The 56,064-nt window shown below is 70.9% G+C and carries 57 protein-coding genes and 1 pseudogene (1 of these 58 only partly in view); 38 read left to right on the top strand and 20 right to left on the bottom strand.

Annotated elements, in window-relative coordinates:
• Positions 1–351, top strand: partial view of an ABC transporter substrate-binding protein gene (locus ATM97_RS13370; RefSeq protein WP_218718327.1) — the final stretch only. The gene continues 792 nt to the left of window position 1, outside the view; only the last 351 of its 1,143 coding nucleotides appear in the window; the start codon falls outside the window, past its left edge; the stop codon is at positions 349–351.
• A gap of 57 nt (positions 352–408) precedes the next feature.
• Here the strand turns inward: ATM97_RS13370 and ATM97_RS13365 are convergent, their stop codons facing one another.
• Positions 409–912 (bottom strand): nitroreductase/quinone reductase family protein, encoded by a 504-nt coding sequence (locus ATM97_RS13365; RefSeq protein WP_218718326.1) that lies wholly within the window; start codon positions 910–912, stop codon positions 409–411.
• Positions 913–980: 68 nt separating this feature from the next.
• Between ATM97_RS13365 and ATM97_RS13360 the strand changes: the two genes are divergently transcribed.
• Positions 981–1,337, top strand: coding sequence for an arsenate reductase family protein (locus ATM97_RS13360; RefSeq protein WP_218718325.1), 357 nt, complete (start codon positions 981–983; stop codon positions 1,335–1,337).
• A gap of 167 nt (positions 1,338–1,504) precedes the next feature.
• On the top strand, positions 1,505–1,813 hold the full coding sequence (locus ATM97_RS13355) for a hypothetical protein (RefSeq protein WP_218718324.1): 309 nt from the start codon (positions 1,505–1,507) through the stop codon (positions 1,811–1,813).
• On the opposite strand, the gene ATM97_RS13350 is transcribed toward ATM97_RS13355, so the two are convergent.
• The 3 genes from ATM97_RS13350 to ATM97_RS13340 all read right to left on the bottom strand — a co-directional run bounded on the left by ATM97_RS13350 (position 1,807) and on the right by ATM97_RS13340 (position 3,630).
• The gene (locus tag ATM97_RS13350) at positions 1,807–2,334 is read right to left on the bottom strand and encodes an NUDIX domain-containing protein (RefSeq protein ID WP_218718323.1); all 528 of its coding nucleotides are present in this window, start codon (positions 2,332–2,334) and stop codon (positions 1,807–1,809) included. The two genes, ATM97_RS13355 and ATM97_RS13350, sit on opposite strands and share 7 nt — an antisense overlap.
• 19 nt (positions 2,335–2,353) lie before the next feature.
• Positions 2,354–3,235 (bottom strand): membrane protein insertase YidC, encoded by an 882-nt coding sequence (gene yidC / locus ATM97_RS13345; RefSeq protein WP_218718322.1) that lies wholly within the window; start codon positions 3,233–3,235, stop codon positions 2,354–2,356.
• Between the two features lie 95 nt (positions 3,236–3,330).
• Positions 3,331–3,630: a DUF6412 domain-containing protein gene (locus ATM97_RS13340; RefSeq protein WP_255587683.1), complete on the bottom strand. Its 300-nt coding sequence runs from the start codon at positions 3,628–3,630 to the stop codon at positions 3,331–3,333.
• A gap of 82 nt (positions 3,631–3,712) precedes the next feature.
• Between ATM97_RS13340 and ATM97_RS13335 the strand changes: the two genes are divergently transcribed.
• Positions 3,713–4,444 (top strand): TetR/AcrR family transcriptional regulator, encoded by a 732-nt coding sequence (locus ATM97_RS13335; RefSeq protein ID WP_308248468.1) that lies wholly within the window; start codon positions 3,713–3,715, stop codon positions 4,442–4,444.
• Position 4,445: 1 nt separating this feature from the next.
• Here the strand turns inward: ATM97_RS13335 and ATM97_RS13330 are convergent, their stop codons facing one another.
• A complete protein-coding gene (locus tag ATM97_RS13330) occupies positions 4,446–5,630 on the bottom strand; it encodes a DUF418 domain-containing protein (RefSeq protein WP_218718320.1) in 1,185 nt (394 codons plus the stop codon).
• A 732-nt stretch (positions 5,631–6,362) separates the two neighbouring features.
• Here ATM97_RS13330 and ATM97_RS13325 point away from each other — a divergent pair.
• The 6 genes from ATM97_RS13325 to pafA all read left to right on the top strand — a co-directional run bounded on the left by ATM97_RS13325 (position 6,363) and on the right by pafA (position 11,602).
• Positions 6,363–6,545, top strand: coding sequence for a TetR/AcrR family transcriptional regulator C-terminal ligand-binding domain-containing protein (locus ATM97_RS13325; protein ID WP_218718319.1), 183 nt, complete (start codon positions 6,363–6,365; stop codon positions 6,543–6,545).
• Between the two features lie 69 nt (positions 6,546–6,614).
• Entirely contained in the window at positions 6,615–8,114 is a 1,500-nt protein-coding gene (gene dop / locus ATM97_RS13320) for a depupylase/deamidase Dop (RefSeq protein ID WP_218718318.1), read from the top strand.
• 162 nt (positions 8,115–8,276) lie between these two features.
• Complete coding sequence (locus ATM97_RS13315; RefSeq protein WP_019047503.1) at positions 8,277–8,471, top strand: ubiquitin-like protein Pup; 195 nt, start codon at positions 8,277–8,279, stop codon at positions 8,469–8,471.
• 65 nt (positions 8,472–8,536) lie between these two features.
• A complete protein-coding gene (prcB, locus tag ATM97_RS13310; protein ID WP_255587681.1) occupies positions 8,537–9,313 on the top strand; it encodes a proteasome subunit beta in 777 nt (258 codons plus the stop codon).
• Positions 9,310–10,077, top strand: coding sequence for a proteasome subunit alpha (prcA, locus tag ATM97_RS13305; protein ID WP_218718316.1), 768 nt, complete (start codon positions 9,310–9,312; stop codon positions 10,075–10,077). Before prcB ends, prcA begins: the two co-directional genes overlap by 4 nt.
• Before the next feature lie 166 nt (positions 10,078–10,243).
• The gene (pafA, locus tag ATM97_RS13300) at positions 10,244–11,602 is read left to right on the top strand and encodes a Pup--protein ligase (RefSeq protein WP_186817494.1); all 1,359 of its coding nucleotides are present in this window, start codon (positions 10,244–10,246) and stop codon (positions 11,600–11,602) included.
• A gap of 92 nt (positions 11,603–11,694) precedes the next feature.
• Here the strand turns inward: pafA and ATM97_RS13295 are convergent, their stop codons facing one another.
• Positions 11,695–12,330 carry a TetR/AcrR family transcriptional regulator gene (locus ATM97_RS13295; RefSeq protein WP_218718315.1) on the bottom strand — a complete coding sequence of 212 codons (636 nt, stop codon included), beginning with the start codon at positions 12,328–12,330 and terminating at the stop codon, positions 11,695–11,697.
• 138 nt (positions 12,331–12,468) lie between these two features.
• Here ATM97_RS13295 and ATM97_RS13290 point away from each other — a divergent pair, with 138 nt between their 5' ends.
• From ATM97_RS13290 to ATM97_RS13265, 6 genes are all read left to right on the top strand, one after another.
• Positions 12,469–13,620 carry an acyl-CoA dehydrogenase family protein gene (locus tag ATM97_RS13290; RefSeq protein ID WP_218718314.1) on the top strand — a complete coding sequence of 384 codons (1,152 nt, stop codon included), beginning with the start codon at positions 12,469–12,471 and terminating at the stop codon, positions 13,618–13,620.
• 16 nt (positions 13,621–13,636) lie between these two features.
• On the top strand, positions 13,637–14,389 hold the full coding sequence (gene fabG / locus ATM97_RS13285) for a 3-oxoacyl-ACP reductase FabG (RefSeq protein ID WP_218718313.1): 753 nt from the start codon (positions 13,637–13,639) through the stop codon (positions 14,387–14,389).
• Positions 14,390–14,409: 20 nt separating this feature from the next.
• Entirely contained in the window at positions 14,410–15,567 is a 1,158-nt protein-coding gene (locus ATM97_RS13280) for an acyl-CoA dehydrogenase family protein (RefSeq protein ID WP_218718312.1), read from the top strand.
• Positions 15,564–16,763, top strand: a complete 1,200-nt coding sequence (gene pcaF, locus ATM97_RS13275; RefSeq protein ID WP_218718311.1) for a 3-oxoadipyl-CoA thiolase — start codon at positions 15,564–15,566, stop codon at positions 16,761–16,763. The genes ATM97_RS13280 and pcaF overlap by 4 nt, the downstream gene beginning before the upstream one ends.
• 176 nt (positions 16,764–16,939) lie before the next feature.
• Positions 16,940–18,433 carry a long-chain fatty acid--CoA ligase gene (locus ATM97_RS13270; RefSeq protein WP_218718310.1) on the top strand — a complete coding sequence of 498 codons (1,494 nt, stop codon included), beginning with the start codon at positions 16,940–16,942 and terminating at the stop codon, positions 18,431–18,433.
• Positions 18,430–18,885 carry a MaoC family dehydratase gene (locus tag ATM97_RS13265; RefSeq protein WP_218718309.1) on the top strand — a complete coding sequence of 152 codons (456 nt, stop codon included), beginning with the start codon at positions 18,430–18,432 and terminating at the stop codon, positions 18,883–18,885. Before ATM97_RS13270 ends, ATM97_RS13265 begins: the two co-directional genes overlap by 4 nt.
• 18 nt (positions 18,886–18,903) lie before the next feature.
• Here ATM97_RS13265 and ATM97_RS13260 read toward each other — a convergent pair whose 3' ends face one another.
• The gene (locus ATM97_RS13260; protein WP_218718308.1) at positions 18,904–19,218 is read right to left on the bottom strand and encodes a thiamine-binding protein; all 315 of its coding nucleotides are present in this window, start codon (positions 19,216–19,218) and stop codon (positions 18,904–18,906) included.
• 105 nt (positions 19,219–19,323) lie between these two features.
• On the opposite strand from ATM97_RS13260, the gene ATM97_RS13255 reads away from it, so the two are divergent.
• From ATM97_RS13255 to ATM97_RS13225, 7 genes are all read left to right on the top strand, one after another.
• Positions 19,324–20,319, top strand: a complete 996-nt coding sequence (locus tag ATM97_RS13255) for a YafY family protein (RefSeq protein WP_218718307.1) — start codon at positions 19,324–19,326, stop codon at positions 20,317–20,319.
• The gene (locus ATM97_RS13250; protein WP_218718306.1) at positions 20,316–21,299 is read left to right on the top strand and encodes a YafY family protein; all 984 of its coding nucleotides are present in this window, start codon (positions 20,316–20,318) and stop codon (positions 21,297–21,299) included. The genes ATM97_RS13255 and ATM97_RS13250 overlap by 4 nt, the downstream gene beginning before the upstream one ends.
• Positions 21,296–22,324: a 2-dehydropantoate 2-reductase gene (locus tag ATM97_RS13245; protein WP_218718305.1), complete on the top strand. Its 1,029-nt coding sequence runs from the start codon at positions 21,296–21,298 to the stop codon at positions 22,322–22,324. The genes ATM97_RS13250 and ATM97_RS13245 overlap by 4 nt, the downstream gene beginning before the upstream one ends.
• A gap of 92 nt (positions 22,325–22,416) precedes the next feature.
• Positions 22,417–22,683 (top strand): Sec-independent protein translocase subunit TatA, encoded by a 267-nt coding sequence (gene tatA, locus ATM97_RS13240; protein ID WP_218718304.1) that lies wholly within the window; start codon positions 22,417–22,419, stop codon positions 22,681–22,683.
• 95 nt (positions 22,684–22,778) lie between these two features.
• Positions 22,779–23,732 (top strand): twin-arginine translocase subunit TatC, encoded by a 954-nt coding sequence (gene tatC, locus ATM97_RS13235; protein WP_218718303.1) that lies wholly within the window; start codon positions 22,779–22,781, stop codon positions 23,730–23,732.
• A 3-nt stretch (positions 23,733–23,735) separates the two neighbouring features.
• Complete coding sequence (locus ATM97_RS13230) at positions 23,736–26,432, top strand: RNA helicase (protein ID WP_218718302.1); 2,697 nt, start codon at positions 23,736–23,738, stop codon at positions 26,430–26,432.
• Between the two features lie 119 nt (positions 26,433–26,551).
• Positions 26,552–27,280 carry a DUF4333 domain-containing protein gene (locus ATM97_RS13225; protein WP_218718301.1) on the top strand — a complete coding sequence of 243 codons (729 nt, stop codon included), beginning with the start codon at positions 26,552–26,554 and terminating at the stop codon, positions 27,278–27,280.
• Positions 27,281–27,338: 58 nt separating this feature from the next.
• Here ATM97_RS13225 and ATM97_RS13220 read toward each other — a convergent pair whose 3' ends face one another.
• Positions 27,339–28,310 (bottom strand): 5'-3' exonuclease, encoded by a 972-nt coding sequence (locus tag ATM97_RS13220; RefSeq protein WP_218718300.1) that lies wholly within the window; start codon positions 28,308–28,310, stop codon positions 27,339–27,341.
• Between the two features lie 118 nt (positions 28,311–28,428).
• Between ATM97_RS13220 and ATM97_RS13215 the strand changes: the two genes are divergently transcribed.
• Positions 28,429–29,556: a Xaa-Pro peptidase family protein gene (locus ATM97_RS13215; RefSeq protein WP_218718299.1), complete on the top strand. Its 1,128-nt coding sequence runs from the start codon at positions 28,429–28,431 to the stop codon at positions 29,554–29,556.
• Between the two features lie 10 nt (positions 29,557–29,566).
• Here the strand turns inward: ATM97_RS13215 and ATM97_RS13210 are convergent, their stop codons facing one another.
• On the bottom strand, positions 29,567–29,965 hold the full coding sequence (locus ATM97_RS13210; RefSeq protein WP_218718298.1) for a TIGR03618 family F420-dependent PPOX class oxidoreductase: 399 nt from the start codon (positions 29,963–29,965) through the stop codon (positions 29,567–29,569).
• 98 nt (positions 29,966–30,063) lie between these two features.
• Here ATM97_RS13210 and ATM97_RS13205 point away from each other — a divergent pair, with 98 nt between their 5' ends.
• From ATM97_RS13205 to ATM97_RS13195, 3 genes are all read left to right on the top strand, one after another.
• Entirely contained in the window at positions 30,064–30,816 is a 753-nt protein-coding gene (locus ATM97_RS13205) for an SDR family NAD(P)-dependent oxidoreductase (protein WP_218718297.1), read from the top strand.
• A complete protein-coding gene (gene cbiE / locus ATM97_RS13200) occupies positions 30,795–32,048 on the top strand; it encodes a precorrin-6y C5,15-methyltransferase (decarboxylating) subunit CbiE (protein WP_218718296.1) in 1,254 nt (417 codons plus the stop codon). The genes ATM97_RS13205 and cbiE overlap by 22 nt, the downstream gene beginning before the upstream one ends.
• A gap of 262 nt (positions 32,049–32,310) precedes the next feature.
• Positions 32,311–33,063: a cobalt-precorrin-6A reductase gene (locus tag ATM97_RS13195; RefSeq protein WP_374104856.1), complete on the top strand. Its 753-nt coding sequence runs from the start codon at positions 32,311–32,313 to the stop codon at positions 33,061–33,063.
• Positions 33,064–33,068: 5 nt separating this feature from the next.
• On the opposite strand, the gene ATM97_RS13190 is transcribed toward ATM97_RS13195, so the two are convergent.
• From ATM97_RS13190 to ATM97_RS13170, 5 genes are all read right to left on the bottom strand, one after another.
• Positions 33,069–33,611 carry a PadR family transcriptional regulator gene (locus ATM97_RS13190; protein WP_218718295.1) on the bottom strand — a complete coding sequence of 181 codons (543 nt, stop codon included), beginning with the start codon at positions 33,609–33,611 and terminating at the stop codon, positions 33,069–33,071.
• 144 nt (positions 33,612–33,755) lie between these two features.
• Positions 33,756–34,277, bottom strand: a complete 522-nt coding sequence (locus tag ATM97_RS13185; RefSeq protein WP_218718294.1) for a ubiquitin-like domain-containing protein — start codon at positions 34,275–34,277, stop codon at positions 33,756–33,758.
• A 165-nt stretch (positions 34,278–34,442) separates the two neighbouring features.
• Positions 34,443–35,990 (bottom strand): precorrin-2 C(20)-methyltransferase, encoded by a 1,548-nt coding sequence (locus tag ATM97_RS13180; protein WP_218718293.1) that lies wholly within the window; start codon positions 35,988–35,990, stop codon positions 34,443–34,445.
• The gene (locus ATM97_RS13175) at positions 35,987–36,622 is read right to left on the bottom strand and encodes a precorrin-8X methylmutase (RefSeq protein ID WP_218718292.1); all 636 of its coding nucleotides are present in this window, start codon (positions 36,620–36,622) and stop codon (positions 35,987–35,989) included. Before ATM97_RS13175 ends, ATM97_RS13180 begins: the two co-directional genes overlap by 4 nt.
• Positions 36,623–36,670: 48 nt before the next feature.
• Positions 36,671–37,108: an Lrp/AsnC family transcriptional regulator gene (locus tag ATM97_RS13170; RefSeq protein WP_218718291.1), complete on the bottom strand. Its 438-nt coding sequence runs from the start codon at positions 37,106–37,108 to the stop codon at positions 36,671–36,673.
• Between the two features lie 137 nt (positions 37,109–37,245).
• On the opposite strand from ATM97_RS13170, the gene ddaH reads away from it, so the two are divergent.
• Positions 37,246–38,130 (top strand): dimethylargininase, encoded by an 885-nt coding sequence (gene ddaH / locus ATM97_RS13165; protein ID WP_218718290.1) that lies wholly within the window; start codon positions 37,246–37,248, stop codon positions 38,128–38,130.
• A 36-nt stretch (positions 38,131–38,166) separates the two neighbouring features.
• Positions 38,167–39,363, top strand: coding sequence for a low temperature requirement protein A (locus tag ATM97_RS13160; RefSeq protein WP_218718289.1), 1,197 nt, complete (start codon positions 38,167–38,169; stop codon positions 39,361–39,363).
• Between the two features lie 54 nt (positions 39,364–39,417).
• On the opposite strand, the gene ATM97_RS13155 is transcribed toward ATM97_RS13160, so the two are convergent.
• Positions 39,418–40,509 carry an RNA ligase (ATP) gene (locus ATM97_RS13155; protein ID WP_218718288.1) on the bottom strand — a complete coding sequence of 364 codons (1,092 nt, stop codon included), beginning with the start codon at positions 40,507–40,509 and terminating at the stop codon, positions 39,418–39,420.
• Between the two features lie 78 nt (positions 40,510–40,587).
• Positions 40,588–41,778 (bottom strand): precorrin-3B synthase, encoded by a 1,191-nt coding sequence (cobG, locus tag ATM97_RS13150; protein WP_218718287.1) that lies wholly within the window; start codon positions 41,776–41,778, stop codon positions 40,588–40,590.
• 118 nt (positions 41,779–41,896) lie between these two features.
• Between cobG and ATM97_RS13145 the strand changes: the two genes are divergently transcribed.
• From ATM97_RS13145 to ATM97_RS13120, 6 genes are all read left to right on the top strand, one after another.
• Positions 41,897–42,565, top strand: coding sequence for a hypothetical protein (locus ATM97_RS13145; protein WP_218718286.1), 669 nt, complete (start codon positions 41,897–41,899; stop codon positions 42,563–42,565).
• A 41-nt stretch (positions 42,566–42,606) separates the two neighbouring features.
• Positions 42,607–43,986, top strand: coding sequence for a MerR family transcriptional regulator (locus ATM97_RS13140; protein ID WP_218718285.1), 1,380 nt, complete (start codon positions 42,607–42,609; stop codon positions 43,984–43,986).
• Positions 43,987–44,363: 377 nt separating this feature from the next.
• The gene (locus tag ATM97_RS13135; RefSeq protein ID WP_218718284.1) at positions 44,364–44,846 is read left to right on the top strand and encodes a hypothetical protein; all 483 of its coding nucleotides are present in this window, start codon (positions 44,364–44,366) and stop codon (positions 44,844–44,846) included.
• Positions 44,847–45,040: 194 nt separating this feature from the next.
• Positions 45,041–48,673, top strand: coding sequence for a cobaltochelatase subunit CobN (gene cobN, locus ATM97_RS13130; RefSeq protein WP_218718283.1), 3,633 nt, complete (start codon positions 45,041–45,043; stop codon positions 48,671–48,673).
• On the top strand, positions 48,670–49,521 hold the full coding sequence (locus ATM97_RS13125; RefSeq protein ID WP_218718282.1) for an acyl-CoA thioesterase domain-containing protein: 852 nt from the start codon (positions 48,670–48,672) through the stop codon (positions 49,519–49,521). The genes cobN and ATM97_RS13125 overlap by 4 nt, the downstream gene beginning before the upstream one ends.
• A 103-nt stretch (positions 49,522–49,624) precedes the next feature.
• Positions 49,625–50,479, top strand: coding sequence for an acyl-CoA thioesterase domain-containing protein (locus ATM97_RS13120; RefSeq protein ID WP_255587678.1), 855 nt, complete (start codon positions 49,625–49,627; stop codon positions 50,477–50,479).
• Here the strand turns inward: ATM97_RS13120 and ATM97_RS13115 are convergent.
• From ATM97_RS13115 to ATM97_RS13105, 3 genes are all read right to left on the bottom strand, one after another.
• Positions 50,457–50,807, bottom strand: a complete 351-nt coding sequence (locus ATM97_RS13115; RefSeq protein ID WP_218718281.1) for a hypothetical protein — start codon at positions 50,805–50,807, stop codon at positions 50,457–50,459. The genes ATM97_RS13120 and ATM97_RS13115 overlap by 23 nt on opposite strands.
• A 170-nt stretch (positions 50,808–50,977) precedes the next feature.
• Positions 50,978–51,523, bottom strand: coding sequence for a hypothetical protein (locus ATM97_RS13110; RefSeq protein WP_218718280.1), 546 nt, complete (start codon positions 51,521–51,523; stop codon positions 50,978–50,980).
• Complete coding sequence (locus tag ATM97_RS13105) at positions 51,520–51,975, bottom strand: hypothetical protein (RefSeq protein WP_218718279.1); 456 nt, start codon at positions 51,973–51,975, stop codon at positions 51,520–51,522. The genes ATM97_RS13110 and ATM97_RS13105 overlap by 4 nt, the downstream gene beginning before the upstream one ends.
• A 126-nt stretch (positions 51,976–52,101) precedes the next feature.
• On the opposite strand from ATM97_RS13105, the gene ATM97_RS13100 reads away from it, so the two are divergent.
• The 3 genes from ATM97_RS13100 (at position 52,102) to ATM97_RS13090 (ending at position 55,930) form a co-directional block, all read left to right on the top strand.
• On the top strand, positions 52,102–52,971 hold the full coding sequence (locus tag ATM97_RS13100) for a Sir2 family NAD-dependent protein deacetylase (protein ID WP_218718278.1): 870 nt from the start codon (positions 52,102–52,104) through the stop codon (positions 52,969–52,971).
• Positions 52,968–53,345, top strand: a complete 378-nt coding sequence (locus tag ATM97_RS13095) for a DUF5655 domain-containing protein (protein WP_218718277.1) — start codon at positions 52,968–52,970, stop codon at positions 53,343–53,345. The genes ATM97_RS13100 and ATM97_RS13095 overlap by 4 nt, the downstream gene beginning before the upstream one ends.
• Positions 53,346–53,521: 176 nt before the next feature.
• The gene (locus tag ATM97_RS13090) at positions 53,522–55,930 is read left to right on the top strand and encodes an MFS transporter (protein ID WP_218718276.1); all 2,409 of its coding nucleotides are present in this window, start codon (positions 53,522–53,524) and stop codon (positions 55,928–55,930) included.
• Between the two features lie 7 nt (positions 55,931–55,937).
• Here ATM97_RS13090 and ATM97_RS13085 read toward each other — a convergent pair.
• Positions 55,938–56,064, bottom strand: a pseudogene (locus ATM97_RS13085) (4-hydroxy-2-oxovalerate aldolase); the annotation flags it as partial.

The following is a 56,064-nucleotide window of genomic DNA, read 5'->3' as shown; positions in this document are numbered from 1 at the left end:
GCATTCTGCCGGGACAATCTCGACAAGTGCCGTGACATCACCGTCGCGGCGGGCGCGACGCTGGGCGCCGGGCATCAGCAGTGGCAGATCAACGAGGTGAACAAGTTGATCTGGCCCTCGCCCGCCGGGATCGGCACCGTCGACAAGGCGGCCTGGGATCGCACGGTGACCATCGCCAAGGAGACCAAGAACGCCGAGGGCGCGACGGTGCTGACGAAGGACCCCGGCGCCGACGCCTACACCACCGAGTACGTCACCAGGGCTCTCGATCAACTGCGGGCCGCCGGGATCGACGTCACCGGGACGGGATTCCAGCCCGCGCAGGTGACGCCGACCGAGGGCGGCAAGTAGCCGGACGCGCCGACGGCCCGGCGGAGCGGTTGCGCCGGGCCGTCGCCGTGCGCGCGGTCAGCGCGGAGTGAGTTCGACGACCACGCCGCCCTGCTGCCAGGTCTGGTAGATGTCGGCCTGGGACGGCTCGCCGTCGGCGGTGAAGCCGATGCCGTTGAACTTGGCGTTCTGCTTGTTGTCGCGGGCGATGATCGTGTACAGTTCCAGCACGCCCTGCTCGTCGGAATGCACTGTGGCGGTGAAGGATTCGGGAGTCCGGCCACGGGACAGGCGCACCTCGGCGCCGCCGAGCAGGTTCTTCACCCACGGGCGCAGCGCGGTGCCGATCAGCAGGGTGCCGTCGTGGACGGTGTAGGCGACCGGGACCTCGTAGACCTTGCCGGACTTGCGGCCGGTGACCTGCAAGGTGGCCAGCCGCTTGCCCACGATGCCGGACAGCACCGGCACCTTCAGCAGGGCGCGGACGATCGTGTTGACCCGGCCCTGGGAGGGGCGGATCGGTTCGGGACCGGTGGTTGTCGGTGTGCCGTAGGGGTTTTCGGAGGGCGCGGTATCGGTCATGGCTCCAGTATCGGCCGGTGCGCCCGCGCCCGCAGTCCGCGTCCGCACCCGCCTACTACGCTGCGGGGATGACCGAGATCTGGCACAACCCCCGCTGCACGAAGAGTCGTAACGCCACCGCGCACCTGGACGCCGCCGGAGTCGAGTACACGGTGCGGCGCTACCTCGAGGATCCGCCGACGGTCGCGGAACTGCGCGCGGTGCTGGCCCGGCTCGGCGCGCAGCCGTGGGACATCACGCGCACCGGCGAGCAGATCGCCAAGGACCTCGGCATGGCGGACTGGGGACGCACCGACGCCGATGTCGACCGGTGGCTGACCGCACTCGCCGAGCACCCCAAGCTGATCCAGCGACCCATCGTGCTCACCGCCGACGGCGGCGCGGTGGTGGCCCGCGACGAGGAATCGCTGCGCTCCCTCGACTGATCCGGCGATAGCCAACGGATAACTATTCGGGCACGGCCGTAACGGTGAACGCGATTTGCCTGATGTAGCTCACATCATCGGGACACGGTGTCCCGAGGCGGATATCGAACCGAACGTGGATCGCCGGCGGGTTCGACAGCGGGAACTCCACGCGGTGGGAGGTTGTCATGAAATCGCTTCGCAAGATCGCTGTAGGAGCCACGGCCGCCGGTCTGATCGGTGCCTCGACCCTGCTCGCCGGACCCGTCCAGGCGCAACCGCCGGGGCACTGTTCGGTGAACCCCATCGCCGGCACCGGCGCCTTCTCCCAGTGCGGCGACCCGGTCTGGCACCAGGTTCGGGTCACCTGCTGGGCGTGGTGGAACTGGTTCAGCAGCTACGAACGGTACGGGCAGCCCGCCTTCGGCGGCTTCCACTCCGAAACTGCCTGTGACCTGCCGTTCAGCATGCAGACTTGGCAGGTGGTCGTCTACTGAGTCAGCAGGTCGCCGAGCAGCAGCCTGGTGTCGGGGACGAAGGGCCACGCCGGATCGTCCAGGTGCGCACGGAGTTCGGCGTCGGTCCACCACCAGCCGTCCGCGATCTCGGACGGCTGGTGGCGGACCGGACCGTCGTAGCGGACCTCGTAGCCGAACAGATGGCAGCGCAGCGGTCTGCCCGCCCAGCTGCCGTCCCAGGACGCGGTGGCGCGCACAGGGAGTGCGGTGCCGGTGGCGATGCCGAGTTCCTCGTGGAGTTCGCGTCGTGCGGTGTCGGCCGGATCCTCGCCCGCGTCGACGACGCCACCGGCCAGACAGTCGTGCAGGCCGGCGAAGACGAGTTTGCTGTCGGTGCGTCGATGGACGTAGATCCGGCGGCCGTCGCCGGAGCGCACCAGCACGCCCGCGCTGGCGTGCCAGAGGCCCTCGCGATAGACGGTGCCCCGCTCGGCCGCGCCGATCACCGCACCGGCGGCGTCGTACACGGCGAGCAGTTCCGACTCCGGATTCACAGCCACGGCCCGAGGGTAACCCGTCTCAGCGGCGCTGCCGCCTCGGCTTCACCCCCGGTCGCGGCGCCGCCGCCCGGGCCCGCGCGGCCGATCGAGCCGCCACGGCGGCGGCCTCGGCGTCGAGCGTGCGGCGGAAAAGATACTGCTGACCGCAGGTCCACGCCGCGTTCGTGGCGAAGTAGGTGAGCACGGCGACGGGCAGGATCGCCCCGCTCACCAGCGCGCCCGCCGGGAACACCCACAGCGACAGCCGGCGCAGGATCGCGGCCGTCCCGTCCTGGGCGGGCGGCGTCAGCCGAGCCGTCAGGTGGGTGGCGAGCGCGGTGATCAGCACCAGCGGAATCGCGAGCGCGGCGACCGCGCCGATCAGTTCGCCCGCCCCGGTCAGCGTCGCCGACAGAGGCGCGCCGAACAGCCTCGCGTCCAGGAAGGCGTGGACGTCGGGGACGCCGAACAGGTAGTTCGGGGTCGCGCGATTGACCGCGGGCGAGAGCGGGGAGTCGGTCGAGGCGAACGGGCCGACCGCGGCGGCGCCGGTCCGGTCGAACGAGCGCAGGACATGGAACAGGCCGAGGAACACCAGGGCCTGGGCGATCATCGGAACGAACCCGCCGAACAGGCGGACACCGTGCTCGCGGTGCAGCGCCCGGATCTTCTCGGCCTGGGCGCGCTGGTCGTCGGGGTGCTGGGCGCGAATCTTGTCGAGCTGCGGTTGCAGGGACCGCAGCGTGGCCTGGGACCGGGCCTGCCGCAGCGCCGGGACGATCAGCAGGGCGCGAACGGTGACGACGAGGGCGACCACGGCCAGTAGCCAGGCGAGGCCGTCGGCGGGTCCGAGGGGGAGGGCGAGGAGGCGGTGCCAGCACCAGAGCGCGGCGGACACCGGAAAGTACACGACATCGAGCATGACGGAACGACCTGTCCGGACAGCGTGCGCGCGAGCGCACGAAAGGGGGGAGTGGGATCACGGCGGCCGACCGGAGGCGCGTACGGCGCTACCGGTCAGTGGTGATCGATCCCCGGTGCTCGCGGGCGTGGACGACCCGCGGCGTCCGGATGGCTCTGTCGCAGAAAGGAACCGCGCAGGCGGCGCTGGGCCGAGCGGGGCGGTCCTGCGGTGGCGACCCGGATCGGCAGCTGCCGGTGGGTGGTGATCGCGACCAGCGCGCACACCATGGCCGCGGCGACCGCGCCGACGGCGAGCATGCGGGCGGCGTCGCCGCCCGGTGTCGTCAGGAGCACGAAGGCGGGCAGCACGCACGCGAGCACCGCGTACGCCAACAGCACTGCCCGGGACCACATGCCGCCGAGCATACCGATCGACTACCCGTGGTTGGTGGAACGCTGTGTCACGGTCATCGCTGGTCCGGGTATCGTTGGCACTGTGACTGCACCCTCCGCTCAGGACGCGCAGCCCGTCGGTGACGGGCGCGCCACTCGTTGGCACGGCCACAAGGCCCGCCGCCGCGCGGAGATGATCGATGCCGCCATCGAGGTGATCGACGAGCACGGGCTCGAGATCTCGGTGCAGCTGATCGCCGAGCATCTGGGCCTGCCCCGCCCGGTGGTGTACCGCCACGTCGGCGGCCGCGCCGAACTCGACGCGCTCGCCCGCCAGCGCATCCTGGAGTTGCTGCTCGCCGAGCTGCTGCCCGCGCTGGAGCCGGACGGGACGCTCAAGGACGCGGTGCGCGGCGCCATCGGCACCTACCTCGGCTGGATCGAACGCCACCCCAACCTGCACCGCTTCCTCGGTGACGCCGCGCCCGACGGCGCCGGCGCCGCCACCCTGGCCGGTGCCGGGCGCGAGGTGGGCGGGCAGCTGGCCGACATGTTCGCCGCCACCCTGGCCCGCTTCGGGATCGACCCGGCCCGCGCTCGGCCGATGGCCTTCGGCATGGTCGGCCTCGTCGACGGCGTGGTGGCCAGCTGGCGCGCCGATCCGGAACCGGTGCTCTCGACCGAACAGGTGCAGGGCATCCTGACCGAATCGGTGCTATCGCTGTTCGAGGGCAACGCCCGCAGTCTCGGCGTTCCGCTGCAACGGGATTCGCTGGTAGCCGACCTGCTGGTCGCGCCCGATGCCGCCCCGCCACCGGCGGAGCGGCTGCGCTGACTCACTCCGCCGGCGTGAGCAGCCGATAGGTGCGGTGCCACAGCCATTCGACCGGGCCGCGCTCGAACCGGCGCGACCAGAGGTGGGCGAAGGCCGTGATCAGGACGACCACCAGCAGGTAGATCCCGATCGTGAACGGCACCCGCGCCGACGCCGAGACTCGCGCCGCGAGCCCGAAACCCCAGCCGTAGCAGAGTATTCCGGCGATCAGGTTCTGCAGGATGTAGCAGCTGAGCGCGGTGCGGCCGACCTCGCCGAGCCGGGCGCCCACATAACCGACCCGCGAGCGGCGCAGGTAGAACTCCGCGACCGCGGCGAGGATGCCCAGTGCCACGAACGGCGCGGTGCCGTAGCGGGTGAGCAGCACCAGGTCGCCGCCGCCGAAGACACCGACCGTGAAGTCCAGCGGCGCCGCGACGCCGAAGCCGAGCACCAGCAGCCACCTGCGGATCCGCGCCCCGGCGGGCTGGAACACCCCGGCGCGATACAGCCGGGCGCCGAGCAGGAACAGCGCCACCGACATCGGGAAGACGAAGATCGCCTCCACCCGGAAGGTCCCGGCATGGTCGAGCCGGAACAGCACCAGATCCCAGAAAGAGCCGTCCGCGTAGGGATTCGGCTCCAGCGGCTCGGGGGCCGACGGTTCCGTGGCGGGCGCGAAGGCCAGGGCGGCCGCGATCGCGGTCAGCATCGTCACGTGGACCGAGGCCGCGACGATGAGCCAGCGGCGTCGGGCCCGTTCGCTGGTCGCCAGGAGATACGCGACGACGAGGCCGGTGACCGCGTAGCCCATCAGCACGTCGAACTCGGCGACGAACAGGAAGTTCACCAGGCCGTCCAGGAACAGCAGCCCCGCCCGCACGGGATAGCGCCCCGGCCAGCGGCGCCCACCGCGCCGGGCCGAGTCCTGCTGGATCGCCAGCCCGATCCCGAACATCACCGTCAGCAGCCCGAGGAACTTGCCCTGGGCCAGCTGCTGGAGCACCCGCTCGGTCCACATCCAGCCGTCCGTGGCCACCTCGCCGAGACTGCCGATGTAGCCGATCAGCCCGGCGGGGTCGGTGAAGATCCAGATATTGGTGCCGAGGGTGCCCAGGATCGCGATGCCCCGCAGGACATCGAGCGCGAGCAACCTGGTCGGCCGGTCGGTCACCTCGGGGGTGAGCTGGTGCACGGATTCGCTCATGGCATCGAGTATCTCGGCGCGATCCGGCCGCCGGATCGCCCGCGAGGACCACTTCGGGTCCGCCGAGCGGGGGACCCGGCGGAGGTGCCTCGGTCGCGCTGTGCCAGCGCCTCTTCCACCGCAGTGACGGCCTTCGGCAGTTCGATGTGGCCGTCGGGGCGCGCGCCGAGCTGAACGTCGCCGCGAACAGCCTGCTCTCGTACCGCATGCGCATGCGCACCACCTCGACGCTGCCGATGCTGTGGCCGATCAGCACGGTGTCGGACGCGGTCACCGCCGCGAAGGTGGCGCGCGACGGTGTGGGCTGCGAGGACGAAGTCGTCGCGGAGGTGACATGGGTAACACCGGGGGTTCGCGGATCGGGGGCCGGGTGCGCGGCGAGGGTCTGCGGGCCGACGCCGAGATCCTGGAGGAGAGCGGCTACGGCCGGTCGACGATCGAGGCATGGCCACCCGCGCGGGCGTCGCCGAGAGCGCCATCGCCCGAGGGTGGCGCTCCCTGGCCGAGCCGACGAGGGAGGCCTACGCCGAGGCCGTCGCCCGCCGGATGTCCGAACCCGACACCCGGCGCGGTCGAAGACGACCTCGTCGCGTTCGTCACCGAGCTTTGTCGCGTCACCGAATTCCCTGGTCGCGCAGCGGCTTTGCGCGGCACGACGGCCGAGGCGCAGTTCGATCCGGATGTCGCGAGGCGCGTCGGCACCGGGTCGGCACCCGCCGGGCGGTGGTCGTGGTGAGACTCGCGCACGGGATCGACCGGGGTGAGCCGGCCGCGGACATCGACCCGTATCGTGCGACCGACCAGCTGTTCGGGCTCGTCGGGTACCGGCCGCAGGTGGAACATCGTGCACCGCGCCCGGATCAGGCCGCGGGTGCCCTCGCCCGGCCGCTGACCGGCCTGCGCGTACCCGGGTGAGCTGGGGCGCCGCGGGCCGCTGGGCCGAGATGCCGGTGCGGGTCGGACGCGTCGCCTAGGCTCGACAGCATGCAGCGCATCATCGGAATCGAGGTCGAGTACGGCATCTCGACCCCCACGGAGCCGACGGCCAACCCGATCCTCACCTCCACCCAGGCCGTTCTCGCCTACGCCGCCGCCGAGGGCGTACCGCGGGCCAAGCGCACGCGCTGGGACTACGAGGTGGAATCCCCGCTGCGTGACGCGCGTGGTTTCGACCTGAGCCGGATGAGCGGCCCCGCTCCCGTGATCGACGCCGACGAGGTCGGCGCGGCCAACATGATCCTCACCAACGGCGCCCGGCTCTACGTCGACCACGCGCACCCGGAGTACTCCGCACCCGAGGTGGTCGACCCGCTCGACGCGGTGATCTGGGACAAGGCGGGCGAGCGGGTGATGGAGGCCGCCGCCCGGCACGCCTCCAGCGTCCCCGGTGCCCCGCGCCTGCAGCTGTACAAGAACAACGTCGACGGCAAGGGCGCCTCCTACGGCACCCACGAGAACTACCTGATGAACCGTGACACCCCGTTCAGTCACATCATCGCGGGGCTGACGCCGTTCTTCGTCTCCCGCCAGGTGATCTGCGGGTCCGGGCGGGTCGGCATCGGCCAGTCCGGCGACCACGCGGGCTTCCAGCTGTCCCAGCGCGCGGACTACATCGAGGTCGAGGTCGGGCTGGAGACCACGCTCAAGCGCGGCATCATCAACACCCGCGACGAGCCGCACGCCGACGCCGACAAGTACCGGCGCCTGCACGTGATCATCGGCGACGCCAACCTGGCCGAGATGTCGACCTATCTCAAGGTCGGCACCACCGCGCTGGTGCTCGATCTGATCGAAGCGGGCGAGGACCTCTCGGAGTTCCAGCTGGCCCGGCCGGTGACCGCCGTGCACCAGATCAGCCACGACCCGACGCTGCGCGCCACCGTGGCGCTGGCCGACGGCCGCGAGCTGACCGGCCTTGCGCTGCAACGGCTCTACCACGAGCGCGTCGCCAAGTTCGTGCACCGCGAGGGCAACGACGACCCCCGGGTGCTCGACATCATCGACAACTGGGCGATGGTGCTCGACCTGCTGGAGCGCGACCCGATGGAATGCGCCAACCTGCTCGACTGGCCCGCCAAGCTGCGCCTGCTCGAGGGCATGCGCAGCCGGGAGGGCCTCGGCTGGGCCGCCCCCAAGCTGCACCTGATGGACCTGCAGTACTCCGATGTGCGCCTGGACAAGGGTCTCTACAACCGGTTGGTGGCGCGCGGCTCGATGAAGCGCCTCGTCAGCGAGCAGCAGGTGCTCGACGCGATGACCAAGCCGCCGACCGACACCCGCGCGTACTTCCGCGGCGAGTGCCTACGCCGATTCGGCGCCGATATCGCCGCCGCCAGTTGGGATTCGGTGATCTTCGACCTGGGTGGTGATTCACTGGTGCGGATCCCGACCCTGGAGCCGCGGCGCGGCACGAAAGCGCACGTCGGGAAGCTGCTCGACGCCGCCCAGACGGCCGCGGAGCTGGTCGACCAGCTCACCCACTGAGGCGTTTTCCGGCACGACAGAGCGACAATCCGATCGCTAATAGACCACCTTGTCCGATCGGCTCGGTAGGGTTGTGGGACGAGCACGAACATCGCTCATGATCGCCGACCGTGCTCATCCGAAAGGTCGCGGTCATGATGAGGAAAGAGGAGGTCGGCTGCCATGGCACAAGAGCAGACCAAGCGCGCCGGGGGTGGCGACGAGGACGAGGGTCCCGAGGGTGTAGACGCGGCGGGTCAGGAGCGCCGCGAGAAGCTCGCGGAGGAAACCGACGACCTGCTCGACGAGATCGATGACGTGCTCGAGGAGAACGCCGAGGACTTCGTGCGGGCGTATGTGCAGAAGGGCGGCCAGTGACCTCAGGTGACCCGTTGCGCCTCCACGCGGGGCAGGCTCTCTCCTCGTTCACCGAACATCTCCGCATGCACGCACCGGACCTGTTGCCCGGCAACAGGTTCGGTGCCTCGGATCTGACCGCGGCCAAGGATCTGGCGCCGCACGGCACCACCATTGTCGCGGTCACCTACCGGGGTGGCGTGCTCATCGCGGGCGACCGCAGGGCCACCATGGGCAACCTGCTGGCCAGCCGCGACACCGAGAAGGTCTATATCACCGACACCTTCTCGGCGGCCGGTATCGCGGGCACCGCGGGCATCGCGATCGAGATGATCCGGCTGTTCGCGGTGGAGCTCGAGTACTACGAGAAGATCGAAGGCGTGCCGCTGACCTTCGACGGTAAAGCCAACAAGCTGTCGAAGATGGTCCGCGACAACCTGCCCGCCGCCATGCAGGGGCTGGCTGTCGTGCCGATCCTGGTCGGGTTCGACGACCAGATCACCGACCAGGACCGTTCGGGTCGCATCGTGTCCTACGACGTGGTCGGCGGACGCAGCGAGGAGCGGTTCGGCTACACCGCTGTCGGCTCCGGTTCGATGTTCGCGAAGTCCTCGCTGAAGAAGCTCTACCAGCGTGGCATCGATCAGGACCGGGCGCTGCGGGTCGCGGTGGAATCGCTGTTCGACGCCGCCGACGACGACACCGCCACCGGTGGTCCGGACATGCTGCGCGGGATCTACCCGACAGCGGTGGTGATCGACGCCGAGGGCGCGGCCGAGGTGGCCGAGGACCGCTTGGCCGAGATCGCCCGCGGTGTGATCGCCGACCGGGAAGCCGCGGAAGAAGGGGGCGCCGTCCTATGACGCTGCCGTATTACGCCTCGGCCGAGCAGATCATGCGCGACAAGACCGAGCTCGCCCGCAAGGGCATCGGTCGTGGCCGCAGCGTGGTGGTGCTCGTGTACGACAAGGGCGTGCTGTTCGTCGCCGAGAACCCCTCGGCGACGTTGCACAAGGTCAGCGAACTCTACGACCGCATCGGCTTCGCCGCGGTCGGCAAGTACAACGAGTTCGAGGCCCTGCGCCGCGGTGGCATCCTGCAGGCCGACCTCAAGGGCTATCAGTACGACCGGCGCGATGTCACCGGCCGTGGCCTGGCCAACCTCTACGCGCAGAGCCTGGGCTCGATCTTCACCGATCAGCTCAAGCCCTACGAGGTGGAGCTGTGCGTCGCCGAGGTCGGGTATCCGGAGCAGTCGCCGACCTCGGTGCTGTACCGGATCACCTTCGACGGGTCGATCGTCGACGAACGCGAGTACGTCGTCATGGGCGGCACCACCGAGCCCATCCTGACCGCGCTCAAGGCCGCCTACAAGCCCGGTCTGTCCCTGGACGACGCGCTGAAGGTGGCCATCGGGGCGCTGCAGGCGGGTCAGCCCGAGGCCGACAAGGACAAGCGCGCCCTCGGTGAGTCCTCGCTCGAGGTGGCCACCCTCGAGCAGTCCCGGCCGCGCCGGGCGTTCCGCCGGCTGCAGGGTCCCGCCCTGCAGAAGGCGCTCGGTACGCCGAAGGCGACAGCCGTGACCGAGGCGAAGCTGCCCGAGCCCGAGGACGGCGCGGGGGAGTAGACCCCGCCGTCACGATCATGAACGGGCCCGCGGACCGCTCCGGTCCACGGGCCCGTTCTCGTCGTGCTCGCTGGGTCGTTCGCTGTCCGAATCGTTGTGAACACGTATGCGAATGGGATGTCCGGAGCGCCGCGCGGGCCCTGGTCATGGCTGTAGTGTCGATAGTGTGCAGCGACGAATCATGGGGATCGAGACCGAGTTCGGTGTGACATGCACCTTCCACGGTCACCGTCGGCTGTCCCCCGACGAGGTGGCCCGGTACCTGTTCCGCCGGGTGGTGTCCTGGGGCCGTAGCTCTAATGTCTTCCTTCGAAACGGTGCCAGGTTGTACCTCGACGTCGGATCGCATCCCGAGTACGCCACCGCAGAATGCGACAGCCTGGTGCAGTTGGTCACCCACGACCGGGCCGGTGAGCGGGTGCTGGAGGACCTGCTGATAGACGCCGAACAGCGCCTCGCCGAGGAAGGCATCGGCGGCGACATCTACCTGTTCAAGAACAACACCGACTCCGCGGGCAACTCCTACGGCTGCCACGAGAACTTTCTCGTGGTCCGCGCGGGTGAGTTCTCCCGGATCTCGGACGTGTTGCTGCCGTTCCTGGTCACCCGCCAGCTCATCTGCGGTGCGGGCAAGGTCCTGCAGACGCCCAAGGCGGCCACGTTCTGCCTGTCCCAGCGCGCCGAGCACATCTGGGAGGGCGTCTCCTCGGCGACCACCCGCTCGCGCCCGATCATCAACACCCGCGACGAGCCGCACGCCGACGCCGAGAAGTACCGGCGTCTGCACGTGATCGTGGGCGACTCCAACATGGCCGAGCCGACGACGATGCTCAAGGTGGGCACCGCGTCGCTGGTGCTGGAGATGATCGAGGCGGGCGTCTCGTTCCGCGACTTCGCCCTCGACAACCCGATCCGGGCGATCCGCGAGGTCAGCCACGATCTGACCGGCCGCCGTCCGGTGCGGCTGGCCGGTGGCAGGCAGGCCAGCGCGCTCGAGATCCAGCGCGAGTACTACGCCCGCGCCGTCGAGCACCTGCGCAACCGCGACCGCGACCCGCAGGTCGACGCGGTGGTGGATCTGTGGGGCCGCACTCTCGACGCCGTCGAGGCGCAGGACTTCGCCAAGGTCGACACCGAGATCGACTGGGTGATCAAGCGCAAGCTGTTCCAGCGCTACCAGGACCGCTACAGCATGGAGCTGTCGGATCCGAAGATCGCCCAGCTCGACCTGGCCTACCACGACATCAAGCGGGGTCGCGGCGTCTTCGATCTGCTGCAGCGCAAGGGGCTGGCCAAGCGGATCACCGAGGACGAGGCCGTCGACGCCGCGGTGGAGACCCCGCCGCAGACCACGCGCGCCAAGCTGCGCGGTGACTTCATCACCGCCGCGCAGGAAGCCGGGCGCGATTTCACGGTCGACTGGGTGCATTTGAAGTTGAACGATCAAGCGCAGCGCACCGTGTTGTGCAAGGATCCGTTCCGGTCGGTCGACGAGCGCGTCGATCGGCTGATCGCCTCGATGTAGGCGAACCCCCGAGACGGGGGGCTCGGCGACGGGACCGGTGGCGCAAGGGAGCGATTGCGTAGACGCCACCGGTCCCGTCGTCGCGTCCGGGCTCAATCGGGGCCGACGACGCTCGCGTAGGTGCCGCGCAGGCCGGCGATGAACGAGGTCAGGGCCAGTTCGAAGCTGTCGTCATCGATCTCGTCGGCGATCGCGCGCAGCAGGTGCGCCTGGTTCAGGTGCGGGTAGCGGTCCCGGTAGACCTGCACGTCGTCGGCGAATCCGCCCGCGAACGAACCGACCGTCGAGCCCATCACCAGGTAGCGGGTGGCCGCGCCGATCATGGTCGCGTAGCGCGGTGGCCAGCCCGCGCCGACCAGCCCACCGTGCACGGCGTCGGCCGCGCGCAGGTTCTCCGCCCGGCGGCCGGGGCCCGCCGCGAGGTAGGGCACGAAATTCGGGTGCGCGACCAGCGCCGAGCGGTAGCTGCGGGCCCAGGCGGCCAGGCCGTCGTCCCAGGCCATGGTGTCGAAGGCCGAGGTGTCGACGTGGCTCATGATGCCCGTCGCGATGTCGTCGAACAGGTCGTCCTTGTTCGGGTAGTGGCCGTAGAGCGAGGCGGCCTGCACGCCGAGTTCGGCGGCCAGCTTGCGCATGGAGACCTCGGCGAGGCCGTCGCGGTCGACCATGGCCAGCGCGGTGTCGCGAATGCGTTCGCGGCTCAACAGCGGTACGCGCGGCCTCGCCATGCGCCACTCCTCGTCTGCTCGGGTCCGATAGGGCTTCGAACGGTATCACCGATCGCCGATTCGGCCCTTGATTAACCGAACGGCGTTAGGATACGGTGCCCGAGTAAACCTAACACCGTTTGGTTCAGGAGTGGTCCGATGGATCTCGCACTCACGCAAGCGCACAGCGACCTGCGCGAGCTCGCCCGCACATGGGTGGACAAGGAAGTCGTGCCGCATGCCGCGCACTGGGATCGGCAGGAATCGGTCGACCCGGCCATCGTCGGCAAACTCGGCGCGCTGGGCTTTCTCGGCATCGGGATCGACGAGGAGTACGGCGGCTCCGGCGGTGACGCGCTGGCCTACTGCGTGCTGCTGGAGGAGCTCGGCCGGGGCGACAGCGCGGTCCGCGGCATCGTGTCGGTCTCGCTGGGTCTGGTCGGCAAGTCGATCGCGACCTACGGCACCGAGGAGCAGAAGCGCCGCTTCCTGCCGCCGCTGTGCGCGGGCGAGCAGCTCGGATGCTTCGCGCTGACCGAGCCGGGGACCGGGTCCGACGCGGCGAACCTGATCACCCGCGCCACCAGGGACGGGTCGGACTGGGTCATCGACGGCACCAAGATCTTCATCACCAACGGCACCTGGGCCGATGTCGCGCTGGTCTTCGCGCGCACCGGGGGACCGGGGCCCAAGGGGGTGACCGCCTTCCTCGTCCCGACCGACGCGCCCGGCTTCGGCCGGACCGAGATCAAGGGCAAGCTCGGCCTGCGCGGGCAGGCCACCGCCGAATTGGTCCTCGACGGTGTCCGGGTGCCCGACGCGCTGCGCCTGGGCGAGGAGGGTCAGGGCTTCCGCATCGCGATGGCGGCGCTGGACAAGGGCCGGATGGGGGTGGCCGCCGGCTGTGTCGGCCTGGCCCGCGCCTGCCTCGAGGCCGCGGTGCGCTACGCGGGCGAGCGCGAACAGTTCGGCAAGCCGATCGCGGGCTACCAGCTGGTCCAGGAACTGCTCGCCGACATCGCGGTGGAGACCGAGGCCGCCCGACTGCTGGCCTGGCGCGCCGCCGATCTCGTCGACCGGGGCGAGCCGTTCGGCACCGCCGCCTCGATGGCGAAGCTGTTCGCCTCCGAGGCCGCGGTCAAGGCGGCCAACAACGCGATCCAGGTCTTCGGCGGCTACGGCTACATCGACGAGTACCCGGTCGCCAAGTACCTGCGCGACGCCCGCGTACTGACCCTCTACGAGGGCACCACCCAGATCCAGAAACTGCTCATCGGCCGCGCCCTCACCGGCGTGAACGCCATCGTCTGACAGAGGAGTACGAACCATGACCCACAGAACCGCTTTCGTCACCGGGGCGGCCCGCGGCATCGGCGCGGCCACGGCCGCCCGGCTGTCGGCCGCCGGGCACGCCGTCGCCGTCGTCGACCTCGACGCCGCCGCGGCCGTGCTGACCGCGGGCAAGATCAACGCCGCGGGCGGCACCGCGATCGGGCTCGGTTGCGATGTCGCCGACGAGGATTCGGTGGCCGCGGCGGTGGCGCGCACGGTCGCCGAGCTCGGCTCGCTCGACGTGCTGGTGAACAACGCCGGCGTGCTGCGCGACAACCTGCTGTTCAAGATGTCGGTGGACGACTGGGACACCGTCATGGCCGTACACCTGCGCGGGGCGTTCCTGTGCAGCAAGGCCGCCCAGCAGCACATGGTCGAGCGCGGCGGCGGCGCGATCGTCAACACCTCGAGCGTGTCGGCGCTGGGCAATCGAGGACAGGCCAACTACGCCGCGGCCAAGGCCGGCATCCAGGGGCTGACCCGCACGCTGGCCATGGAACTCGGCCCGTTCGGCATCCGCGTCAACGCCGTCGCGCCCGGCTTCATCGCCACCGAGATGACCGCGGCCACCGCGGCCCGGATCGGCGTCAGCGCCGAGGAACTGCAGGCCAAGACCGCCGAGATCACGCCGCTGCGCCGGGTCGGGACCCCCGACGACATCGCCAACGTGGTCGCGTTCCTCGCCTCCGACGAGGCCGGATTCGTCACCGGCCAAACCCTGTACGTCGACGGCGGACGCCGTCTCTGAATCGCGGGAGACCAGTTTCAATGCAGCGCACAGTTTTCACCGATGAGCACGAGGCGTTTCGCAAGACCGCGCGCGCGTTCATCGAATCGCAGGTCGTGCCGGTCTACGACCAGTGGTACGAGGCGGGCATCGTGCCGCGCGAGTTCTACCGCTCGCTGGCCGAGCTGGGGGTTTTCGGGATCGAGGTGCCCGAGGAGTACGGCGGCGCGGGGATCGACTCGTTCAAGTTCCAGGCGATCCTCATGGAGGAAACCGCCAGGGCCGGTGTGTCTTTCGGCGGGTCCGGCGTGCACGTGGGCCTGTGCCTGCCGTACCTGAAGAACCTCGCGACCGACGAACAGAAGCAGCGCTGGCTGCCCGGATTCGTCTCGGGCGAGATCATGTTCGCCATCGCGATGACCGAGCCCGGCACGGGGTCCGACCTGGCCGGGATGCGCACGACCGCGCAGCTGTCCGAGGACGGCACCCACTACGTGCTCAACGGGGCGAAGACCTTCATCACCGGTGGCGTGCACGCCGACCGGGTGATCGTGTGCGCGCGGACCGCCCCGCCGTCGGAGACCGATCGCCGCCACGGGATCTCGCTGTTCGTCGTCGACACCACCTCGCCCGGGTACGCGGTCGGCCGCAAGCTCGACAAGCTCGGGCTGAAGGTGTCCGACACCGCCGAACTGTCCTTCACCGATGTGCGGGTGCCGGTGGCCGACCTGCTCGGCGAGGCGCACCAGGGCTTCGCCTACCTCGGCCAGAACCTGCCGCAGGAGCGCCTGTCCATCGCGGTCGGCGCCTACGCCCAAGCCAAGTCGGCGATCCGGTTCGCCCTCGAATACACCAGGGGCCGGACCGTTTTCGGTCAGCCGGTGGCGCACTTCCAGAACACCAAGTTCGAGCTGGCCGCCTGCCGGGCGGAGGTGGACGCCGCCGAAGCCGTGGTCGACCGCGCGCTCGACGCGCTCGACCGGGGCGAACTCAGCCCGGCCGACGCCGCCTCGGCGAAGCTGTTCTGCACCGAGGTCGCCTCCCGGGTGATCGACCGCTGCCTGCAGCTGCACGGCGGATACGGCTACATCACCGAATATCCCGTGGCCCGCCTGTACGCCGACAACCGGGTGAACCGGATCTACGGCGGCACCAGCGAGGTGATGAAGATGATCATCGCCAAGGACATGGGCCTGTGACCGGCCGCGCGTATCTGGTCGACGGCGTCCGCACGCCGTTCGGCCGCTACGGCGGCGCGCTGGCCGAGGTGCGCCCCGACGATCTGGCCGCCCGCGCGATCGCCGCGCTCACCCGACGGCTCCCGGCCGTCGATTGGGCCGGCGTCGACGACGTGGTGCTGGGCTGCGCGAACCAGGCGGGCGAGGACAATCGCAATGTCGCCCGGATGGCGGCGCTGCTGGCCGGACTACCGGTGGAGGTTCCCGGCGTGACGGTCAACCGGCTGTGCGCGTCGGGACTGGACGCGATCGGCTACGCGGCCAGGGCGATCAAGGCCGGTGACGCCGATCTCGTCATCGCCGGGGGTGTCGAGTCGATGACCCGGGCGCCGTACGTGATGCCGAAAGCCGGTGCGCCGTGGGACCGTTCGGCGCAGCTGGCCGACACCACGCTGGGCTGGCGGCTGGTCAACCCGCGGATGCGGGCGGAATACGGCATCGATTCGATGCCCGAGACCGCCCAGCACGTCGCCGACGAGCACGGCATCGCCCGTGCCGATCAGGACGCCTTCGCGCTGCGGTCGCAGCAGCGGGCGGCGGCGGCGATCGCGCGGGGCAGGCTGGCCCGCGAGATCGCGCAGGTGCCGGTCCCGCAGCGGCACGGCGAACCGGTTGTCGTCGAGCGGGACGAACATCCGCGGCAGACCAGCATCGAGGCACTCGGCGGGTTGCGTGCCGTGGTGCCCGGCGGCTCGATCACCGCGGGCAACTCCTCCGGTATCAATGACGGTGCCGCCGCGGTGCTGATCGCCTCCGAGGTCGCGGTGGACCGCTACGGGCTGACGCCGCTGGCCGAGATCGGTGCGGTGACGGCCGCGGGTGTGCCACCGCGCGTGATGGGTATCGGCCCGGTGCTCGCGGTCGAGAAGCTGCTCGCGCGAACGGGTCTGGGGATCGCCGACATCGATGTCGTCGAACTCAACGAGGCCTTCGCCGCCCAGGCGCTGGCGGTGCTGCGTGGACTCGGGCTGCCCGACGACGCCGAGCACGTGAACCCGAACGGCGGCGCCATCGCCCTCGGGCATCCGCTCGGCGCCAGCGGTGCTCGCCTGGCGCTCACCGCCGCGATCGAGCTGGCCGATCGCGACGCCCGGCACGCCGTCGCCACGCTGTGTGTCGGTGTCGGGCAGGGCCTGGCGGTCCATCTCCATCGCTGACCGGCCCCGGCCGATCAGCGCCGGGCCTCGACCCGACCGGGCCGAAGTCTGCGTGCCGCACCGAGCGCGCAACCGGTACGGGCCGAGGCCCCCGAACTCCGACCGATCCGGTCGTCTACCGCGCGACACCGTGGGTGCGCGCTCCCTCGCCGAAGCTGTCGACTCCAGGAATCCTCATGAATGCCACACTCTCCCTGGCGAGCATCCTCGCCGAACCGGCTCGCCGCCGCCCCGATCATCTCGCGTTGATCGAAGGCGAGCATCGCATCACCTTCGCCGATCTCTGGCGACAGGCACGCGAGCAGGCCGGCGCCCTGATCGCGCGCGGGATCCGTCCCGGTGACCGGGTGGCCCTGCTGTGCCCGAACACCGCCGACTTCCCGCGGGCGTATTTCGCGATCCTCGCCGCGGGCGCGACGGTGGTGCCGGTGCACCTGCTGCTCACCGCGCCCGAGATGGAATACGTGCTGCGCGACAGCGCGGCGGCGCTGCTGATCTGTCATCCGATGGTGGCCGAGACCGGCGCCGCGGCGGCCGCCGGCGCGGGCATCGACGTCGTCGCCCCCGCGGAGCTCGTCGGCGAGGCGATTGCGGCGTTCGTCTCGCGCGGTCCGCTCGACACCGCCGTCGTCTTCTACACCAGCGGGACCACCGGCACGCCCAAGGGCGCCGAGCTCAATCACCTCAACATGGTGATGTGCGCGACGGTGAACACCTTCGACGCCAACGAGGTCCACCGCGACGACATCGCGCTCGGCGCGCTGCCGCTGTTCCATGTCTTCGGACAGACCGTGTCGATGAACTCGCACTGGCGCGTCGGCGGGACGCTGGTGCTGCTGCCGAGATTCGACGCGGCCCAGGCGATCGCGCTGATGGCGGCGGAGAAGGTCAACCTCTTCCACGGGGTGCCCACGATGTACATCGCGCTCATCGAGGCGGCGGCGCGGGCGCCGGAACTGCCCGCACTGAAACTGTGCGTCAGCGGCGGTGCGGCGCTGCCGGTCGCGATCCTGGAGGACTTCGAACGGATCTTCCGCGCGCCCGTGCTCGAGGGCTACGGACTGTCGGAGACCTCGCCGACCGCCGCGGTCAACCAGCCGATCTACGGCGCGGAGGCGGGCACCGTCGGGCATCCGGTCTGGGGCGTCGACGTGGAGATCGCCGACCCCGCGATCAGTGACCGGATCGCGCTGCTGCCGGTCGGCGAGACCGGTGAGGTGGTGGTGCGCGGGCACAACGTGTTCAACGGCTACACCGGCAGACCCGAGGCCACCGCGGCCGCCGTCGTCGACGGCTGGTTCCGCACCGGCGATCTGGGCACCCGCGACGAGACCGGCCGGATCCGGATCGTCGACCGGATCAAGGAGATGATCCTGCGCGGCGGATTCAACGTGTATCCGACGGAGGTCGAGGCCGCGCTGGTACGGCATCCGCGGATCGCGCAGGTCGCGGTGATCGGGGTGCCCGACGAGCACTACGGTGAGGAGATCGTGGCCGTCGTGGTGGCCGACGGCGAGCTGACCGCCGAGGACGTGATCGAGTTCGGCAAGCAACAGGTGGCCCGATACAAGTACCCGCGCCGGGTGGAGTTCGTCACCGAGCTGCCGCTCGGGCCCACCCACAAGGTGCTCAAGCGCGAACTGCGCCGACGCTTCGGAGGAGCGGCATGACCACGGATTTCGCCGATTTCGACGCCCTGCGCGCGGCCGCGGGCACCGAACTCGGCCCCAGCGACTGGATCACGATCGACCAGGACCGGATCGACCGGTTCGCCGAGGCGACCGGCGACCACCAGTGGATCCACGTCGATCCGGTGCGGGCCGCCGCGGGCCCGTACGGCACGACCATCGCGCACGGTTTCCTCACCCTGTCGCTGATCGTGCCGATCACCCAGCAGGTGATGACGGTCAGCGCCGCGAGCGCGGCGATCAACTACGGCCTCGACCGGGTCCGATTCCTCACCCCGGTCCCCGTGGGCAGCCGCATCCGCGGCCGCGTGGCGCTCACCGAGGTCACCGAGGTGCCCGGCGGCGTGCAGGCGCACCGGCGCGTCACCGTGGAACTGGAGGGCGCCGAGCGGCCCGCCTGCGTGGCCGACGCCATCGCCCGCTATCTGAGCTGAATCGTCCGGGGCGGCGGTCTAGTAGCCGTCGCCCTCGGCCAGATAGCGCTCGATCGTCTCGACCTTCGTGGTCAGCGCGTCGGTGACGCCGGGCCGCAGATCGGCCTTGAGCACCAGGCTGCATCGCGGCGCGACGGCGAGGATCGCGTCACAGGCCGACTTCACCACCGCCATCACCTCGTCCCAATCGCCCTCGATGGTGGTGAACATGGCGTCGGTCCGGTGCGGCAGCCCCGAGGCGCGCACCACGCGGACGGCCGCCGCCACGGCCGCGCCGACCGACCCGTCGGCGTGGGCGGCGCCACTGGGCGCCACGGAGAACGCAACAAGCATGATGGTCCTTTCGCTGCGGGTATCCGGACCATTCTCCCCGCCCGGAGGGTCGGCAACCGTGCGCCGACGCGCCGCGACGGTCAGCCGACCATTACCCTCTATCGGGTGGCGATATCCAAGGTCGAGCGGCTGATGAATCTGGTCATCGCGCTGCTGTCGACCCGGCAGTTCCTGAGCGCCGAGCGCATTCGCGCCAGCGTGGCCGGTTACGAGGACTCCGCGACCGACGAGGCGTTCAGCCGGATGTTCGAGCGCGACAAGAACGAACTGCGCGATCTGGGCATTCCGCTGGAAGTGGGCCCCGTGGGGCGGTTCTCGACACTCGAGGGCTACCGGATCAACCGCGACGCCTACGAACTGCCCGACATCGACCTGTCCAGCGAGGAGGCCGCCGCGGTGGCCGTCGCCGTGCAGATGTGGGCCTCGCCCGAGCTGGCGAGCGCCGCCGAGGGCGCGCTGTTGAAGCTGCGCGCGGCCGGCGTCACCGTCGAGACGGACAACGTCGGGGTGTCGGTACCCGCGGTGCCCGCCCGCACTCGCGGCTCGGAACCGGTGCTGCGCGAGTTGCTCGCGGCGATCGACGCCGGGCAGGCGGTGCGGTTCGGACACCACAGCGCCATCACCGATCCGTTCGTCACCCGCGATGTGGAGCCCTGGGGTGTGGTGACCCGGCACGGTCGCTGGTATCTGGTCGGGCACGACCGCGAGCGAGACGCCGTGCGCACCTTCCGGTTGTCGCGCATCGGTGGCGAGGTCACGCCGTACGGACCGCTCAACGCGGTCCGCAAGCCCGCCGACGCCGACTTGCGCGCCATCGTCGACCGGGTCACCGGCGACGCGCCGGTCACCGGCTCGGCCACCGTCTGGGTCGCCAAGGGCCGCGGTCGCGAGCTGCGTCGCATCGGTACCGAACTCGGTGACCGTGAGCTCGGCGGCCGCGACGGTTCGGTCGTCGAAGTGCCGGTCCGCTCCCGCGACTGGGTGGCCCGGCTGATCACCGGTCTCGGTCCCGATGTCCTCGTGCTGGATCCGCCGGAACTGCGCGCCGACGTGATGAACCGGCTACGGTCGGTACTCGACCACACGGAGGTGGCGTCGTGAGTTCGCGCCTGTCCCTACGCCTTTCGCGCCTGCTGAACATGGTGCCGTACCTGCTCGCGCACCCCGGCATCAGCGCCGCCGAGGCCGCCGCCGAGCTCGGGGTGAGCACCAAACAGCTGATGAGCGACCTCAATCAGCTGTGGATGTGCGGGCTGCCCGGGTACGGGCCCGGCGACCTGATCGACCTGTCGTTCTCCGAGGAGAGCATCGAGGTCACCTTCTCCGCGGGCATCGACCGGCCGCTGCGGCTGACCTCCACCGAGGCGACCGCGCTACTGGTCGCGCTGCGCTCGATCGTGGAGATGCCGGGCATGGTCGACCCGACCGCCGCGCACGCCGCGATCGCCAAGATCGAATCGGCCATCGCCAGCACCGACGCCGTCGTCACCGGCACCCCGGCCGCCGTGCCCGTCGAGCAGCCGGTCGTCGCCACCGTGCGCGCCGCGCTCGCCGACGCCCGCGCCCTGCGCCTGGTGTACTACTCGGCCAGCCGCGACGAGGTCTCCGAACGAATCGTCGACCCGATCCGCGTGGTGCTCGTCGACAACAACAGCTACCTGCAGGCGTGGTGCAGGCAGGCCGAGGGCGTGCGCCTGTTCCGGTTCGACCGGATCGAGGACGCCACCGAACTCGACGAACCGGCCCGTCCGCCCAGCCACGCCGCCGCCGACGCGGCCGCCCTCGACCTGTTCCAGGACGACCCCGACGTGCCGCTGGCCCGGCTGCGCATCCGCGCCGACTACGCCTGGGTGCTCGACCAGTACCCGATGCACCGCATCGAGTCGCGCCCCGACGGCAGCATCGAGGCGGGCATGCGCTTCGCCTCCGCCGACTGGATGGCCCGTCTGCTGCTCGGCTTCGGCACCGGCGTCAGCGTGCTCGGCCCGCCGGACCTGGTGGCGGCGGTGCGTGACCGCGCCGACGCCGCCCTGGCCGCCTACGCGGCCGCCGGACTGCCCGGGGAGACCGAAACCGCGTGAACCAGCGAGTACTGGTCCTCGGCGCGGGCAGCATCGGGGTCTTCATCGGCGGACATCTGGCCGCGGCCGGGCTGGACGTGATCTTCGTCGGCCGCCAGCGCGTGCTCGACGACATCGCCGAGCACGGACTGCACCTGACCGACCTCGACGGCGGGTCGATCGACGTGTCGCCGGATCGCTTCGGGCTGGCCCTGGAACCGGATGAGCCGGAACTGGCCGACCTCGTCCTGGTCACCGTGAAATCCGCCGCCACCGCCTCGGTCGTCCGGACCGTCGCGGGCAGGCTGCGCCCCGGCACGCCGGTGGTGAGCCTGCAGAACGGCATCGGCAACGACACCCTGATCCGGGACATCCTGCCCACCAGCGTCGTGCTGCCCGGCATGGTCCCGTTCAATGTGGTGCACCGCGGCAACGGGCGCTTCCACCGGGGCAGCGACGGCGTCGTCGCGATCCAGGACGACCCGGTGGTCGACCGGTTCGCCGAGCAGTTCCGGGCCGCGGGCCTGCCGCTGCGCCGCTATCGCGACCTGCGTCCGGTGCAGTGGGCCAAGCTGCTGCTCAACCTCAACAACCCGATCAACGCACTGTCCGGGCGGCCGCTGCGCGAGGAACTCGCCGAGCGCGACTACCGGCGCTGCCTCGCGCTCGCCCAGGCCGAAGCCCTCGCGGTGATGAACACTGCGCGAATTCGTCCCGCCCAGCTGACGGCGATCCCGCCGGAACTCATGGTGCATCTGCTGCGTGTTCCCGACGTCGTCTTCCGCCGGGTCTTCGGCCGGGTCCTGGCCATCGATCCGCTGGCTCGCTCCTCGATGGCCGACGACCTCGCCCTGGGCAGGCGGACGGAAATCGCGTGGTTGTGCGGCGAAATCGTGCGCCTCGGTGAGATGGTCGGGCGGCCGACACCGGTCAATCGCAGGCTCACCGAGCTGATCCGCCGAGCCGAATCGGGGGACACCCGCCGGTTCACCGGCAGCCGGTTGTTCGCCGAGCTGACCGGGGCGGCGTCCGCCGTCCAGGGTTGAACGCGTGGCGAACACCGCTGCGGGTGACCGGTCACCACGGTCCGAGTGCAGGTAGCATCGGTAATCACCACAGTCTTTGGAGGTATCTGATAATGGGCACGTTCAGCTGGACGCACCTGCTGATCATCGCGTTGCTGTTCGTCCTGCTCTTCGGCGCGAAGCGGCTGCCGGACGCGGCGCGCGGTCTCGGCCGGTCGCTGCGGATCTTCAAGAGCGAGGTCGGGCAGATGCAGTCGGAGTCGGCCACCCCGGCCACCCCGCCGACCGCCACCCCGGCGCCGCAGCAGCAGCTGCCCGCCTCGGCCCCGCAGGCGCAGACTCCGATCGTCGAACCGCAGCAGGGCCAGAAGTCGGCCTGACCTCGGTGTTCACCCCCGGAGCGAGACAACCGCTCCGGGGCTGAGTGCTGTTGTCGAGCATCCGCCGGACCGAGGGTTAGAGGCCACCACCCACCATGCGCATTCCATTCGATCCACGGCGCAGCAAGCGCAGGACGAATCCCGACGGCACCATGTCGTTGGTCGAGCACCTGCAGGAACTGCGCACCCGGCTGTTGCTGGCGCTGGCCGCGATCGCGGTCACCACGCTCGTCGGCTTCTTCTGGTACGCGCACCCGTTCTTCGGCATCGACAGCCTGGGCGAGATCCTGCGCGGACCGTACTGTGCGCTGCCCGAGTCGGCCAGGGCGAGTCTGAGCCCCGACGGCGCCTGCCGCCTGCTGGCGACCGCGCCCTTCGAACAGTTCATGCTGCGCTTGAAGGTCGGCTTCACCGCCGGTGTCGTGATGGCGGCGCCGTTCTGGCTGTACCAACTGTGGGCCTTCATCACCCCCGGCCTCTACGCCAAGGAACGCCGCTACGCGGTCGGGTTCGTGGTGTCGGGCACCGTGCTGTTCGTGACCGGCGCCGTGCTGGCCTACGTCGTCGTCTCGCACGCGTTGTCGTTCCTGTTGACCATCGGTGACAACGTCCAGATCACCGCGCTCAGTGGTACCCAGTACTTCGGCTTCATCATCCAGTTGCTGATCATCTTCGGCGTCAGCTTCGAGACGCCGCTGGTCATCATCGGGCTGAACCTGGTCGGCGTGCTGCCGTACGTGAAGCTCAAAGCGTGGCGGCGCGGCATCATCTTCGGCCTGTTCGTCTTCGCGGCGATCGTGACCCCGCAGGACCCGTTCTCGATGCTGGCGCTGGCGATCGCGCTGACGGTGCTGTTCGAATTGGCGGTGCAGTTCGCCCGGTTCAACGACGCCCGCCGGGCCCGTCGCGCGGTGAACGAGGGCTGGGGCGCGCTGTCGGACGAGGAAGCCTCTCCGCTGGACACGCCGGATCCGGTGCGGCCCGCGGACCCGGTCGCCGACCCGGAGAAAACCACACGCCCGGTGTCGGACTACTCCGATACGCTCTGACGGGTGACCGATTCTCCCGCGCGGGCCAACGAGTTGGCGCAGTTCGCCAGCGAAATCTCTTTCGATCTCGACCCTTTCCAGCGGACCGCCTGCGCGGCGCTGGAGGACGGGCACAGCGTGCTCGTGTGCGCCCCGACCGGCGCGGGCAAGACGATCGTCGGTGAGTTCGCGGTCCATCTCGCGCTGGCCTCGGGCGGCAAATGCTTCTACACCACGCCGATCAAGGCGCTGTCGAACCAGAAGTTCGCCGACCTGACCGCGCGCTACGGCCGCGACAGCGTCGGCCTGCTCACCGGGGACCAGTCGATCAACCCCGACGCGCCCGTGGTCGTGATGACCACCGAGGTGCTGCGCAACATGCTCTACGCGTCCTCGGATTCGCTGCGGGGACTGTCCTATGTCGTGATGGACGAGGTGCACTACCTGGCCGACCGGTTCCGCGGCGCGGTGTGGGAGGAAGTCATCCTGCACCTGTCGGCGGACGTGCGCCTGGTGAGCCTGTCGGCGACGGTGTCCAACGCCGAGGAGTTCGGCGCGTGGATGGAGACCGTGCGCGGTGACACCGCCGTGGTGGTCGACGAGACCAGGCCGGTGCCGCTGTGGCAGCACGTGATGGTCGGCCGGCGGATGTTCGACCTGTTCGACACCAAGTCCAGCGACCAGAAGGTGCTGGTCGACGAGGACCTGGTGCGGTTCATCCGCCAGCGCGAGGCCGCCGACCGGATGCAGGGCTACGGCGGTCCGCGCGGGCGCGGTGGTCGCGGCAACTTCCGCCCGCTGCCGCGTCCGGAGGTGCTGGCTCGCCTCGACGAGGAAGGCTTGCTGCCGGCGATCACCTTCATCTTCAGTCGCGCGGGCTGCGACGGCGCGCTGGCCCAGTGCCTGCGCGCCCGCCTCGACCTGAGCAGGCCCGACGACGCCGCCCACATCGACGAGATCATCGAGAAGCACACCGGCGACCTGCCCAAGGGCGACCTCGAGGTGCTCGGCTACTGGGAATGGCGCGAGGCGCTGCACCGCGGTCTGGCCGCCCATCACGCCGGCATGCTGCCCGCGTTCCGGCACACCGTCGAGGAGCTGTTCGTCAAGGGCCTGGTGCGGGCCGTGTTCGCCACCGAGACGCTGGCGCTCGGCATCAACATGCCCGCGCGGACCGTCGTGCTCGAGCGCCTGGTGAAGTTCAACGGTGAATCGCACGCCGAACTGACGCCGGGGGAGTACACCCAGCTCACCGGTCGGGCGGGCAGGCGCGGCATCGACGTCGAAGGCCACGCGGTGGTGCTGTGGCAGCCCGAGGTCGACACCAGCGCGGTCGCGGGCCTGGCCTCCACCCGCACCTATCCGCTGCGCAGTTCCTTCCGCCCCGGGTACAACATGTCGATCAATCTGATCGACCGGATGGGCGCGCAAGAGGCGCGAGCGCTGCTCGAGCGGTCCTTCGCCCAGTTCCAGGCCGACCGGTCGGTCGTCGGGCTGGTGCGCGGCATCGAACGCAACCAGGGCGCGATGCGCAAACTGGAGAGCCAGCTCGGTGGCGTCGACGGCGGGTTCATGGAGTACATGTCGCTGCGCGAGCGGATCAAGCAGCGCGAGCGCGAGATCCAGCAGCAGGGTCGCGCCGATCGACGCGGTGCCGCCGTCAAGGCCCTGATCGAACTGCGCCGCGGTGACGTGGTGGCGATTCCGTCGGGCAGGCGGGCCGGGCTCGCGGTGATCCTGGAACCCGACCAGACTCCCGGCGACCCGCGTCCGCTGGTACTCACCGAGGACCACTGGGCGGGCCGGGTCTCGGCGGCGGACTTCCCCGTGCCCGCCGAAGCGCTCGGGCACATGCGGTTGCCACGGCGCGTCGATCACCGCACCGCGCGCATCCGCCGCGACCTGGCCTCGGCGCTGCGCAGCACCGGGATCTCCGCGCCGGGCAGGCGCAGGCGCAACGATCACACGCGCGGCGGCGAGGACCGTGAACTGTCCACGCTGCGCCGCAGCCTGCGCTCGCACCCGGCGCACAACCGGCCCGACCGCGAACAGCTCAGCCGCACCGGCGAGCGCTACGCCCGGCTGGCGCGCGAGACCGAGTCGATGCGCCAGAAGGTTGCCGCGACGACGAATTCGCTGGCGCGCACCTTCGACCGGATCGTCGGGCTGCTCGAGGAACGGGGGTTCGTCGAGCACGGCGAGGTGACCGCCGACGGCAGGCGGCTGGCCCGGATCTACGCCGAGAGCGATCTGGTGGTCGCCGAGGTGTTGCGTCAGGGGCTGTGGCGCGGGCTGGGTCCGGCCGAACTCGCGGCCGTGGTCTCCACGCTGGTCTACGAGTCGCGCCAGGAAGGCGGGTTCCTCACCGCGTCCGGCCCGACCGAACCGATCCGCCGGGCGGTCGGCGCGACCATCGAGGTGTGGACCCAGCTGCGCTCCGACGAGGCGCGGCACAAGCTGCCGCCGACCCGCGAACCCGACCTCGGTTTCGTCACCGGCGTGTACAAGTGGGCTCGCGGCGACGCATTGGCCGAGGCGTTGCTGGCCAGTGGCGATCAGGGCACGCCGCTGTCGGCGGGCGATTTCGTGCGCTGGTGCAGGCAGGTCATCGACCTGCTCGACCAGATCCACAACACCGCCGACGACCCCGAGGTCGCGGCCACCGCCGCCAAGGCGGTCCGTGCCGTTCGGCGGGGTGTCGTTGCGGTGGACGCCGCGTAGTGGATATGTCTGTGATTTGATTTCTTGGCGTACCGACCGTGATGGCGGAGTCGTGCGAAAGCGGCTGGCCTGGCGCGGGGGGCTACCGTATGTACAACGATGCGAGTGGAGGCGAGTGGATGAGCGGCCCGTACGGACCGAATGGCCCAGGGGAGGGAAGCAACGATCCCACCCAGCACTGGGGAGGTCAGCAGGGGGCCGGTGGCGCCGGTCCCACCCAGCACTGGGGTGGTGGGCAGCAGCCGCAGCAGGCCCAGCCCACCCAGCACTGGGGTGACCCGAACGCGCAGCAGCCGCAGCCGCAGTGGGGTCAGCAGCCGCAGCAGCCTGCCCAGCAGCCGCAGTGGGGACAGCAGCCGCAGCAGCCGACCGGCCCGCAGCAGCAGTGGGGGCAGACCCAGCCGCCGCCGCAGGACTGGAACGCCCAGGGCGCCAACGCCGGGCAGCAGTGGGGTCAGCAGCCGCAGCAGCAGTGGGGACAGCAGCCGCAGCAGCCCGGTCAGCAGCAGTGGGGCCAGCAGCCCCCGTCGTCCGGCGGCAAGGGCAAGGGCCTGGTGATCGGTCTGATCGCGGCGGGCGTGCTGGTGCTCGCCGCCGTCGTCGGTCTGCTCCTGGTCGTGTTCTCCTCCGACGAACTCGACTCCGCCGCCGTGCAGGACGGCGTCTCGCGCGTGCTGAAGGACTCCTACGGCATCGCCGACGTTTCCGACGTGTCGTGCCCCTCGGGTCAGGAGGTGAAGGTCGACGCGACCTTCACCTGCGATCTGAAGGTCAGCGGTGAGGCGAAGAAGGTCACCGTCAAGATCACCAAGGACGACGGCACCTACGAGGTCGGTCGCCCGAACTAGGCTGCCGCACCGACGATGTCCGGGCCGTCCGCGGGTACGCGGGCGGCCCGGCGTCGTGTCAGCGGTGGGCCGCCGTCAGCGCGGTGACGAGCCGGGTGATCGGGCTCTCGGCGTTGTAGGCGCTCGCCAGGGCGAGCAGCCGATCGGGGTCGGCCGGGGTCGCGGGCAGCGTGTCGGGCCCGGACAGGATCACCTCGGCATCGCGCACCACCTGCACGACCGGCGCGGCGACCTTCAGGTACTCCTGGGCCGCAACCAGTTTCGCCCGCACCCCCTTGGCGAGGTCGGATCCGGGATCGTCGACCGCGGCCAGCAGGGCGTCGAGCGAACCGAACTTCGAGATCAGCTGCGCGGCGGATTTGTCGCCGATGCCGGCGACACCGGGCAGTCCGTCGGAGGCGTCGCCGCGCAGGGTCGCCATGTCGGCGTAGGCGGGTCCCGCGTTCTGTTCCGGCACACCGTATTTCGCCGACACCTCGACGGGGCCGAACAGTTCGGCCTTGGCCAGGCCGCGGCCCGCGTAGAGGACTCGCACCGGCGGCGCGGGCTCGTCGCGGACCAGCTGCAGCAGATCGCGGTCACCGCTGACGACGACCACCGGATCGGTGCGTTCCCGGCTGGCCAGCGTGCCGAGCACGTCGTCGGCTTCGAGCCCCTCGGCCCCGCCGGTGGCGATCCCGGCCGCCGCGAGCACCTCGAGGATCATCTCGACCTGTGGGGTGAGCGTGTCGGGCACCTCCTCGGCGCCCGGTGCCGCGCCGGAGCTGGTGTCGAGCCGGTGCGCCTTGTACGACGGCACCAGCGCCACCCGGAACGGCGGCCGCCAGTCCAGGTCGAGCCCGACCACCAGCCTGCTCGGCCGGTGCTTGGTGATCAGCGAAGCCACCATGTCGGTGAATCCGCGCAGCGCGTTCACCGAGCGTCCGTCGTCGGCCCTGAGCTTGTCGGGGATCGCGTAATAGGCGCGGAACCACAGGCTGGCGCCGTCGAGGATCAGCAGGGGCCCACGGGAGGTCTGGTCAGCGGTCACGGGGTCGATTGTGCCCCGAAAGCTCCGTCCGGCGCCCGCCGCGCGGCACGCGCGTCCGGTGCCCGGGAGATCACGCCGTCCTGGGCCCGTGCGCCCGCGGCGGGTAACGTCGGATCCTATGAGCGCGCACACGGATGCCAGGTTCGCGGCGAATGTCTACGGTCAGCGGCTGGAGCGGGCGGTCGAACTGATGCGCGCGGCGCATCTGGACGCCCTGCTCATCACCCCGGGCCCCGATCTGCGGTACCTCATCGGATCGGCCGCCGAATCCTTCGAACGGCTCACCTGCCTGGTGATTCCCGCCGACGGCTCGACGCCGTCGGTGGTGATCCCGAAACTCGAGCTGGCCTCGCTCGACGGGTCGGCCGCCGGTGAACTCGGTCTGCAGATCCTGGACTGGGTCGACGGCGTCGACCCGTATCAGCTGGTGCGCTCGACCCTGCACGCCGGCTCGCGCATCGCCGTCGCCGACGCCATGCCCGCGCTGCACCTGATCCCGCTCGCGGAATCGACCACCGGCCTGCCCGCCTCGGCGACGCCCGTGCTGCGGCAGTCGCGGATGATCAAGGACGAGGCCGAGATCGAGGCGCTGCGCCGGGCGGGCGCCGCCATCGACCGGGTGCACGCCAGGATGGGCGAATTCCTGCGTCCCGGCCGGACCGAGGTCGAGGTGGGCGCCGACATCGCCGCCGCCATCGTCGAGGAGGGCCATACCGAGGCGGCGTTCGTCATCGTCGGCAGCGGCCCGCACGGCGCCGACCCGCACCACGGCGTCTCCGACCGGGTGATCGAGGCCGGGGACGTCGTCGTCATCGATATCGGCGGCCCCGTCGAACCCGGCTACTTCTCCGACTCCACCCGCACCTACGTGCTCGGGTCGCCGAGCAAGCAGGTCGCCGAGCAGATGGCGCTGCTCGAGGCCGCCCAGGCCGCCGCGGTGGCCGCGGTACGCCCGGGGGTGACCGCGGAGTCCATCGACGCGGCCGCGCGCACCCTGCTGGCCGACGCGGGCCTGGGCGACGCCTTCGTGCACCGCACCGGCCACGGCATCGGCCTGTCGGTGCACGAGGAGCCCTACATCGTGGCGGGCAACGACCTGGTGCTCGAACCGGGCATGGCGTTCAGCATCGAACCCGGCATCTACTTCCGCGGGAAGTGGGGCGCCCGGATCGAGGACATCGTGGTCGTCACCGCCGACGGCGCCGAGTCGATGAACAACCGCCCGCACGGTCTGACCGTCCTGTAGGCGGCGCGGGCTACTTCAGGGTGCTCGACGACAGCACCCGGCGCACCTGGATCGCCACCACGACACGGGTCGGGTTCTCCCGTGGCACCCGGTAGCGGGCGGTGTAGCGGCGCACGGCCTCGGCCACGTCGTCGGCCTCGGTGAGCACGGTCGCCGGTCCTTCGAGGGTGAGCCAGCGCGGCCCCTCGACCTGACTCACCGCCGCGTATCCGCCCCGTGCGGCGTTGCGCGCCTTCACCGACGCGCCGTCGGTGATCACTCGCGCGATCCCGCTGTCGGGATCCCAGGTGAAGCCCACCGCGACCACGTGCGGGGTGCCGTCGGCGCGCAGGGTCGTCAGGGTGGCCAGGTGCCGCTCGGTGACGAAGTCGAGGGCGGCGGGGGAGAGCTGTGTCGTGGCGGTCGGCATGGGGGAAACGGTAGTCGGGGCGATCGGCGTCGCGCCGCACGGGTTTGGGCTCCGGCCACCCGATGTCCCGCCTCGGCGGCGGATGACAGACTGAGCCCATGGGAACGCAGCAGAACGAGGGACCCGTGCTGGTCCTGGGCGGGCGCAGTGAGATCGGCGTCGAGGTGGCGCGCCGACTGGCGCCCGGACGGGTGGTGATCCTGGCCGCCCGCCGGTCCGGCGCGCTGGACGCCGAGATCGAGCAGGTACGCGCGGCCGGCGCGACCGCCGTGCACACCGTGGAATTCGACGCCGACGACACCGCCACGCACGCCCCGCTGCTGGAGAAGATCGCCGCCGAGCACGGCGGCATCGGCACGGCCGTGGTGGCTTTCGGCGTGCTCGGCGATCAGGCACGCGCCGAACAGGATCCGGCGCACGCGGTCGCGGTCGTGCACACCGACTACGTCGCCCAGGTCAGCATCCTGACCACGCTCGCGACGCTGCTGCGGGCCCAGGACGCCGGGCAGATCGTCGTGTTCAGCTCCATCGCCGGAGTGCGGGTGCGCCGCGCCAACTACGTCTACGGCTCGGCCAAAGCGGGACTCGACGGCTTCGCGAGCGGGCTCGGTGACGCCCTGCACGGCACCGGCGTCCAGCTGCTGCTGGTCCGGTCCGGCTTCGTGATCGGCCGGATGACCACCGGCATGGAACCCGCGCCGATGGCCAGCACCCCCGGTCAGGTCGCCGACGCCGTCGTGCGTGCCCTGGGCAAGGGCAAGACCTCCGTGGCGGTGCCCGGCAGGCTCGCGGTGATGTTCTTCGTGATGCGGTTGATGCCGCGGTTCGTGTGGCGCCGGATGCCGCGGTGACCGAGTCGGCCTGGGCGGGTTCCCCGATCGTCGTCCTCGGCATCGGCGCCGACGGCTGGTCCGGGCTCGGTGAGCCGGCACGCACCGCCATCGCCGCGTGCGAGGTCGTCTTCGGTTCGCCGCGTCAGCTGGCCCTGCTCCCGCCGGGCGACGCCGAAGCGGTGCCGTGGCCGAGTCCGCTGCTGCCCGCCCTGCCGGAGTTGTTCGCGCGCAACGCCGATCGGCGCATCGGCGTGCTCGCCAGCGGCGACCCCATGTTCTACGGCATCGGTGTCACCCTGGCCCGCCGCTTCGGCGCGCGGTCGCTGCGGGTGTTTCCGCAGCCGTCCTCGGCGTCGCTGGCGTGTGCCCGGCTGGGCTGGCCGCTGGCCGAGGTCCCCGTGGTGAGCGTGGTTGCCCGGCCGTTGCCCACGGTGCTGCCCGAACTGGCCGAGGGCCGCAGAGTGCTGGTGCTCAGCGAGGACGAGTCCACGCCGCCGCTGCTGGCGCGGTTGTTGCGCGACAACGGGTTCGGCGCGTCCACGCTCACCGTGCTCGAACAGCTGGGCGGGCCCGCCGAACGGGTGGTCACCGGCACCGCGGCACGCTGGGCCCATCCGCACGGCGACCCGCTCAACGTCGTCGCGATCGACTGCGTCGCCGAGCCCGGCGGCCGTCGGGACACCCGCCTGCCCGGACTGCTCGACTCCGCCTTCAGCGGCGACGGTCAGCTCACCAAAGCCGAGGTCCGGGCCCTGACGGTCACCGCGCTGGCCCCGGCGCCCGGCGAGACGCTGTGGGATGTCGGCGGTGGCTCCGGCAGCATCGCGATCGAATGGTGTCGCACCCATCCGCTGTGCCGGGCCGTCACCTTCGAACGGCTCCCCGCGCGCCGCGAACAGATCGCGGTGAATGCCGCCGCGCTCGGCGTTCCCGGAATAACGGTCGGGGGCGAGGTGCGCTCGGAGTTTGCCGAGCGGGAATTCCCGGCACCGGACGCGATATTTCTCGGTGGCGGGCTCACCCAGGACGGTGTGTTCGAGCAGTGCTGGCAGCGGCTGCGTCCGGGCGGTCGCCTGGTCGCCAACGCGGTCACCGCGGAATCGGAAGCGCAGCTGCTGGACTGGACCGCCACCCACGGCGGCGCCCTGCGGAAATTCCAGATCTACCGGGGTGAACCGCTCGGCGGGTTCACCGCGTGGCGGCCGCACCTCCCGGTCGCCCAGTGGATCGTCACAAAACCCGCTGGTTAGCGGCGCGCGACCCGGAATTTCCGATCACGGACAAATCACGCGCAGATCACGGTGACGGCGTTCACGCAGGGTCCCGACGCCCTGAAAGTTACGAACCGAAGGTGTAAGAAGCGTGCCTCGGGGGTAGGGTCGTGGCCGTTCCGGGTAAATCCCGCCGGTTCTCTTTTTTCATGATGGGAAGTGACATGAAGTACGCGAAGTTCACCGCACCCGCGCGCCCGTTGCTGGTCGAGGCGGGTTCGGCCGACGTCTGCGGGCAGTTCTGAGGGTCCTGATCCTCGGCGGCACGGGCGAGGCCCGGGAGCTGGCGCGGATCGCGTCCGGTGAACGGGGACTCGATATCGTGTCCTCCCTCGCCGGGCGGGTCGCCCAGCCGCGGTTGCCCGTCGGTCCGGTGCGCATAGGTGGGTTCGGTGGTGTCGAGGGCCTCCGAACCTGGCTACGCGAGAACGCGATCGACGCCGTCGTGGACGCGACCCATCCCTTCGCGGCGCAGGTCAGCTCGCATGCGGCGACCGCGGCGGACGATCTCGGCATCCCCGCGCTGCACCTGCGGCGCCCCGAATGGGTGCAGCGTCGCGGTGACCTGTGGACGCGGGTGCCCGATCTGAGGTCGGCCGCCGCCGCGCTGGCCGAGCACGGCGAACAGGTGCTGCTCACCATCGGCAGGCAGGGCGTCGGCGCCTTCGCCGGCTGCGGGCGGCACCGGTTCGTCATCCGCTCGATCGACGCACCCGCGGCACCACTGCCCCCGCGCTACGAATTGCTGCTGGCCCGGGGGCCGTTCACCTTCGACGACGAACTGGTGCTGATGTCCCGGCACCGGATCGATGTGCTGGTCACCAAGAACAGCGGTGGCGAGCAGACCGAGGCGAAGATCTTCGCGGCCCGCACGGCGGGCCTGCCGGTGGTGATGATCGACCGGCCGCCGCTGCCCGCGGGCGCGGTGACGGTGGAAGAGGTCGGCGCCGCCGTGGACTGGCTGCACGACGCCGCGTCACCTCGGGTGCGCTGAGTCGCTCACTGCGGTCGCGGCCCGGTGAAGATGTGCGGGAGCTGGTCGAACCAGTGCAGGACCGCCCGTTCGTAGGCGATGCCGAATTCGAGGGTGGCGCGCTGGTGCGGGGCGAGCGCGGTGGGGTCCTCGTCGAGGTAGCGGTCGAGCCGATCCTGGTGGATGTTCTTGTTGGCGGCGATGATCCGATCGCGATGCGCCGGCTCGAGATGTTCGCCGAAGGACAGCGTGAGCAGCAGCGGCACCCGGATCGTCTCGGCGCCGGGATCGCGGGCGATCCATTCGGCGAAGGCCTCGCGGCCGGTGTCGGTGATCCGGTAGGGCGTGCGTTCCCTGGCGCCGCGTTCGCCCTTGGTCACCAGGCCGGCGGCGTCCATGGTGGTCAGCTCGCGGTAGACCTGACTCTGGGTGATCGTCCAGAAGTCGCCGATCCGTTGCTGGGCCTGGGTCGCGAGGTCCCAGCCCGACATCGGGCCTTCGTGCAGGAACCCCAGTAGCGAGGCCGCGGTGGAGTTCAGCGGGCGGCGTCGAGTCGCGGTATCGGTCAACGGTCAACTCCCTTCGAACGACATTCCTAAGTGGAATGTTACGCCTGGGTGCGCTGTCCACCAAGACCGCAGGTGTTGCGGTGTGTTCGCCGGTGCGGCGGTGACCCGGTCGACCGTCGTGCGGGTCACCGCCGCGCGGCTCGATCAGCGCGAGGCGAGGGTGACGGTGTCGCCGTCGCCGAGCTGGTACTGCGCGAGCGAGGTGCCGTCGACGAGCTCGACGTCACCGTCGACCAGCAGTCGCTGCTGCTCCACGGGGATGCCGGTCTGCTCCTCGACGAGCACCTTCAGGGTGTCGACGGGCGCCGCCGCGTCGACGGTGACCGCGAAACCGGCCCCGTCGGCGTTCGTGACCGCCAGCGTGAGCGACTCCGCGATCGGTGCCGCGGGCGCGCCGGGCAGACCGGGCGAGGCGGGCGCAGCAGGGGCCGCGGGCGCTCCCGATACCCCGGGAGCCGAGGATTCACCCGGTGCCGCGGATTCGCCCGGTGTCGCGGGGGCGCCGGGTGTCGCGGGTGCGCTGGGAGGCGGTGGTGCGGGCTGTGCCGACGCGATGGCGGGGACGACCAGGGCCGCGACCGGCGCGGCCAGTACCACTGCGGTCAGTCCGGTCGCCACCGCGTGGCGTAAGGAAGTGGTGCGACGTGCGTGGTGCTGAACTCTCATCGTGGTGAGTCCTTTCATCGTCCGCGAGGACGCGTTGGGGAATCGAACCAGGAAACGAGATGTCACGCTTGTGCCATGGCGGGACGGGCCCGCCGCACCCCAGTGTGCCACCGCACACCCGGGATCCGGCTGACCTCGCGGGTGTCCTCGTGGCGGGCGGCCGTGCTAGACGGTCGTGCCGTAGCGCCGGGAGGTGAACACGCGGGTGCCCTCCCTGGTCTGGAACGCGGCGGTGGTCGACGAGCCGATGATCAGCAGCGTCCGCATGTCGACCTCGTCGGGATCGAGCTCGCCGAGGGTGATCACCCGGACCGATTCGGTCGGCCCGCCGACATCGCGCCCGAGCACCACCGGCGTCTCCGGCGCCCGGTGCGCCAGCAGCACATCGCGCATGGCGCCCACCTGCCAGCGGCGTTGCGAGGAGGCCGGGTTGTAGATGGCGATCGCCATATCGGCGGCCGCGACGGCCGAAAGACGCTGGGCGACAACGTCCCACGGCTTGAGGCGATCGGAGAGCGAGATCATCGCGTAGTCGTGCCCGAGCGGCGCGCCCACCCGGCTCGCGACGGCATTGGCCGCGGTCAGGCCGGGCAGGACCCGCACCGGCACCTGCTCGAACTGCGGCTCGGCCGACACCTCGAGGACCGCGGCGGCCATCGCGAACACCCCGGGATCGCCCGAGGACACGACCGCGACCCTGGCGCCCCGCTTGGCCAGATCCAGCGCCATGGCGGCCCGTTCGGATTCGACCTTGTTGTCGCTGGCGTGCCTGCGCTGACCCGGCCGCACGGGCACGCGGTCGATGTAGGTGGTGTAGCCGACGAGGTCGGTCGCTTCGGCCAGTGCGGTGGTGACCTCCGGTGTCGTCCACGCGGTGTCGCCGGGGCCGAGCCCGACCACGACGACCTCGCCCGCCGTCGCGGGAGCGGCCGGGGTGGCCTCGGTGGCGCGCGCGGCCTTGTCGCGGGCGACGATCGGCGTCGTCGGTGCCGGACCGGGCACCAGGGTGATCGCGAAGTAGGGCACGTCGGCCGCGTCGACGTCGGCGGCGGCCATCACCCGTTCGCGGGTGCTGCTGGCCCGCTCCACGTAGTAGGCGTCGTCGAGTCGGCCGGAGTCCGACAGTGCCTGGCGCACACCGGGATAGGTGCGGCCGAGCTTCATGATCGCGGCGGCGTCGGTATCGCGCAGCCGGCGGGTGAGCTCCTCGACCGGCATCGTGCCCGGGAGCACGGTGAGCACCTGCTCGCCTTCGACAAGCGGGGTGCCCAGCGCCGCCGACGCCGCGCTGACCGAGGTGATGCCGGGAACGATCTCGGCCTCGAACCGGTCGGCCAGCCGGCGATGCATGTGCATGTAGGAGCTGTAGAACAGTGGGTCACCGGCGGCCAGCAGGGCCACGGAGCGCCCGGCGGCCAGGTGCACGGCGAGCCGGGCGGCGGCCTGCTCGTAGAACTCGTCGATCGCGCCCTGATAGCCGCCGGGATGGTCGGTGGTCTCGGTGGTCACCGGGTAGACCAGGTGCTCCTCGATCTGGCCCGGGCGCAGGTAGGGCTCCGCGATCCCGCGCGAGATGCTGCGACCGTGCCGGGCGCTGTGGAAGGCCACCACATCGGCGGCGGTGATCAGGCGGGCCGCCTTCACCGTCACCAGTTCGGGATCGCCGGGGCCCAGGCCGATGCCCCATAGTTTGCCGGTGCTGATCTCGCTCATTCCTGTTCGCTCGCGATCGCGTTGAGGGCCGAGGCGGTGATCGCGCTGCCACCGCGACGGCCACGTACGGTGAGGTATTCGATCCCGCCGAAGTCGATGAGCGCCTGCTTGGATTCGGCGGCGCCGATGAAGCCGACCGGGATGCCGATGATCGCGGCGGGCGTCGGCGCGCCCGCGTCGAGCATGTCGAGCAGGTGGAACAGCGCGGTGGGGGCGTTGCCGATGGCGACCACGGCGCCGTCGAGCTGATCGCGCAGCAGTTCCAGCGCGGCCACCGACCGGGTGTTGCCCAGCTCGGCGGCGAGCGCGGGCACCCGTGGGTCGGTGAGGTTGCACAGCACCGCGTTGTCGGCGGGCAGGCGCTTGCGGGTGACGCCCGAGGCGACCATGTTCGCGTCGCAGATGATCGGCTTGCCCGCGTGCAGCGCGGCGCGCGCGGCGGCGACCACGCCGGGCGAGTAGGCGATGTCGGCGGCCAGATCGACCTGCCCGCAGCCGTGGATCATGCGCACCGCGACCCGCTCGACATCGGCGGGGAAACCGGCCAGGTCGGCTTCGGCGCGGATCGTCGCGAACGAGCGCCGATAGATCTCGGCCCCGTCGGTGAGGTAGCTGGTACGCACATCGGACATGCGGACAACCCTAGAACCTGTGTCCGACCGCCTTTCCGTCGCGGTGCTTCAGGTGCGCGGCCGCTCGAGGATGCGGGACATCACCAGCGAGCTGCGGGTGCGGCCGACGCGCGCGTTCTCCCTGATCCGCTCGACCGTCACCTCGATCTCGGCCATGTCGGTGGCCATCACGTGCACCAGCGCGTCGGCCTCGCCCGCGATCGTCCACACCCCGACGACCTGCGGTATCGGTTCCAGGGTGCGGCGCAGCTCGGCGGGGGAGATGTTGTCGCGGTAGTAGACCTCCACGTACGCCTCGGTCGTCCAGCCCAGCGCGGCCGGATTCACCTGCGCGGTGAACCCGGTGATCTGCCCGCTGGCGACCATCTTGTCCACCCGCCGCTTCACCGCCGGGGCCGACAGCCCGACCACCGCGCCGATCTCCTGGAACGAGGCGCGCGCGTGGGTGAGCAGCACCGACAGGATGCGCCGATCGATATCGTCCACGTCACTCCTTCGCCCGGCGAAACACAAGATTTCTCCATTCTGGCATCGAAATGCGCAACGAATCGGTGTTCCCCGTGCAACGCGCGCACATTTACCTTCGTAGGAACTATCGATCCGCGCAGCCACCGGGAGTCCTGATGACCGCCGCAGCCCCTCTTCGCGCCACCCCGTCCGCGCGGGTCGCCCCGGCGCCCGCGCGGGTCGCCACCCCGCGCCGCTATGTCATGTGCAGGCCCGACCACTTCGCGGTCGCCTACGCGATCAATCCGTGGATGGATCCCGCCGCGCCCGTGGACCGCGCCCGCGCCCTGGCCCAGTGGGAGATCCTGCGGGCGGTGCTCGAGGACCACGGGCACACCGTGGAGACCGTGCCCGGCGAGCCCGGCCTGCCCGACATGGTGTTCGCCGCCAACAGCGGGATCGTGATCGGCGGGCACGCGCTCTCGGCCCGCTTCGCCCACTCCGAACGGGCGGCCGAGGGCCCGGCGTTCCACCGCTGGTTCGCGGCCAGGGAACTGCGCGCGCTCGCGCCCGCGGCCGAGACCAACGAGGGCGAGGGCGATTTCGCCTTCGCCGGCCGGCGGATCCTGGCCGGGGTCGGCTTCCGCTGCTCGCTGTCCGCGCACGCCGAGGTCGAGCGGTACTTCGAGTTGCCGGTGGTATCGCTGGAACTCATCGATCCGCGCTTCTATCACCTCGACACCGCGCTGATGGTGCTCGACGACTCGACCATCGCCTACTACCCGGGCGCGTTCGGTCCGGCCGCCCGCGACGTGCTGGCCGCGCTCTACCCGGACGCGATCCTGGCCGAGGAGAACGACGCGCTCTCGTTCGGCCTCAACGGTGTCAGCGACGGTCACCACGTCTTCCTCGACCCGGGCGCGACCGGTCTCATCGCGGCCCTCCAGGAGCGCGGTTTCACGCCGGTGCCGGTCGACATGTCCGAACTGCGCAAGGGCGGCGGCGGCGTGAAGTGCTGTGTGCTGGAGCTGCACACCCGCCGCGACACGACCGCCGGGTAGCCGGGACCGGGCGCGCACCGGCCACATACTGTCCGGGTGGCACACCCGGAGGAGACCGCGGCGGAACGGCGCGCCAGCTGGACCGAACTGTTCTTCGATCTCGTCGCCGTCGCGGGGATCGGCCAGCTCACGCACCTGCTGCACCGGGGTCCCTCGCTGAGCGAGTTCGGCCTGTACGTGCTGCTCTCGCTCGCGTTCTGGGTGGTGTGGGCCTGTGTCACCGTGTACAGCAACGTCGCGGGCGAGCAGGCGCGCACCGCGCTGGTGTTCGGTTGCATGTTCGGCCTGTGCGTGATGATGGCCTCGGTCGACGGGATGCCCGACCAGCGCGCGAACGTCTTCGCCGCGATCTACGTGTTGGTCCGGATCGCGTCGTCCTCGGAGTGGGGACGCGGCCAGGTGGTGGTGGACTGGCCGATCGCGCAGATCGGCTCAGGGACGCTGCCGTGGGTGATCTCGCTGTGGGTGCCCGCGCCGTGGAAGTTCGGGCTGTGGGGTGTCGGCCTCGCGATCGACCTGTGGGTGATGTTCACCGTCGACGCCGAACGCTTGATGCTCGAGACGCAGCGACGGGTGCGCGCCCGAGTGCGCCGTCGTCGTCCGGGCGCGCCCCGGCCGCCGCGTCGTCGGTTGCCGCGCCTGCAGATGCTGCACGCGGATCCGGGGCATCTGGGCGAGCGCCTCGGTCAATACCTGATCATCGTGCTCGGTGAGGGCGTGATCTCGGTGATCGCGGCGGTGGCGGTGGAGGAGTGGACCGTGCCGGTCGTGGTGATCGGGGTCTGCGCCTTTCTGTGCCTGCTCGGCATGTGGGGCCTGACGCTGCACTACGGGTTCGTGCCGCGGATGATGGACGCCTCGACCGCCACCATCGACGTGACCCGGCATCGGGTGATGGCCACCCACTGCGCGCTGAGCGTGGCGGTGGCCACCGTCGCGGCCGGGCTCGGGCTGGTGGCCGCGCATCCGTCCGGGCACCTGCCCGCGGGCATCGGCTGGGTCCTCTGCGGCGGCGCCGCGGCGTTCTTCCTCGTCTGCGGTCTGGGCGGGCTCGCCAGCGCGGGCCCCCGCTGGTTGCTGCGCTGGCCGCTGCCGTGCCTGCTGGCCGCGCTGGTGCTGGCCTGGGCCGCACCGCACCTCGGCGGAATGTGGCTGGTGGTCGGGGTGATGGTCACGCTGACGGGGGCGGTGGTGTCGGAGACTGTGCGCGCGCGTCGCCCGATTCGCGCGTAGCGCCTCCGTGCGCCGGTGCGGATCGCCGCACCGGCGCACGGACGGCGCTGGTGATCACTCGAATTCGGTGCCACCGTCGCGCAGCAGGTACGCGTCGGAGACGATCTTGCCGATCGCCCGCCCGCCGAGCACCGGCGACTGCCGCTCGGTCGCGGGCCGGACCACCAAGCCCTCCCGGATGTTGGCGCCCAGACCGCTGACGGTCTCGCTGCCCTCGGCGAGCGCGAGCAGCGTCGCCGCGTCGTAGGGGCCTTCGTAGAGGACCGGCACCCGTGGCACGGTGAGCCCGAGTTCGCCCAGCAGCGTGCCGATCTCGTAATGGTCGAGCCAGCGGACCGGCTCGCCGCCCCGCTCCACCGCGACATCGAACAACCCGTAGCCCAGCGAGCCGTCGTGCGCGGCCGAGGCGCCGTAGTGCAGGTCCTGCACGCCCGCGCCGTAGACCTCGCCGAACAGCCCGACCCGGTCGGCGTCGAGCGCGATCGCCAGCTTCCTGGCGGCCTCGTCGAGGCCGTGCGCGCGGATCGCCCGCCAGTACAGGTTGCCCTCGGACGGCGTGAGCGACAGCGACTTCCCGCCGACGCCCTTGGAAGACACCAGGATCCGGTCCTCGGCCCGCACGAACGTGAGCAGGCACGCGGTGCCGTGGATCTTCTCCGTGGCCACCACCGGTTCCCCCGCGGTGAAGATGGTGGGGAACCGCTTGATGTTCTCGACATCGATCCACCGCAGCAGCTCCGGCGCCGCCTCGACCTGACCGTCCATCGAGACCGGTACCGGCGGCACCCACTTGGTGATCCCCAGCGCGTCGGCGAAGTCGGTGCCCGCCACGGCGGCCGCCGCCAGATCGAGACCCGCGAGCGCCGCCGGCGTGCACACGATGCCCTGCGACACCTCGCCCCGCAGTCGCACCGCCTTCACCCGATTGCGCTGCGGCCCCGCCAGTTTGCCGGTCAGCCCGAGCTCGGCGACGAGCGCCTCGGGCAGTACGGCCTGCTCCGGGATGTAGATCGCGTGCGCGCCGGTCGTGAACTGACCCTTGGCCACGACGGCCCGGTACAGGCCGACCTGGGCCAGCTCGAGCCGGTCGGCGTTCGGATGCGCGTGGACGATCAGTTGTTCGGCCGTCACCTGCAGTGTGGACATGGAAACCCCCTCGTTGCGAGGTGATCAGCGTACGAGCCCCGCGCACCGGGGTCGACCGAATTTCGGTGTGGGCGAACGTCAGTGGGTGTCGACCCGGTAGCCGTCGGGGGTGGCGACGACGTCGGTGACCGGTCCGCTCGGCCGGCCGCAGCGGCGCTCACAACCGGACCAGTGCTGTCGGCCAGCCACCGTGAGGTCCTCGGCGGGAACCACGACATGGGTGGATTCCTGGGCGCCGGGCCGGACCCGATCGCTGTCGACGGCGGCCGCGAGATCGGCGCGCACATCGGTGAGCGACTTCGCGCAGCCGGGCCGCCCCGCGCACGCGCTGACCCGCAGCCACGGTGACTGCGCGTCGAAGATCAGCCCCATCGGCGCGAGCACCCGGACGACGGTCTCGGCGGGCCCCTCGTCGAGGTCGGTGATCACCAGGCTGCGCCACGGCGTCACGAAGACGGGCCGTTCGACGGCGGCGAGGAACTCCGCGGTCCGCGCGGGTAACGTGCCGAGCGGCACTCCGGCGCCGAGGCTGACCAGGCCGTCGTCCTGGTCCAGCCAGCCGATCGGGATATCGTGTGCCGCACCGAGTTCCAGCGGCGCGCCGGCGGGGGAGCGGTCCAGCGTCTCGGCGACCCGCTCGGCGCCGCCGGGGATCTCGTGCAGTCGCCACTGGCCGTCGTCGCCGCAGCCGCGCAGGTCGAGGAAACCGCGCGCCGCGTCGAGCATCACCTCGACCGCCTCGCTCGCGCTCACCCGTAGCCCGGTGTCGGCGCCCGCGAGAACGACGGCGAACTCGTCGGCGGCGACGGCCTGGATGCCGATGTCGCCGCGCAGGGTGCTCACATCGCCGCGGCCGTCGTCGAGGGTGAACAGCACCCGGCCGGGCAGCTCGGCCAGCCGGGGGTCGGCCTGGAGTCCGGTGTCCAGGCCGACGGCGAGGTCGTGCACGTCCGCCCAGCCGCCGATCCGGCCCGACAGCGGCGAGGCCACGATATTGCGGACCCGTTCATGCGTGCGGCTGGGCAGCAGACCCGCCGCGCCGAGCCGATCGGCGAGGGCGGCGGGGTCCCCGACCCGGCGCAGCTGGATATTGCCGCGCGAGGTGAGTTCCAGGGCGCCGTTGCCCAGCTCACGGGCCGCGTCGGCGAGGGCTTGCAGCTGCTGCGGCGCCAGCCGGCCGCCGGGGACGCGGATCCGCGCCAGCGGCCCGTCGGCGGCCTGGTGCAGGCGCAGGACACCGGGGCAGGAATCGGGGGTGCTCCTGGTCATGATCCGTCCAGCCTACGACCGCCGACCCGCGCGCCGCCGTCAGGCATTGCCGACGGGCGTCGCCTAGGGTGGTCGGGGAATCGTTCGCCAGTCGTTCGCCGACAGGAGAGGTCACCGCATGTTGCGTGAATTCGTGGACAAGCGTGTAGTACCCGCGCTCGACAAGGTCGCGCACGCGCAGACGGGCACGGTCGGCCGCTACGTCGACTGGCTCGAGCGCAGGCATCCGCAGGACGCGCCGGTGGAGACATTGCGGCGGTTGTCGCGGCAGTACCTCGTCGTCGTCACCACCAGTGGGGTGCTGGTGGGTCTCACCGCCGCCGTGCCCGGGGTGGGCACTGTGCTGAGCCTGGCCGCGACCGGTGTCGACACGGCCGTGTTCCTCGAGGCGTCGTCGGTGCTGTCGGTCGGCGCGGCCGCGGCCTACGACCTCGACCCCGCCGATCCGCGGCGCGAGCACCTGGTGTCGAAGGTCGTCCTCGGTGAGGCGGGCACGAAGGTGCTCGACGAGACCGCCGGGCACAAGACCGGCCAATGGCTCTCGGTGGTCACCGATCACGTCCCGGGCCTGGCGAGCATGCCCGACTCGCCGGCCAAGCGGTTCATCGTCAACTATCTCGTCAAACGCACCCTGCTGCTGTTCGGCACCCTCATCCCGGCCGGTATCGGCGCGGTCATCGGCGGCGTCGGTAACAACGCCCTCGGCCAGATGGTGGTCGCCAACGTCTACCGCAACCTCGGCACCGGTTCCCCGGAGATGGTCGCCGCGGGCACCACCCGCGACTGATCGCTTGACCTTCGACCTGCTCGAACCCCGATGATGACCGGGTGCCCGAATCCGATGACCTGCTCACCATCGGCGCCTTCGCCCGTGCCTGTGGCCTGAGCGCCAGCGCCCTGCGCTTCTACGCCGACGCCGGTGTCCTCGTCCCCGCCGTGGTCGACGAGTCGACCGGCTACCGCTACTACGCCCCCGGCCAAACCGGCCCGGCCCGGCTGATCCGTCGGCTGCGGGCCGCCGACATGCCGCTCCCCGCGATCGTCGCCGTCCTCGCCGAACCCGACCCCGCCCGCGTCGCCGGCCTGGTGGACGACCACCTGGCCGACCTGGACCGCCGGCTCCGCGCGGTCAACGCGGCCGCCGACGCGGCGCGGGCGGCGGTCCGGGCGGGCACGAGCCTCAGCCAGGTCACCCGGCCCCTGCCCGACCTGACGCCTACTCCAGGCCCCGCCCTGTCGAACGGCGGCGATGCGGTGCGCGGCTCCGCGCCGGCTGACGACGACACAGTGCCGCAGCCGGGCGGGGACGACAGCATCCGGATACGTGGTCCGGTGCTCGCGGCCGCCATCGATCAGATCGCCGCCGCGACGATCACCGACCCGAACCTGCCGGTGCTCAACACCCTTCACCTCGAGGCGGCCGCCCAGGAGCTGATCCTCACCGCCACCGACCGGTACCGTCTGGCCACCCGCACCCTGCGCGCCGTGCACCCGTCCACGGTCGACTGGTCGGCCACCGTCGACGCCGATGATCTCCGCGCGGCCACCTCCTGGCTGCGCCGGGAGCACACGGTGACGATCCGCCCGGAGATCACCCACGTCGTCATCGCCGCCGCTGACCCGGCCCTGCGCGCGGTGGTGCCCGAGCCCCGGGTATCCGGCGGCGATCGTCGGCCGGAGATGTCGGCAACCGCTGATCCCTCCGGCGAGCGGGCGAACGGTCGCCGACCGGGGGAGCCTGGGAACGTCGCCGACGAGCACGGCGACAGCGGCGAACGCGCGGCGAGTGGTCCTGATCGACGCCGATGCCGCCGGTCGACCGAGGAGTTCCCCGACTACCGGGGGATGCTGGCAGCGCTACCCGCTGTCACCACACGGGTGGTGCTGAGCAGGACGGCACTGCTGGAGACGCTCGAGCGGACCAGCTCGTCCACCCTCACGCTGCACATCGATCCGACGGGCGAGGTGCGGACCGCGAACAGCGAGGACCCCCGGCCGCTGCCCGCGACCGTCACCGGACCGGGCCTGACGATCCATTTCGCGGTGACCACCCTGTACCCCGCCGTCGCGGCCGCGGTCGGACCCGACGTGATGCTCGATCTCACCGCCCCCGACCTCCCCGCCCGACTCCGCTCCGCCGACGACGGCGACCAGCTCACCCTCACCATGCCGTGCCGCCCGGTCGCCGACGATGCGCCGGTCCGGTGACCACGGCCGAGTCATCCATCGACCCCTCGGGCCCGGCGGCACACGACGTAGTGCCCGGCCGCCGACGACGTGGCGGAGATCCTTCGGGAACACCTGCTTTGCTGCTCCGCGTCCGCTCCGCGTCCGCAGACAGCGGCGACCAGCTCACCGTGGTCATCCCATGCCGCCCGGTCGCGGACGACGCCACCCCCCCCGGTGACCACGGCCGGGTCCGGCTCACTGTGCTCTGCCGGTCGGCACAGGCGACGTCGTGCCGGGCCGCCCGGGGACGTGGCGGCGGTCCCGCCGAGCGACATCCGACCGACTACTCCCCATCCGCTCCGCCGACCACGGCGACCGCTCCCACCCCACCCACTACGACCGTCGAGGAGACTCCGATGACCACCACCGATCCGATCATGGCCCGAATCACCCAGGGCGTAAAGGACTTTCGCTTCGGGGACCCCGAAGGAGCACGAATCGCGCTACTCGACGTCTGGACCGACATCGGCCCCGTGGGCGACCCGCTGCACCGCTGCACCCTCACCCACTACCTCGCCGACACCTGCGACGACCCGGCCGAAGCGCTCGTCTGGGACGTCCGCGCGCTCGATGCCGCCGACGCCCTCACCGACCTGCGCCTGCAAGCCCATCACGCGGACCTGAACGTGGCCGGCTTCTATCCCTCCCTGCACCTCGATCTCGCCGACAACTTCCGTCGGCTCGGCTCCTTCCCGGCCGCCGCCCGCCACCTCGACGCGGCTCGGGAACGCCTGGACACCCTCCCCGACGACGCCTACGGTGCCACGATCCGCGCCGCCGTCACCGAGGTCGGTGACGCGATCGCCGCCAACGACACCACCCGCCGTCCGACCCACTGACACTGATCGCCGCCGTGGAGCGCGGGCTGGAAAGTTGCGGTCGACGGGCGGCCAGTACCATCGGGATGCTCGGCGGGCGTCGAGGAAACCGGTGGAAATCCGGTGCGGTCGCGCCACTGTGAACAGCCAGACCCTCTCCGGCGAGCACGACAACCGATCCCGTTGGGCGCGTCACCCGAGGAAGGCCTCACCCTGTGATCCTGCTGCTGTCCACCTCCGACACCGATCTGCTCAGTGCTCGCGCGAGCGGCGCCGACTACCGGTGGGGCAATCCCGCGCGGTTGCTGGTGGATGACCTGCCGGGGTTGCTCGACGGTGCCGATCTGGTGATCGTGCGCATCCTCGGCGGCAAGCGCGCCTGGGAAGAGGGCCTCGAGGCCGTGCGGGCGAGCGGGGTGCCGATGGTCGCGCTCGGCGGTGAGATCGCCCCCGACGCCGAACTCATGGAGTGCTCGACGGTGCCGGTGGGTGTCGCGGCCGACGCGCACAACTACCTCGCCGCCGGCGGCGCGGACAACCTGCGCGAGCTGCACAACTTCCTCTCCGACACGGTCCTGCTGACCGGCCACGGCTTCGAACCGCCGGTGGAACTGCCCACCTGGGGCGAACTGGGCCGCGCCGCCCGCATTCTCGAACCGCACGCCCCGACCGTCGCGGTCGTCTACTACCGCGCGCAGCATCTCGCGGGCAACACCGGCTACATCGACGCGTTGTGCACCGCCATCGAGGCCAAGGGCGCTCGCGCGCTGCCGGTCTACTGCGCCTCGCTGCGCACCGCCGAACCGGAACTGCTCGCCCTGCTCGGCCGCGCCGACGCACTGGTGGTGACGGTGCTCGCGGCCGGTGGCAGCAAGCCGGCCACCGCCTCGGCCGGTGGCGACGACGAGGCCTGGGACGTGGCCGCGCTGGCCGCCCTGGACGTGCCGATCCTGCAGGGCCTGTGCCTGACCAGCGGTCGCGCGCAGTGGGAGGACAACGACGACGGCCTCTCGCCGCTCGATGTCGCCACCCAGGTCGCGGTGCCCGAGTTCGACGGCCGCATCATCACGGTGCCGTTCTCGTTCAAGGAGTTCGACGACGACGGCCTGTCCACCTACGTGCCCGATCCCGAACGCGCCGCCCGCGTCGCCGGCATCGCCGTGCGCCACGCCCGCCTGCGCCACATCCCGGCCGCCGACAAGCGGATCGCGATCATGCTCTCGGCCTACCCGACCAAGCACGCCCGCATCGGCAACGCCGTCGGCCTCGACACCCCGGCCAGCGCCATCCGGCTGCTCACCGAACTGCGTGCCGCCGGTTACGATCTCGGCGAACCCGGCGAGATCCCCGGTCTGCCGGAGCGCGACGGCGACGCGCTGATCCACGCCCTGATCGCCGCGGGCGGGCAGGACCCGGACTGGCTCAGCGCCGAACAGCTCGAGGGCAACCCGATCCGCATCGGCGCCGCCACCTACACCCGCTGGTTCGATTCGCTGCCCGCCGACCTGCGCGAGGCCGTCGTCGAGGCGTGGGGCCCGCCACCGGGTGAACTCTACGTCGACCGGTCCGCCGACCCGCAGGGCGAGATCGTCATCGCCGCACTGCGTTTCGGCAATGTGGTGCTGATGGTGCAGCCGCCCCGCGGCTTCGGCGAGAACCCGGTCGCCATCTACCACGACCCGGACCTGCCGCCGAGCCACCACTACCTGGCCGCCTACCGCTGGCTGTCCGCGCCCGATGGTTTCGGCGCCGACGCGATGGTGCACCTGGGCAAGCACGGCAACCTGGAGTGGCTGCCCGGCAAGACCCTCGGCATGTCGGCCTCCTGTGGTACCGACGCCGCGCTCGGCGATCTGCCGCTGATCTACCCGTTCCTGGTCAACGACCCGGGCGAGGGCACCCAGGCCAAGCGCCGCGCGCACGCCACCCTGGTCGACCACCTGATCCCGCCGATGGCGCGCGCCGAGACCTACGGTGACATCTCCCGGCTGGAGCAGCTGCTCGACGAGCACGCCAACATCTCCGCGCTCGACCCGGCCAAGCTGCCCGCCATCCGCCAGCAGATCTGGACGCTGATGCGCGCGGCCAAGATGGACCACGACCTCGGCCTGGCCGAGCGTCCCGAGGAAGACGTCTTCGACGACATGCTGCTGCACGTCGACGGCTGGCTCTGCGAGATCAAGGACGTGCAGATCCGCGACGGCCTGCACATCCTCGGCCAGGCGCCCGAGGGCGAGATGGAACTCGACCTGGTGCTGGCCATGCTGCGCGCGCGCCAGCTGTGGGGCGGCGAGCAGAACGTGCCCGGCCTGCGCGAGGCCCTCGGTCTCAGCGAAGCCGGCGACGAGTCCCGCGACCGCGTGGACGTGGTCGAATCGCGTGCCCGTGAACTGCTGGGCGCGCTGCAGGCCGAGAACTGGTCGGTCGACAGCGTCGAGGCCCTGGTGAACGACTACGCCACGGCGATTCTGGCCGGGGGTGACCCGGAATCCACGGACACCCGCCTCGACGCGGTGAAGACCGTGCTGCGGTTCGCCGCGACCGAGGTCGTGCCCCGCCTGCGCGAGACCGGTGTCGAGATCGCCCGCGTCCTGCACGCGCTCGACGGCGGTTTCATCCCCGCCGGTCCGAGCGGGTCCCCGCTGCGCGGCCTGATCAACGTGTTGCCCACCGGCCGCAATTTCTACTCCGTCGATCCCAAGGCCGTCCCGTCGCGGCTGGCCTGGGAGACCGGTCAGGCCATGGCCGAATCGCTGCTGGCCCGGTACCTGGCCGACCACGGCGAATACCCGAAGTCGGTCGGCCTGTCGGTGTGGGGCACCTCGGCCATGCGCACCTCCGGCGACGACATCGCCGAGGTGCTGGCGCTGCTCGGCGTGCGGCCGGTGTGGGATGAGGCCAGCCGCCGCGTCACCACCCTCGAGGTGATCTCGCTCGACGAACTCGCCCGTCCGCGCATCGACGTCACCGTCCGCATCTCGGGGTTCTTCCGCGACGCCTTCCCACACGTACTGGCCCTGCTCGACGACGCGGTGCGCCTGGTCGCCGAGCTCGACGAGCCCGCCGCGTCGAACTACGTGCGCGCGCACGCCCAGTCGGACCTGGCCGAGCACGGCGACGCCCGCCGCGCGACCACCCGCATCTTCGGGTCCAAGCCCGGCACCTACGGCGCGGGCCTGCTGCAGCTCATCGACTCCAAGAGCTGGCGGACCGACGACGACCTCGCGCAGGTGTACACCACCTGGGGTGGCTACGCCTACGGTCGCGACCTCGACGGCGCCCCCGCCGCCGACGACATGCGCACCGCCTACAAGCGCATCGCGGTGGCGGCCAAGAACACCGACACCCGCGAACACGACATCGCCGACTCCGACGACTACTTCCAGTACCACGGCGGCATGGTCGCCACCGTGCGCGCGCTCACCGGCAAGAATCCCGAGGCCTATATCGGCGACTCCACCCGTCCCGACGCCGTGCGGACCCGCACCCTGTCGGAGGAGACCGCCCGCGTCTTCCGCGCCCGCGTGGTGAACCCGCGCTGGCTCGAGGCGATGCGCCGCCACGGCTACAAGGGCGCCTTCGAGATGGCCGCCACCGTCGACTACCTGTTCGGCTACGACGCCACCACCAACGTGGTCGCCGACTGGATGTACGAGAAGCTCTCCGAGAGCTACGTGTTCGACGAGGTGAACCGCAAGTTCATGGAGCAGTCGAACCCGTGGGCGCTGCACGGCATCGCCGAACGGCTGCTCGAGGCCGCCGAGCGCAAGCTGTGGGAGCACCCGGAGCCCGAGACACTGGACAAGCTGCGGCAGGTCTACCTCGAGACCGAGGGTGAGCTGGAGTGAGCACCGAGCAGTCCGCCGCGTACTTCCGGCGCGACGGCGAGGTGTACACGCCGACGTCGTGGGGCCGGAGCCTGTGGGCCGACGGGATCCTGTCCGGCCCGCCGGTGTGCGGACTGCTCGCCCGCGAGATCGAGAACCATTACCGCACCGGCGATTTCGTGCCCGCGCGGTTCACCGTCGACCTGCATCAGCCGGTGCCCGCGGTCCCGTTGACCGTGGACAGCGCGCCGACCCGCGAGGGCAACCGGGTGCGCGCCGCGCAGGCGGTACTGCGCGCCGACGGCGTGGTGGTCGCGCGGGCCTCGGCGGTGTTGCTGAAGCGCTCGGCCCAACCGCCGGGACAGGTGTGGCGCGAGACGCGGCGGCCTCCGCTGCCGCCCGCGGAACTGCTGGCCGCGGTGGCGCCGACCGTGCACCTGTTCGACAGTGACGGCTCCGGTGGCGGCTGGTCGGTCGAGATCTCCCGGCACGAGAACGACACCCGTAAACGCAAGTGGGTGCGCGGGATTCCGGTGGTGGCCGGAGAAGCCGGCTCGCCGTTCGTCTTCGCCGCGATGGCGGGCGAGCAGGCCAGCCTGGTGACGAACTGGGGTACCGAGGGGATCGGGTTCATCAACACCGATGTCTCGATCACCTTCGCGCGCCTGCCGATCGGTCCGGAGATGGGCATCGAGGCGGGCAACCACCTCAGTCACGACGGCATCGCCGCGGGCTCGGCGGTGCTCTACGACGCCGACGGTGAGTTCGGCGTCTGCACCGTGTCGGCCGTCGCCAACGAGCGCAGGCAGATCAGCGGCGCGGCCATCGACGCCTACATCCCGGCGCGTGGCGGTGCGCGGCGCGCCTGAACTGCCCGACTTGCCCCAAAACTAGAACGCGTTCTACTCTGATCGTGGTGCGTGGGCGCACCACGGCACCCGGGTGCCGGCCGCAGGGCAGAAGAGAGTCGCAATGAGCACTACTCCGGCGTACTTCACGCAGGACGACGGCGTTTTCCAGCCCACCCGGTTCTCCATGAGCCTGTGGGCACCGAGCACGCTGTCCGGTCCGCCGGTGTGCGGGCTGATCGCCCGCGAGGTCGAGGCGCGCTACTGCGGCGACGGGTTCACACCCGCGCGGCTGACCGTCGACCTGCACCGCGCGGTGCCCGCGGTGCCGCTGACCGTCGACAGCGAGCTGGTCCGGGACGGCAAACGAGTCCGTGCGGTGGCGATCGTGCTGCGTTCCGACGGTGAGCCGGTCGCGCGGGGCAGCGCGCTGCTGCTGAAGCGGTCGACCCAGCCGCCGGGGGAGGTGTGGCGCCCCGAGCGGCAGCGGCCGCTGCCGCCGAGTGACGCGCTCGCCACCGTCGACGAGGCCATGCACCTGTTCGGCAGTGACGGCAACGGGTGGTCGGTGAAGATGACCGAGCACCAGAACGACGCCAGGAAACGCAAGTGGGTGCGCAATATCCCCGTGGTCGCGGGTGAGCGGTCCACGCCGTTCTGCTTCGCCGCCATGGCCGGGGAACAGACCAGCCTGGTCACCAACTGGGGCACCGAGGGGATCGGGTTCATCAACACCGATGTCTCGATCACGTTCTCGCGCATGCCGATCGGGCTCGAGATGGGCATCGAGGCGGAATCGCATCTCAGCGACGACGGCATCGCCGCGGGCGCCGCGGTCCTCTACGACGCCGAGGGCGCGTTCGGGATCTGCACCACCACCGCGCTGGCCAACGAGCACCGGCAGATCCACGGCTCGGTCATCGACACCCTGTCCGAGGAGTTCGCGCTGACCCAGGTCACGCCGGATCGAGGCCGCTGAACGCCAGGCCCACGGTGGTCGCGCACAGCAGGAACCCGGTCGCGGTGGTGGTCAGTAGATAGCCGAGCGCGATGAGACGGGCCGGTGGCAGCAGCACCAGCAGTAGCGTCGGGGTCAGCAGCGCGGCCAGGGTCAGTGCCCAGCTGAGCCAGTACGAGGTCGGGATCGGCTCCATCTCGGCGAACGCGATCGTGCGCGGCACGGGCACCTGCCACGCGTCCTGCACCGCGAAGGTCGCGGGCACCAGCACGAACACGGCGACGAACAACCCCGCCGCCACGCCCCATCCCGCCCGCCATCTGACCTGCCCCGGCACCGCTGCGCTCACTCGCCCACACACCTTCCCTGCCACCCGGTCACCCGCTCCGCCGGGCCCCATGCTGCCTCGAGTGGGCCCCGCCCGCGCGCAACCGCGCGTCGTGTCCTCGGCGCCGATCGCCACCGCCGGGACTCGGACCAGGGCATTCCCTGTTCCCGGCGGCAGGTGTGCGCGCCCGCCTAGGTGCCCGTCTGCTCGGCGAAATGGAACTCGATCGACACCGTGTCGGTCGGAATCCCGTGGGCGCGCAGGCTGTCCAGGATCTGCTGGGTGAACCGGCGCGCCGGTCGGTAGTGCGTGCTGTGGTCGGAGACCAGGAGGATCCGGCCGCCGCGTGCCACCAGTTCGCCCGCCGCGGCGACGGGGCCGCCGGCCAGGAAGCTCGAATGGTGGAACCGGCCGAGCAGATGCCGAGGGGAGCTGTAGAGGACGCCGTCGGCGTCCATGACGAAGATCGCGCGCCCACCGGTGGGTGACCACAGGGTGCTCGCCGCGGTGGTGTCGAACAGGGCGCCGTCGGCGGTGTACAGCAGCCCGGCGCGCGCGTGCAGCGCGAAGCGCGCGCGGTCCGTCGCGCCGAGATAGGCGACGTGACTGCCGCGCCACACGGGATTGCCCGGCACCTGCTCGCCACGGAACTCCGGGCGCAACGGGGTCGTCGCGAACCTCGGCCCGGCCGAGGCCGGACGACGGAACAGACCGCGGAGCCGGTCGGGAAGACTCACGCCGGAACCAGCGTCACGATCAGCTCGTCGGCGATCGACTCCGCCTTCACCATGCCCTCGCCGAGGTACAGCGTGGCGGCCTGCGGCCTGCCGTCGGGCAGCGGCACGACCGAGACCGCGTCGACCCGGCGACCGGCCAGGGCGTCGTAGGGCGGTTCGTCCGTGACGTCGAAGGCGGTGTACTTGCCCGAGGCGGCGACGTATTCGATGTTCACCGGGTCGACCAGCGGTTCGAACGGGTCCCGCCAGGGCGCCGCGCCGATCCGCAGCTCCGCGCCGTCGACACCGGCGTCGAGGAGCAGGGTGGCGCCGTTGTGGAAGGTGAACTCGATCGGTCCCTCGGTGCGGTCGATGTCGTCGCCCAGGACGTAGAACATCCGGCGGACGGCGATGATCGTCGCGTCAACCGCGGCGTTGAGCGCGGTGCGGCCGGACTCGTCGATGTCGGACACAGGTCTCCTCCCCGGGCGGATGAGCCATCATGTCGCCGCACCTCGCCGCCACGCAACTCCGGTCGGCGTGTTCGCCGCCGCGACCCGGCCACCGGCGGCGCCCGCGTCCGCTCGTACAGTGGATTCATGGTGGATCCCACCCCGGACGTCACCGCGGCGGCGGTGGAGCGCGCGGCCGAGCTGCTGGCCGGGCGCCGGGTCGTGGTGATCTCCGGTGCCGGGCTGAGCACCGACAGTGGCATCCCCGACTACCGCGGCCCCGACTCGCCGCCGCGCACCCCGATGACCTATCAGCAGTTCGTCGGCGACGCCGAGTTCCGGCAGCGCTACTGGGCCCGCAACCACCTCGGCTGGCGGCGGATGGACGCGGCCCGGCCGAATCAGGGCCACCGGGCCGTCGCCGCGCTGGAACGCGCCGGGGTGGTCTCCGGTGTCATCACCCAGAACGTGGACCTGCTGCACACCAAAGCCGGGGCGCGCCGGGTGATCGACCTGCACGGCACCTACGCCCGGGTGTGCTGTCTGCGCTGCCCGGCGATGATCTCGCGCATGACGCTGGCGGAACGGCTGGAGGCCGCCAATCCCGGCTTCGCCGAAGATGTTTCGGCGACCGGTATCGAAGTGGCGCCCGACGCGGACGCGGTGGTCACCGATACCGCCCGCTTCCGGATGCTGGACTGCGCGAGCTGCGGCGGCCTGCTCAAACCCGACATCGTCTACTTCGGCGAGACCGTGCCCGCCGACCGGGTGGCCGCCGCCTACAGCCTGATCGACCAAGCGCGCGCGGTCCTCGTCGCCGGGTCGTCGCTGACGGTGATGTCGGGTCTGCGCTTCGTGCGCCGCGCCGCGAAGCGCGGTGTGCCCGTGGTGATCGTCAACCGGGGGCCCACGCGCGGCGACGATCTGGCCGCCGTGCGCATCCACGCGGGCTGCTCGGAGACGTTGCGCGCCTTCGCCGACCGGCTCGCCGTCCCGAATGCGACCGCCCGCCGATGAGCGATTCCCCCGATGACGCGATCGCCGCCTTCTTCGCGGGCAAACCCCATTCCCTCGAGATCTTCACCGTGCTACGGGAATTGATCACGGCCAACGGTCCGGTGGAACTGTCGGTGGCATCGCAGATCGGCTTCGGCGTCGCGCGCAAGTTCGCGTGGGTATCGCTCTACAACATCACCGGACGGAATCCGGAAGGCACCGTGCAAATCATGCTCGCGATCGACCGGGAAATCGCGGGCCCACCGGTGTATCGGGTGAATCAGGTCGGCCGGGCGCGGTGGAATCACCTGGTGGTCGTGCATTCCCTGGCCGAAGCGCGGGTACCGGAACTGCGAGTTCTGATCGCCGCCGCCTATCGTTTCGGTGCGAAATGATCGGTTACTTGATCCCTCGGTGACGGCGGCGGATACGACGTGGGTAAGCTCTGCGCACCAGTGCATGAAGAGTTCCACCCGCGGCGCAAAGTTTTCCTCGCAGCGGGGTTGTCGGCCCTCGTGTGGGCCGCGTGATCGACCCCCACTTGCCAGCCGATCAGAACCAGGGCTTTTCCATGACCGATACCGTCGTTGCCGAACCACGCCTCACGCATCGCCAGACACTCACGATTCTGTCCGGCCTGCTACTCGGGGTCTTCCTCGCCGCGCTCGATCAGAACATCGTCAGCGTCGCGATCGTCCGGATCGCCAACAGTCTGGACGGATTCGACGAACAGGCATGGGCGACAACGGCGTATCTGATCACCGCCACCGTCACCACGCCGCTCTACGGCAAGCTCGCCGACATCTACGGCCGCAAACCGTTCTATCTGCTGGCGATCGCGCTGTTCGTGCTGGGCTCGGCCGCCTGCTGCTTCGCGACCACGATGTACCAGCTGGCGGCCTGCCGCGCCTTCCAGGGGCTGGGCGCGGGCGGGTTGATGTCGCTGGCGTTCACCATCGTCGGCGACATCGTGCCGGCTCGGGAGCGGGTCCGCTACCAGGGGTATTTCCTGATGGTGTTCGGCATCGCGACGGTGCTGGGCCCGGTGGTCGGCGGGTTCCTGTCCGATTACGAGAGCCTCGGCGGCATCGAGGGCTGGCGCTGGGTGTTCCTGGTGAACGTGCCGGTCGGGGTGCTGGCGTTCCTGGTGGTCGCCAAGGTGCTGAACGTGCGGCACGCGCGCGTGCGGTCCCGGATCGACTGGCTCGGCGCGCTCACCCTGATCGTCGGCGTCGTGCCGTTGCTGATCGTAGCCGAACAGGGCCGGGTGTGGGGCTGGACCTCGCCGAAGTCGTTGCTCTGCTACGGAATCTGCGGGGGCGGGCTGCTGCTGTTCCTGATCGTCGAGTACTTCATGAAGGACGCGGCGCTGATCCCGCTGCGCCTGTTCCGTAGCTCGACGTTCAGCATCGCCATCCTCGGTGGCTTCCTGATCGGTGTCTCGATGTTCGGCGCGATCACCATGGTCCCGCAGTATCTGCAGGTGGTGCGAGGCTTCTCGCCGACCGAGGCGGGTCTGCTGATGCTGCCACTGGTGCTGGGGATCATGGTCGGCGCGCAGCTGTCGGGACTGATCACCAAGGCCACCGGGCGCTACAAGGTGCTGCCGGTGCTCGGTGCGCTGATCCTGGCGATCGGCTGCGCCCTGTTCGCCCGGGTCGGCTTCGACGGGCCGCTGTGGCAGCCGCTGGCCTACAGCGCGATCATGGGCTTCGGGCTCGGTGGCTGCATGCAGACGCTGATCATCGCCGCGCAGAACGCGGTGCCGCGCACCGAGATGGGTGTCTCGACCGCGTCCGCGACCTTCTTCCGGCAGCTCGGCGGCACGCTGGGCGTCGCGGTCTTCCTCACCGTGCTGTTCGACCGGTTGCCCGGGTCGATCCTGTCCGCGTTCGGCGGCAGCCTGCCGCCCGGTCTCGACGCCGCCGGTCTCGACGCGCTGCAGCGCGACACCTCCGGGATCGCGGGGCTGCCCGACGCGCTGCGGGTGCCGATCCTCGCGGGCTTCACCGACGCCATGCAGGGCGTGTTCCTGCTCGCCGCCGACCTCGCCGTCGTCGCCTGCCTGGTGCTGGTGTTCATGAAAGAGATTCCGCTGCGCGAGGATCCGGTGCCCGAGGAGGATTCCGACGGCACGCTGCTGCGCGATGTCAGCCTGCACGACGCGCACGAGATGGCCGACTCGCTGCGTCCCGCCGCGACCGGCCGGGTCATCGCGGGACTGCTGCGCCGCGACGACGCCCGCCCCGTGCCCTCGGCCACGCTCACACTCATCGACCAGCACGGCCACCAGGTGGCGCGCGGCAACGGCGACGCCGACGGTGCCTACGTCATCGAGGCGCCACAACCGGGCAATTACGTCTTGATCGCCGCCGCGGCGGGCCATCAGCCCGAGGCGGTGAGTGTGTCGATGGGGGAGCGGGCCCTGCACGTCGACCTGATGCTCATCGGCGCGGGCGAACTCACCGGCATCGTGCGCTCGGCGCGCCGGGGCGAACCCCTGTGCGGCGCGACCGTGACCCTCACCGATCCCGAAGGCGACGTCGTCGGCGCCGCGATCACCGGCGAGGACGGCACGTACGTGTGCCGTGACGTCGTCAGCGGGACCTACACGCTGGTCGCGGTCGCCGACCACATGCGCCCCTCGGCGGTCGCGCTGACCGTGCCCGAGACCGGCTCGCTGCATCACGACATCGACCTCGAGCCGATGGCCATCCTGGTCGGGTCCGCCTGGGTGGACGGCGACCGCCCGGTCGCCGACGTCCAGATCACCGTTCTGGACGCCGGCGGCGATCCGGCGGCGACCACCCGCACCGACGAGAAGGGCCAGTACCTGGTCCCCGATCTGCCGGAGGGCGAGTACACCGTCGTCGCGCGCGGCTACCCGCCCGTGGCCAGCCAGGTCTCGGTGACCCGCGGCGAGATCACCCACGATGTCACCCTCGGCTACGACACCGAGGAGTCCATGCACCAGCGGTGATCCGGGCTCACGCGGTGAGGGTGGCTTCGCGCAGGAGTTCCAGGGCGATGTCGATGAGCTGGTCTTCCTGGCCGCCGACGAGCTTGCGTTCGCCTGCGCGGACGAGCATTTCGGCGGCGGAGACGCCGTAGCGT

Origin of the sequence: Nocardia sp. MH4 (assembly GCF_019266065.1) — a bacterium.
Classification (GTDB): Bacteria; Actinomycetota; Actinomycetes; order Mycobacteriales; family Mycobacteriaceae; genus Nocardia; species Nocardia canadensis.
Note: the sequence above shows the minus strand (reverse complement) of the source record. Positions and strands in the feature narration are given on the sequence as shown.

What these genes read in the sequence shown, in the direction of transcription:
- ATM97_RS13280 (WP_218718312.1), top strand. Translation starts at nt 14,410, where the DNA reads ATGCAGCGCACAGTTTTCACCGATGAGCACGAGGCGTTTCGCAAGACC.
- ATM97_RS13355 (WP_218718324.1), top strand. Translation starts at nt 1,505, where the DNA reads ATGAAATCGCTTCGCAAGATCGCTGTAGGAGCCACGGCCGCCGGTCTG.
- tatA (WP_218718304.1), top strand. Translation starts at nt 22,417, where the DNA reads ATGGGCACGTTCAGCTGGACGCACCTGCTGATCATCGCGTTGCTGTTC.
- ATM97_RS13180 (WP_218718293.1), bottom strand. Translation starts at nt 35,990, where the DNA reads ATGAGCGAGATCAGCACCGGCAAACTATGGGGCATCGGCCTGGGCCCC.
- ATM97_RS13185 (WP_218718294.1), bottom strand. Translation starts at nt 34,277, where the DNA reads ATGAGAGTTCAGCACCACGCACGTCGCACCACTTCCTTACGCCACGCG.
- ATM97_RS13155 (WP_218718288.1), bottom strand. Translation starts at nt 40,509, where the DNA reads ATGTCCACACTGCAGGTGACGGCCGAACAACTGATCGTCCACGCGCAT.
- ATM97_RS13270 (WP_218718310.1), top strand. Translation starts at nt 16,940, where the DNA reads ATGAATGCCACACTCTCCCTGGCGAGCATCCTCGCCGAACCGGCTCGC.
- fabG (WP_218718313.1), top strand. Translation starts at nt 13,637, where the DNA reads ATGACCCACAGAACCGCTTTCGTCACCGGGGCGGCCCGCGGCATCGGC.
- ATM97_RS13210 (WP_218718298.1), bottom strand. Translation starts at nt 29,965, where the DNA reads ATGCCGACCGCCACGACACAGCTCTCCCCCGCCGCCCTCGACTTCGTC.
- ATM97_RS13295 (WP_218718315.1), bottom strand. Translation starts at nt 12,330, where the DNA reads ATGGCGAGGCCGCGCGTACCGCTGTTGAGCCGCGAACGCATTCGCGAC.
- ATM97_RS13215 (WP_218718299.1), top strand. Translation starts at nt 28,429, where the DNA reads ATGAGCGCGCACACGGATGCCAGGTTCGCGGCGAATGTCTACGGTCAG.
- ATM97_RS13365 (WP_218718326.1), bottom strand. Translation starts at nt 912, where the DNA reads ATGACCGATACCGCGCCCTCCGAAAACCCCTACGGCACACCGACAACC.
- ATM97_RS13340 (WP_255587683.1), bottom strand. Translation starts at nt 3,630, where the DNA reads ATGTGGTCCCGGGCAGTGCTGTTGGCGTACGCGGTGCTCGCGTGCGTG.
- dop (WP_218718318.1), top strand. Translation starts at nt 6,615, where the DNA reads ATGCAGCGCATCATCGGAATCGAGGTCGAGTACGGCATCTCGACCCCC.
- ATM97_RS13265 (WP_218718309.1), top strand. Translation starts at nt 18,430, where the DNA reads ATGACCACGGATTTCGCCGATTTCGACGCCCTGCGCGCGGCCGCGGGC.
- ATM97_RS13100 (WP_218718278.1), top strand. Translation starts at nt 52,102, where the DNA reads ATGGTGGATCCCACCCCGGACGTCACCGCGGCGGCGGTGGAGCGCGCG.
- ddaH (WP_218718290.1), top strand. Translation starts at nt 37,246, where the DNA reads ATGACCGCCGCAGCCCCTCTTCGCGCCACCCCGTCCGCGCGGGTCGCC.
- ATM97_RS13315 (WP_019047503.1), top strand. Translation starts at nt 8,277, where the DNA reads ATGGCACAAGAGCAGACCAAGCGCGCCGGGGGTGGCGACGAGGACGAG.
- ATM97_RS13360 (WP_218718325.1), top strand. Translation starts at nt 981, where the DNA reads ATGACCGAGATCTGGCACAACCCCCGCTGCACGAAGAGTCGTAACGCC.
- yidC (WP_218718322.1), bottom strand. Translation starts at nt 3,235, where the DNA reads ATGCTCGATGTCGTGTACTTTCCGGTGTCCGCCGCGCTCTGGTGCTGG.
- ATM97_RS13330 (WP_218718320.1), bottom strand. Translation starts at nt 5,630, where the DNA reads ATGAGCGAATCCGTGCACCAGCTCACCCCCGAGGTGACCGACCGGCCG.
- ATM97_RS13290 (WP_218718314.1), top strand. Translation starts at nt 12,469, where the DNA reads ATGGATCTCGCACTCACGCAAGCGCACAGCGACCTGCGCGAGCTCGCC.
- ATM97_RS13135 (WP_218718284.1), top strand. Translation starts at nt 44,364, where the DNA reads ATGACCACCACCGATCCGATCATGGCCCGAATCACCCAGGGCGTAAAG.
- prcA (WP_218718316.1), top strand. Translation starts at nt 9,310, where the DNA reads ATGACGCTGCCGTATTACGCCTCGGCCGAGCAGATCATGCGCGACAAG.
- tatC (WP_218718303.1), top strand. Translation starts at nt 22,779, where the DNA reads ATGCGCATTCCATTCGATCCACGGCGCAGCAAGCGCAGGACGAATCCC.
- ATM97_RS13175 (WP_218718292.1), bottom strand. Translation starts at nt 36,622, where the DNA reads ATGTCCGATGTGCGTACCAGCTACCTCACCGACGGGGCCGAGATCTAT.
- cobG (WP_218718287.1), bottom strand. Translation starts at nt 41,778, where the DNA reads ATGACCAGGAGCACCCCCGATTCCTGCCCCGGTGTCCTGCGCCTGCAC.
- ATM97_RS13120 (WP_255587678.1), top strand. Translation starts at nt 49,625, where the DNA reads ATGAGCACTACTCCGGCGTACTTCACGCAGGACGACGGCGTTTTCCAG.
- ATM97_RS13260 (WP_218718308.1), bottom strand. Translation starts at nt 19,218, where the DNA reads ATGCTTGTTGCGTTCTCCGTGGCGCCCAGTGGCGCCGCCCACGCCGAC.
- ATM97_RS13225 (WP_218718301.1), top strand. Translation starts at nt 26,552, where the DNA reads ATGAGCGGCCCGTACGGACCGAATGGCCCAGGGGAGGGAAGCAACGAT.
- ATM97_RS13205 (WP_218718297.1), top strand. Translation starts at nt 30,064, where the DNA reads ATGGGAACGCAGCAGAACGAGGGACCCGTGCTGGTCCTGGGCGGGCGC.
- ATM97_RS13145 (WP_218718286.1), top strand. Translation starts at nt 41,897, where the DNA reads ATGTTGCGTGAATTCGTGGACAAGCGTGTAGTACCCGCGCTCGACAAG.
- ATM97_RS13095 (WP_218718277.1), top strand. Translation starts at nt 52,968, where the DNA reads ATGAGCGATTCCCCCGATGACGCGATCGCCGCCTTCTTCGCGGGCAAA.
- ATM97_RS13090 (WP_218718276.1), top strand. Translation starts at nt 53,522, where the DNA reads ATGACCGATACCGTCGTTGCCGAACCACGCCTCACGCATCGCCAGACA.
- prcB (WP_255587681.1), top strand. Translation starts at nt 8,537, where the DNA reads ATGCACGCACCGGACCTGTTGCCCGGCAACAGGTTCGGTGCCTCGGAT.